This is a genomic window from Microbacterium sp. SS28, from assembly GCF_022761035.1.
Taxonomy (GTDB): domain Bacteria; phylum Actinomycetota; class Actinomycetes; order Actinomycetales; family Microbacteriaceae; genus Microbacterium.
In genome coordinates this window covers 340,593-398,263 of record NZ_JAKWJP010000003.1, presented here as the reverse complement: position 1 = coordinate 398,263, position 57,671 = coordinate 340,593, and the positions used below count along the sequence as shown (strand labels likewise).

The following is a 57,671-nucleotide window of genomic DNA, read 5'->3' as shown; positions in this document are numbered from 1 at the left end:
CGTCCAGCCCGCACCCGGAGCCGGGGTGTCGGTCAGCGTGTAGACCGTCGCCCGCGTGCTCGCGTTCGTGACGGAGACCGAGTAGTCGATCTGCCACGTCGTCGGAGAGGTCTGCGTGACCACTCCTGCGTTGGACTTCACGACCGTGACGGGCGGGAGCACGACCGTCACGCAGCCCTCGGCGTCGCGCACGATCTCGCCCGACGTCACGGTGGCCTTGTTCTTGAAGCCCCCGTTCGCCTCGCAGTCGCCGATCGGCGTGGCTGCGAGCCCGGGCGTCAGGATGCCGCTGATCGTGTAGCTGTAGCTCGCGAGGGGCGGAAGGACGCTGGCCGGCGCGGTGCTCGTGCTCCAGATGGTGTGCGTCCCCGGCGTCCAGCCGCCGACGGGCGTCGGGTCGATGGGGGCACCCGCGACCGGCGTGACCGTCCACTGGCCGCCGGCGAGCGTCCAGCCGGACGGCGCAGCGGGCAGCGTGTCAGTGAGCGCGGCCTGCAGGGGGATGGTGCTGCTCGGGTTCGTCAGCGTCACGGTGTACGAGATGTTCCACGAGGCATCCGGGTTCTGGGTCGCCGGGTTCGTGCCGATCTTGGCGACGCCGGGGAACACGGGCGGGTCGCACTCGTAGACGGTGACGTCTTCTTCACCCTCGACCGACATCGTCGCCGAGTTGAGGAATCCGCCGGCCGCCGGAGTCGGCTTGACCGTCGAGCACTGCCAGGTCTGGCCGTCCTCGGTGCCGTCCGCGATCGCGGCGTTGACCGTCACCGTGTAGGTGTGAGTGAGGTTGGCCGGGATCGACGCGTTGGTGGCGAACGTCTCGGTCAGCGAGTCGAACGGCTGAACGCCGCCCACCGGCCCCTGCCAGGTCGAGGTGGACAGGTCGGGCGTGATCCCGCCGCCGAACATGAGGGTGTCTTCGAGGTCGTAGAAGAACGTCGAGGTCGTCGAGTTGTTCGTCACGATCACCTCGTAGACGATCGTCCACGTGCCGTCGGCGTTCTGCCGCGGGTACCCGTCGGCGATCCGCTTGACGATGGTTCCCTCGGCCGGGATGGCCGTGTTCGTGATCTCACAGGTCACGTTCGTCCCGACTTCGGGGACGAGCGAGTTCGCGGTCTCCATCGGGTACTCGTCGTCGGTTCCCGTGACGTAGCAGCTCCACGTGCCCTCGGTGTAGCCCGACGGACCGTTGGACTCGGCGAGCGTGTACTCGACCTGACCGCTGACCGGGCCGCTGATCGAAGCCTCGAGCTGATCGGCGGGCGAGCCCTTGCCCGAGATCGCGGGGGCGCCCACGTCGTCGGGCGTCGCGCTGAGCGTCCACTCGTCGGCGAACGAGGAGCCGACGCCGTTGTCGTTGTCGACCTTCTTGACGAGCGTCAGCGTCGGTGCGACGTCGGTGTTCGTGAAGGTGCACGCGGCCGCCTGGCCGGGTGCGACGGTCACGACAGCTCCGACGAGGGTGCCGACGGAGCAGGTCAGGCCGGTCTGGGTGTAGCCCGTGAGCTGGTTGATCTCAGCGAGCGTGTACGTGCCCGGCGCGACGAAGCGGGTCTGCAGGTGGTCGAACAGCAGGGGACCGCCGGTCGTCCCGGTCGCGGTGAGCTTCTGGTTCCAGTCCGTGGAGCCGGCTGTTCCGCCGTTGGGGTTCAGCACGATCTTGGACAGCTGCAGCGAGGAGCGCTGAGCCGTGTTGGTGACCGTGAAGGCGACGGGCGTCTGCGCGCTCGAGACGGTCGTGGCCGTGCTCGGCGAGACGACGTTGGACGCCCAGGTGTAGGACGGGTCTGTGAATCCGGGCAGCGAGGCACCGGTGTTCTCGGTGACGGTGCACTGCGAGGTCAGCGGGATCTGCGTGCGCGGGCCTGTGTAAGTCGTAGCGGCGCCGACGCCGCCCGTGAACACGACGCTCCACGTGCCGCTCGTGTTGTCTGCCGCGTTCAGCGGGTAGACGCACGACCAGTTGCCCGTGAAGGTGCCCGAGAACGCAGCGGGCGTTCCCGCGATGTTCTTGGTCACGGTGATCGAGCCCGTCACGCGCGTCGCGTGGTTGGTGACGGTTCCCGTCACTGTGCTGTTCGCGACGATGAACGGGGGCTGGTCGTAGGTCGCCGCACCCCACTGCCACGACGTGTCCACGAGACCGCCGGTCGGCGTCGAGGGGACCTCGGCGATCGTGCACTGCGTGCCGCTCGGGATCTGCAGCGAGCCCGTCGTGGGCGTCAGCGTCGCGGCTCCTGCGCCGGTGCGCGTCCACGTTCCCGCTGACTGCGGGTTCGAGTCGTTGCAGGTGTAGGTGCCGTTGAAGACCTTGCCCGCCTGCACCGCCTGCGGGTTGTCGATCGCCTTCACGATCGCGAGCGTGCCCGTGAGGCGCGTGTTGACGATCGTGCAGACGGCAGCCTGCCCCGTCGTGAGGGTGAGGATGCCGCCGAGGGCGACAGTCGTGGCCGGCCCGCCGTTGATCGAGCACGAGTACGAGGTGCCGTTGGTGTACCCGTTCGTCGTGCCGGTCTCGGTGAGGGTGAAGTTGCCGGACGAGACGATCGTCGCCGCGAAGCCTGCGACACCCGTGACGGGATCGGGCGACTGCGTCAGCGGGTTCGGCGTGATGCCGTCGGCGCCACCGGCCTGGCCCGAGGTGAGCGGGGCCCAGTCGGCGCCGAGCGTCCAGTTGCCCGTGCCGACCGGCACGACGGTCTCGACGCCGTTGAGCGAGACCTTCTTGACGAGCTGGAGCGTCGGCTTCGGATCGTTGATCGCCTCGCACTTGACCCACGAGCCGGTGGGCGCGGTGACGCCGCCGTTGCGGCCGTCGTACTGGTTGGCGGCCCACGTGGGAACACCGTTCGTGACGGAGGTCGCCTGGACACACACCCACGAGCCGGTCGCACCGGCGGCCTGGTTCGCCGACCACTGGTCCTGCAGCGAGGGGTTCCAGCGCTGGCGGTAGCCCTGCGCGGCGACGGTGTTGGCCGTCTCCTTGAGCGGGTAGACGACGTTGGAGGTGATGGGAGCGGTCGCGGCGGCCGTGCCAGACCCGCCGAGAGGTCCGGGCAGAGCGCCGCTCGGCGCGATGGCGTCGAGCGTCCAGTCGGTCAGCGGCGGCGGGGTGGGTCCGGTCGCGGTCTTGACGAGGGTGAGCTGCGTCGTGCAGCTGACGGTGTTCGTCAGTGTGACGACGTTGACGCCTTCGGTCGTCGACTTGGTCAGCGTCGTGTTTCCGCCGCTCAGCGCGGGGGCGTACGTCGCGGTGTTGGTGCACAGCACGGGGAGACCGTTGACCTCTTCGGAGATGCCGACTGTCGAGTTCACCGCGAGGTTCGAGTAGGTCTGTCCGAAGCCCCACGGACCGGCGCCGATGCCGGCGTTGCCGCTCAGCACGAGGTTGGCGGAGAGGCCCGGGATCAGTGTCTGGGCGACGTTGGGAAGCGTCGTCTGCTCGTACGTGCCGTCGCCGTTCGTGTCGATGCGCCAGATCTTGTCGACCCGCAGCTGCGCGGACTGGTCGACCCGCTGATTGACGACGGTGCAGGAGACCGTCGCGTTGTTCACGGGATCGACGATGAAGCCGGGATTCGACGCGCTCACGATGTTGGTGATGTCGAGGGGCGTGTTCGGTGCGGCGCTCGAGGTGCAGCGGGCGTAGTCGCCGTTGGTGTGCGCGCCGTTCGCCGAAGTCCAGGGGACGAGGTTGTAGTCGGCGGGGTCTGCCTCGGTGACGCTCAGCCGCCTGTTGTCCGGCGTCGTGCCGGTGCCGAAGTTGGAGCGGAACCCGAGGACGCCCGTCGCGCCCGTGACGCCGGAGGCCGACGTGCCGAAGGTCGGCGTGCTCGGGCTGTCGATGCGGACGTTCGGACCCGTCGTCGTGCCGGTGAAGCCCCAGCCGGCGACCTCATCGCGGTCCGCCCATGCGCCGCCTGCGGGGATGACCTGCTTGACGACGTTGACCGTGCCGGTGCAGTTCGCCTCAGCGAGGGCCTTGAGCTGAGCCGCGAGTTCGGTCCAGCCCACCTGGTAGTAGTCGCTGTTCGCGGTGGGGCCCGAGATCGCCTGGAGGTTGAAGGACCCGCTGCCGGATGCGCCGTTGCCGACGCCGACCGAGATGATCCGCGCACCCGCCTGCTTGATGGTGTTCGCCGACGCGATCGCGTTCTCCATCTCGATGAAGCGCGTGAAGGCGGCGCCGCTGCTGACCGCGTTGGGTCCATAGCGGGTCGGCATGCCGTCGGTGATGACGATGACGGCGTCGAGGTTCGCCGCGAGCGGCTGCAGGAGCCAGAGTCCCTGGTCCCAGTTGGTGTACTGGGTGGCGGGAAGGCCCGACGTCGTGAGGTTCTGCGCCTTCGCGCGGATGAACGCCGCAGCACCTGATGTCGCAACGCTCTGAAGTCCGACGTTGGAGTTCTTGCCCTGGCCGGGGAAGCCCGGGACGTCGGGGTTGGCCGTCGGGTTGAGCGCGGGCGACAGCGTGCCGAAGGTGTGGATGGCAACCTGCGACGGAGTGCCCGTGAGGGCGTCGACGACAGCCGTCGCCGAGTCCCGCACGGCCTGCTGACCTCCCGACACGGCGTTGACCGAGCTCGACAGGTCGACGAGCAGGGCGACGTTGAGACCGCACTGCGCGGGGATCGTCGGGTTGATGAGGGCGTTGGCCCACGTGCCCGTCGTCTGGCGCATGTTGTTGCCGCCGGCGTCGAGCTGAGGCGTCGTCGCGTTCGGGAGGGCGAACGTGCGCTGCGCCTGGGTCCGGCCGGCGCCGACCTGGCTGGTGTAGAAGCTGTACGGGGTCGTCCCACTGACCGACAGTCCGTCCGCGGAGTAGGTGAGCGTGTCGAGGACCCGGTACCCCACGGGCGGCGTGATCTCCTTGACGTAGTACCCGCTGTTGGTGGCGCCCTGACCCGCGCCACGCGTGGGGATGACCATCCAGCACGTGCCGGCGGCGTCGGTGACGCACGTCGCCGTCGCGACAGCCGCGACGCCCGTGTTGAGTCCCGTCGCTTCGAAGGCGCCGAAGGTGGCCCCGGCGAGAGCGCCGATCGCTTCGGCGCCGGTCCGGTTGCCGGCCTTCTTGATCGTGATGAGGACTTCGTTCGCGGCGGGGGCGCCGACGGGCGGAGCGCCCTGACCGCTGCCGAGGGCGAGAACCGAGACCAGGCCGTCCTCCTCGGCGACGAGGGAGTTCGCCTCGAAGGTGCGCGCGGCGGGATCCGTGGGCTCGGCGTCGTCTTCCGGCGCCGCCTCGGTGTCATCCTCGGCCGGGGGCGTCGTCTGCTCTTCAGACGCAGGCGGGGTCGTCTCGGTCTCGGCGGGAGTCGTCGACTCATCGGGAGTCGTCGACTCATCGGGAGCGGTCGACTCGTCAGGGGTCGTCGCCTCTTCGGAGGTCGACGGCGTCGGGGTCGGGGTCGTCGTCTCGGCCATCGCCGGACCGACACCCGTGAAGATCAGGGCGCCCGTCAGCAGCGTGGCGATGCCGCCCGCGTACCAGCGATGGCGCAGGGTCAGCTTGCGCTGACGCTCCCGCTCCTGCCGCATGCTCCGGCGCAGCCCGCTGCGCCCCTGATTCTGCCCGCCCAGAACACCAGACATGAAGTTACCCGTCGCCATCGACAAGGAGCCTCTCGGAACAAAAGGCCCCACCAGGAGCTCCGGAACGAGAACCCCGTGGGATCCGCAGCCTCCGCGCAGATTTCCGACCCCCAGGCCGACAGCACGGGAACTACCTCTCCCGACTGTGAACGTAGCCCGGGGCCAAACCCGGCGTCAAGTGCCGGATCCGCAACGCCGCCTCGCGGCGCGCGAGACCGCGTCTCAGCAGGGCGCGGGCCTCACCCTTCGCGGATGAGCCTCACTCCGCCCGCCCGCGCGCGAAAGACCCGGACGCTTCCGTCCGGGTCTTTCGCGACGACTACTTCTCGGTGCCGACGGCGCCGTCCGCCTGATCGCGCAGGTCGTCGACGGCAGCGTCGAACTGATCGGGCGCGATCTTCTTCGCGAGGTCGGCCGCGCTGTCGAACACCTGGTCGCTGACCTGCTCGGCCTGCTCCGAGTTCAGCACGCCGTCCACCTTTTCTTTGTGGTCCTCGTAGAGCTTCTTGCCCTGGTTGACGAGGTCATCGATCCCCATGTGTGCTCCTTCGGCGCCCGGTGGACGCCCTCCGGACCATGCTGACCCGGGGGCGGCATCCCGTCAATGACGCCTTCCGGAGACGACAGAACCCCCGGGATCGCTCCCGGGGGTTCTGCGCAAGAAGTCACTCAGGTTTCGATACGCGGGCTTCGCTCGCTACTCAACCCGAGTCGCAGTCGCGACTCGCTTACTTGAGGATCTTCGTGACCGTGCCGGCGCCGACGGTGCGGCCACCCTCACGGATCGCGTAGCCGAGGCCCTCTTCCATGGCGATCGGCTGGATCAGCTCGACCGTCATGTCGGTGGTGTCACCGGGCATGACCATCTCGGTGCCCTCGGGCAGCGTGATGACGCCGGTGACGTCCGTAGTGCGGAAGTAGAACTGCGGGCGGTAGTTCGTGAAGAACGGGTTGTGACGACCGCCCTCCTCCTTGGACAGGATGTACGCCGTGCCCTCGAAGTTGGTGTGCGGGGTGACCGAACCGGGCTTCACGACGACCTGGCCGCGCTCGACGTCGTCACGCTTGGTGCCGCGCAGGAGCAGACCGCAGTTCTCGCCGGCCCATGCCTCGTCGAGCTGCTTGTGGAACATCTCGATACCGGTGACGATCGTCTTCTGCGTCGGGCGCAGACCCACGATCTCGACCTCGGAGTTGATCGCGAGCGTGCCGCGCTCGGCGCGGCCCGTGACGACCGTGCCACGGCCCGTGATCGTGAAGACGTCCTCGATCGGCATGAGGAACGGCTTGTCCTTGTCGCGGATCGGGTCGGGGATCGACTCGTCGACGGCGTCCATGAGCTCGACGATCTTCTCGGTCCACTCGGCGTCGCCCTCGAGCGCCTTCAGGCCCGAGACGCGGACGACGGGGGCGTTGTCGCCGTCGAAGTCCTGGCTCGAGAGCAGCTCGCGAACCTCGAGCTCGACGAGCTCCAGGATCTCCTCGTCGTCGACCATGTCGCTCTTGTTCAGCGCGACGAGCAGGTACGGCACGCCGACCTGCTTGGCGAGCAGAACGTGCTCACGCGTCTGCGCCATGGGACCGTCGGTGGCGGCGACCACGAGGATCGCGCCGTCCATCTGAGCGGCACCGGTGATCATGTTCTTGATGTAGTCGGCGTGACCCGGGGCGTCGACGTGCGCGTAGTGGCGCTTCGGCGTCTCGTACTCGACGTGCGAGATGTTGATCGTGATGCCGCGCTGACGCTCCTCCGGAGCGGAGTCGATCGACGCGAAGTCGCGCTGCACGTTGGTGGCCGACGGGTACTTGTCGGCGAGCACCTTGGAGATCGCGGCGGTGAGCGTGGTCTTGCCGTGGTCGACGTGTCCGATCGTTCCGATGTTCACGTGCGGCTTGGTGCGCTCGAACTTGGCCTTGGCCACTGGGTCCTCCTCAGGACGTTCGTGTAGAGCGCCGGGCACTGGTTTGCGACCGGTTCTCTACGGGGATGTTTCTTAGTTTATGTGTATGAAGTTGTGGAATTCCGGGATGCCGCTGACCGCGGCATCCCGGAGGGCGATTACTCGCCCTTGTTCTTCTGGACGATCTCGTCCATGACGTTGCGCGGGACCTCTGCGTAGCTGTCGAACTCCATGGAGTAGACGGCGCGGCCGGAGGTCTTGGAACGCAGGTCGCCGATGTAGCCGAACATCTCGGACAGCGGCACGTTGGCACGGACCACCTTGACGCCGGCGGCGTCCTCCATCGACTGGATCTGGCCGCGACGCGAGTTCAGGTCGCCGATGACGTCGCCCATGTACTCCTCGGGCGTACGCACCTCGACGGCCATGATCGGCTCGAGGATGACGGGATCCGCACGGCGGAGCGCCTCCTTGAAGCCCATCGAGCCGGCGATCTTGAACGCCATCTCGGACGAGTCGACGTCGTGCGAAGCGCCGTCGAGCAGGATCGCCTTGACGCCCACCATGGGGTAGCCGGCGAGCACGCCGACGTTCATGGCGTCCTGGAAGCCCTGGTCGGTCGGGCTGATGTACTCGCGCGGGATGCGGCCACCGGTGACCTTGTTCTCGAACTCGTACGTCTTGTCGGCCGTGACCTCGAGAGGCTCGATCGTGAACTGGATCTTGGCGAACTGACCCGATCCACCGGTCTGCTTCTTGTGCGTGTAGTCGTGCTTCTCGACGGTCTTGCGGATCGTCTCGCGGTAGGCCACCTGGGGCTTTCCGACGTTGGCCTCGACCTTGAACTCGCGCTTCATGCGGTCCACGAGGATGTCGAGGTGCAGCTCGCCCATGCCCTTGATGACGGTCTGGCCGGTCTCGGCGTTCTGCTCGACGCGGAACGTCGGGTCCTCTTCAGCGAGCTTCTGGATCGCGAGACCCAGCTTCTCCTGGTCGGCCTTGGTCTTGGGCTCGATCGCGACCTCGATGACCGGCTCGGGGAACGTCATCGACTCGAGCACGACCTGGTGCTGCGAATCCGAGAGCGTGTCGCCCGTGGTCGTGTCCTTGAGGCCGATGACGGCGTAGATGTGACCGGCGGTGACCGAGTCGACCGGCATCTCCTTGTTGGCGTGCATCTGGAAGATCTTCCCGATGCGCTCCTTCTTGCCCTTGGTCGCGTTGACGACCTGGGCGCCCGAGTCGAGGTGACCCGAGTAGACGCGGATATAGGTCAGACGACCGAAGAACGGGTGCGTCACGATCTTGAACGCGAGCGCCGCGAACGGCTCGTCGCGGTCGGCGTGGCGCTCGATGATGATCTCTTCGTTCTTGGGGTCCTTGGCCTCGATGGCGGGGACGTCCAGGGGCGAAGGAAGGTAGTCCACGACCGCGTCGAGCATGGGCTGCACGCCGCGGTTCTTGAACGCCGAGCCGCACAGGACGGGGTAGATCTCGGAGTTGATCGTGAGCTTGCGGATCGCGCCCTTGATCTCCTCGACCGTGAGGCCCTCGCCGCTGAAGTGCTTCTCGAGCAGGTGCTCGTCGGTCTCCGCGACCGTCTCGAGGAGGTGCTCGCGGTACTCCGCGGCCTTGTCGGCGAGGTCGGCCGGGATCTCCTGGATCTCGTACTTCGCGCCCATGGTCACGTCACCCTTGGCATCGCCGGGCCACACCAGCGCGCGCATCTCGACGAGGTCGACGACACCGACGAAGTCGCTCTCGGAACCGATCGGCAGCTGGATGACGAGGGGCTTGGCCTTCAGGCGGTTGACGATCGTGTCGACCGTGAAGTAGAAGTCGGCGCCCAGCTTGTCCATCTTGTTGACGAAGCAGATGCGGGGGACGTCGTACTTGTCGGCCTGGCGCCAGACGGTCTCGGACTGGGGCTCGACGCCCTCCTTGCCGTCGAAGACGGCGACGGCGCCGTCGAGGACGCGCAGCGACCGCTCGACCTCGACCGTGAAGTCGACGTGGCCGGGGGTGTCGATGATGTTGATCTGGTTCTTGTCCCAGAAGCACGTGACAGCAGCAGAGGTGATCGTGATGCCACGCTCCTGCTCCTGCTCCATCCAGTCGGTCGTGGCGGCACCGTCGTGCGTCTCGCCGATCTTGTGGTTGACCCCCGTGTAGAACAGGATGCGCTCGGTCGTCGTCGTCTTGCCGGCATCGATGTGCGCCATGATGCCGATGTTGCGGACCTTGTTGAGGTCGGTGAGCACTTCTTGTGCCACGGGGTGTCCTTACTTGTGGTGGGGGAAATCGTGGGGTGTCCGGTTCCGGCCTTCAGAGGCCGGAACCGGACGACCGGATGCTGGTTACCAGCGGTAGTGCGCGAAGGCGCGGTTCGACTCGGCCATCTTGTGGGTGTCTTCGCGGCGCTTGACCGCGGCACCCAGGCCGTTCGAGGCATCCAGGATCTCGTTCTGGAGGCGCTCGGTCATCGTCTTCTCACGACGACCCTTGGCGTAGCTCACGAGCCAGCGCAGGGCGAGCGTGTTGGCGCGGTGAGGCTTGACCTCGATCGGCACCTGGTAGGTCGAGCCGCCGACGCGGCGCGACTTGACCTCGAGGGTCGGGCGCACGTTGTCGAGCGCCTTCTTGAGGGTCGCGACGGCGTCCTGGCCGTTCTTGGCCTCGACGCCCTTGAGGGCGGTGTAGACGATCGACTCGGCGATCGACTTCTTGCCGTCGACGAGGATCTTGTTCACCAGCTGGCTGACGATCGGGGCGCCGTAGACCGGGTCGTTGACGACGGGGCGCTTCGGGGCGGGTCCTTTACGAGGCATGTTCCTTAGCCCTTCTTCGCGCCGTAGCGGCTGCGAGCCTGCTTGCGGTTCTTGACGGCCTGCGTGTCCAGGGCGCCACGGACGATCTTGTAGCGGACACCCGGGAGGTCCTTCACACGACCGCCGCGGACGAGCACGAGCGAGTGCTCCTGCAGGTTGTGGCCCTCGCCGGGGATGTAGGCGGTGACCTCGGTGCCGTTGCGGAGCTTGACACGGGCGACCTTGCGCATCGCCGAGTTGGGCTTCTTGGGCGTGGTCGTGTAGACGCGGGTGCAGACCCCGGCCTGCTGCGGGTTCGCCTTGAGCGCGGGCGCCTTGGTCTTCGAGACCTTCGGCGAGCGACCCTTGCGAACCAACTGCTGAATGGTTGGCACGTTCTCTCCTTGTTTGGCTGCACGGTGACAGCGAGCGTGTCTCCCCCGCTGCATCCGGATCTTGCGATTCGTGACGCTGCGGGCTCACATGTACCCACCGGCGCGACAGAATACTGAGGCGATGTGTGGTGGATATGCCGTGGGGGCGACCTGTTCGCAGGTCGATCCCTGAGATGCGGCGCTCAGGCACCGTCGATCGCGCCTAGGCACGGCTGACGGCGCGCGCGAGCGCACACTCGGTCAATGATACGCGTGATGCACGGGGTCGGTCAAACGAGCGCACGCCACGCCGACGCAGCCCGGACGAGACGCCCACGGGCGCCCTCCGCGCGGCGTCACTCGACGGCGACCCTGACGGAGTCCACGAGCGCCCTGAAGTGGGGACTGAACGCCTCGAAGGCCGCGAGATCGGTCGTCGCGGTGCCCAGCAGCACGAAGCCGTCGCCGACGTCGAGGGCGCACGAGGCGCGCAGCGTGACGACCTCCGCGGCGTCGGCGTCGAGCGGTGCATGGCGCACCACGAGGCTGCCGCGCAGCCCGGCCGGGGTCTCGACCTCGGTCACGGTCGCCGGCCGGAGGAGGTCGGGCTCGTGCGCGCCCGCGACCTCGGCGGCCTCGGCGTCGCCGACGACGCTGCGATCGAGCAGCACGACGTCGACGAGCTCGAGAGTCGCCCCCCAGCCCGGATAGTGGATGTAGGACGACGACGCGCCGCGCTCCTGGGAGCCGGTGCCCATGATCGTCAGGGCGTCCACGAGCGCCTGCCGCTCGACGCGACCGGGGCGCGCGCCGGACTCGGCGATGAGCTCGTCGGTCAGAGCCGCGGCCCAATCGGCGGGCACCGCGAACACCTCGCCCGCGCCGAAGCGCGGGACGCCGATCCAGTCGCCCGGGTACTCGATGTAGACGTTCACGCGGCCTCCTCGAACTCGACGGTCGCCATCATCGAGTCGATCACGAACTCGAGCGCGGCGAGCACGTCGGCCGACTGCTCGATGTCGGGGATCATGAGGCTCGCGGTGAAGACGAGCCACTCCCCGCCCGGCCGGGCGGGACTCACGATGTAGTTGACGAGCCGGGTCGGCGGGGCCTCGAGCTCGCCCGCGGCGTCATGCCGCTCGGGGACGTCGACGGCGATCCGCACGCCGAGCGCGCCGCCGATCTCGACGGCGAGGGCGCCTGCCGCGCTCGCCGAGAAGCCCACCAGCACCTCGGCGACGGCTCGCGCGGGGTCCGGCTGCGTCGGCAGGGCCGCGATGGCGACGGATGCCGGCATCGTGACGCCGCTCGTCGGGGCGATCGGGAGCCACAGCTCGTAGACGCCGCGCTCGGCGGCATCGCCCAGCGCCGACTGGAGCCGGCGGCGGAGCGTCACGCGCGCCATGTCGCGCCGCGCGCGGTCGACGCCCGCGAGGGCGCGGTCGAGGATCCGCTGGACGCTCTCGGACGGGTCGTCGGAGACCGCGAGACGCACCCATCCCTCGGGAAGGAGCATCGTCAGGCGCGGCGCCGCGGGGGCCTCAGCGCTCATCGCGTCCCCTCCTTCGTGTCCGCGCCGGACTTCCGCTCGGTGCGCGCCGAGTGGCGCACGGCGCGGTCGACCAGGACGTGGGCGCCGAGCAGCCGCTCCGCCTCGGCGGGCGTGAGCACGGAGCGCGCGTGCCGGACGCTGAGCGTCGCGAGCCCCGCTGCGGCGAGCGCGAGCACCGCGGGGATCGCGTACTCGATCGCCCACGTCGTCGTGATGCCGCGCCCGGGGAGGACGAGGAGCGCACAGATGAAGGCCGCGACGAAGGCGTGCACACGGAGCCACTTGGGCGAAGAGTCGGCGATGAACTCGATGCGCCCGCGTCCGCGGGAGGACCACCACCGCGCGGGGTGCCAGCACACGACGATGGCGGTCACGATGACGGCGACCCACAGCAGCGCCCACCAGACCGGCACGACGCCTCCAGGGACGACGTTGACGGCGCATCCGGCGGTCTGCTCGCAGCGCTCCTTCTCGGCATCCGTCCACGTCGCCAGGGCCCAGCCGGCACCGATGACCTTGGGCCAGAGCGCGAGCCCCACGACGGCAGCGAGGGTCGACCAGAAGACCGTCAGCCCCATGACGCGGCCGAGGCGCGACTCTCCGTCTGCGCTCACCAGCCGTCGCCCAGGCGCCACGGGAGCGGCGTCTCGGCCGATCCCACCGCGTTCGTGACCTGGCCGCCCGCGATCATGCCGCCCTCGAAGAGCGCCGCGCGCGTGCCGAGCTGCGCGAGCTGCTGGCGGATCGCGAACTGGGTCGCGGAGTGGCCGCCCGAGACGAGCTCGAGGTGGGCGATGTTGCGGATCTGGACGACGGTCTTGTAGTCCAGCGCGACGTAGCGCAGCCGCTCGAGGATCGCCATCTGAGCGGGCCGCGAGACGTTCGCGACGGTCGTCACGCGCGTCAGCGCGGCGGCCTGTGTCATGCCGCGCAGGCCCGCGCCGGCGTGGCTCGCGCGCACCGAGGTCGCGACGGCCGTGCGGGCGGTCTCTTTGAGGCCCGACAGGGAAGAGGCGATCGCGCGGCCGCCGACGAACGTCAGCACCGCCATCCCGACGTTGAGGAGGGCCTCGGCAGGACCCATCGTCCCCGCGGCGAACTGCAGCGCCGCGTTGAGGAGCGTGACGGCGGCCGCGATGAGGGCCACGACCCCGACGATGACGTTGAGGCCCGGGATGAAGATCGCGACGACCATGACCGCCGTCGCGACCCAGCCGATGACGTTGACGACGAAGTCGATCGTGTCCTTGTGGTCCTGGATGAACTGGACGGTGTTGTCCCACCAGCTGTCGTTCAGGTCGCCCGAGCTCTCGACGAGGCGGATCGCGGCGATCGCGGTGCCCGCGGCGGAATCGCGCACGGCGACGGCGTGGGCGACGTCGCCCTCGGCTCCGGTCCCCTCGGCGCGTGCTGCCGCGTGAGTGCGGGTCCACTCCGCGAGCCGCGCTTCGTAGCCGGGCAGATTGGCGGGCGGGGTGGAGGGATCCTCGACGCGGCCGCGGTAGTAGTCGACCATGCGGTCGGCCTGCGCGAGCTCGGCATGACCGTCGATCGCGCGCTGGAGGGCGGCGGCCGACTCGCTCTGCGCCGTGCGCAGCTTCGGGGCGTAGGCGGTCATCGCCTCGCCCACGCCGCGGTAGCGCTCTTCCGCGCGGCGGATGCGGTTTGCGACATCCTCGGACTCGTCGCGGATCGCGTCGATCGACTCTGCCTGGCCGAACCGCTCGTCGAGGAGTCGGGTCAGATCGGCGGCCGCGCGCACGATGGCGTCGGCCGTGCCGACGTACATGCGGCCCGTGAGGGCGACGACATCGGGATCGCCGGGGACGGGGTCGGACGCGAGCCCCAGGGGGCTCCAGTCTGCGGGACGGCTCACACTGCCTCCGGTGCGACGGCGGGCGGGTACGACTCGCGCTGGTCGGTCAGAGCCCGGGCGAGCTCGGCGTCGGTCTCCTCGAACGCCGAGACGATCTGCTGAAGGTGGTCGCGCACTGTCGCGAGCTGGTCGGCCAGCTCGCGGCGGCGCTGGTCCCAGTTGCCGGCGAACTCGTGCACGCGATCGGCGAGGCCGGGATGCCCCACGGCGTCGGCGAGGCGGTCGCTGCGCGCCGCAGCCTCGGTGAACTCACTATGGATGCGGCTCACGTCGATGCGAGCAGAGTCCAGGGCGAGCAGATCGACGATCAGCGTCGTCATCGCCGTCATCTCCTCAGGATCGGGGAAGTCGGGGAACGGGATGCCGCAGGGCGCCGGCCGTCATCGGTCCGGCGCCCCGCGGGCGCACGTCAGGAGCGGATGGCGCTCGCGAGCTGCGAATCCGTGTCGCCGAGCGCGTCGGCCGCGGCGTTGAGGAAGTCGGACAGGCCCTGCAGGCCGCCGATCGTCTGGGTCGCGCCCGTCGTGAACTGCGTGTACGACTCGTGGAACGCGCCGGACGCGGCGTCGGTGACGAATCCGCTCGCGACAAGGTCGCCGATCAGGCGCTGCAGCTCGTTGAGCTTGTCCTCGAGAGCGCCCTTGCCCGTGATGAGCTGCGCGGCAGCGGACTTCATGTCGCCGTAGGTGACGTTGATGTTCGACACGGCTTTCCTTTCAGTGGAACGACTTGACCCGGCCCAGGCTAACAAGACTCGCGGCATCCGCGAATCCGGCTGGGGAGAACCGTCGGGAGCTCACGGGCGTGCGACGGGCACCGGCGCGTCGGCGTCGGCGAGCGCGACCTGGATGCGCCGCGTCTTGCCGCGCGCCACGACGACGCCCCGTCCCTCGGGGAAGTCCGACCGCTTGGCGCGGCTGAGCGAGGTCTTGAGGATGACCTCGCCGTCGCTCTGGTCGGGCTGGAGCAGCAGTCCCCTGCGGGAGTTCTTGAACTCGCCGAAGAGCGGCCATGACGACACCCATGCCGAGGACTCCGCCTCCGCGACGACGAAGTGCTCCTCACGCTTGAACTGCCGCACCATCTCGACGAGCGGCGCATCGGCGGGCGTCTGCAGGTAGTCCCCGATCGACTCGATGATCACGACGCAGCGGAGGTCGGACGCGGGGTCGGCCGCGATCTCGCGCAGGAGCTTCGCAAGCTCGGCGACCTCCTCGGGGCTTCCTGCCGTCGCGGCGAAGCGCGGATCGGCGGCGAGCGCCGAGCGGCGCGGGCCGATGTAGTAGACCGCGTGCCCGGGCAGTGCGAAGGCGCGCTGCGCGATCACGGCGAGGGCGTTCGACCGCCCGCCGCCGGGAGGACCGGCCACGACGAAGGCGCCCGTGGGGGCGATGCCGACGGGTTCGAGGGTGTCTTCCGCGAGACCCACGACGAGATCGCCGTCGCGCAGCTCGGGGAGCGCCGAGAGGCGCACGAGGGCGGGGAGCGACGGGATGCCGGGCGCCGAGGCCGCACCGGCGGCGCGCAGTCGCGCGGCGAGCGCCGAGAGGGCCGCTGCCTGCTCCCCCGCGTCGGGCGAGCCGCCGAGGATCGCGAGCTGCGTCTCGCGCCCGCCGATGAGCGCGCGGCCCGCCGGCGAGTCCTCCGTGATGACGTCGGCGGGCGCGTCGAGCGACGCGTACCCCGTGTCGTCGGCGAGTCGGAGGACGACACGGCGCGGGATGCCGGATGCCACGCTGCTCGGGATGGAGGCGAGCCGGTCGCTCGTCAGGACGACGTGGACCCCGAGCGGACGGCCGACCGCCACGATGTCCTGGAAGACGCGGTACCACTCGCTGCGTCCCGTCGGGATCTCCCAGCCCTCGCGGAATCCGGGGAAGTTGTCGATCAGGAGCAGGATGCGGGGCTCGCGCTCGTGGCCGGGAGTGCGCCGGTACTCCGCGACGCTCGTCGCGCGCGCGTCCGCGTAGACGCGGGACCTCCGGTCGAGCTCGGCGCGCAGCATCCGGAACAGACGCACGATGCGCTCGTCGTCCTCGCCCGTGATGACCGCCCCGACGCCGGGGAGCTCCTCGAGGGCGCGGAGGGCGCCCGAGCCGAAGTCGAGGGCGTAGACATCGACGGCGGAGCCCTCGGCGAGCGCTGCCGCGGCCGCGATCGAGCGGAGGGCGACGGACTTGCCGGATCCGCCGGTGCCGAACACGGCGAGGTGGCCATCGGTGTCGGGCTGGAAGGCCGCGATCTCGTGCGCCTGCCGCTCGGGCAGGTCGCTCACGCCGATGGGGAGCCGCTCGTCGGTGCGCGCACGCAGCTCGGTGAGGGCGATCGCCGTCGGCAGCTCGTCGAGCCACGGCCGCCGCGGCGCGGGGATGCGCGCCTGCCGCGCAGCCTCGGTCACGGTCGCGACGAGCCGCTTCTGGTCGGTCGGGCCGAGATCGCGCTCCTCCGGGGCTGCATCGTCGCCCGCGGCGGTCCAGGCTCCCGCGACGCCGAAGGGCATGTCGGCGACGTCGACGCGCGGGGCCTCGACGGCGCCGCTCGACCAGCCGCCCGCGTAGCCCGACTGGAAGCGCTGGAGGCGCCCGGGACCCGTCTTGGCGATCGCGCGGCCCGGGATGCCGGGGTCGAAGTGCGCCGCGTCCTTGACGCCGATGACGTCCTGCGAGTCGGACTCGTCGGCGACCCGCAGCGCGATGCGCAGGTTCGTGTTGGCGCGCAGATTGTCGCGGATGACCCCCGCGGGGCGCTGCGTAGCCATGATGAGGTGGATGCCGAGCGAGCGTCCGCGCTGGGCGATGTCTACGACGCCGTCGACGAACTCGGGCACTTCGCCGACGAGGGCCGCGAACTCGTCGATGATGAGCACGAGCGCGGGCGGAGCATCCGGATCCCCCCTCTTCTCGAGCTCGAGGAGGTCCTTCGCGCCCTTGCGGTGCAGGAGCGCCTCGCGGTGGTGCAGCTCGGCGCGCAGGCTCGTGAGGGCACGGCGCACGAGGTGCGGCGTGAGGTCGGTGACGAGACCCACGGCGTGCGGGAGCGTCACGCAGTCGGCGAACGCCGAGCCGCCCTTGTAGTCGACGAAGAGGAACGTGAGCCGGTCGGGTCCGTACTCGGCCGCCATGCCGAGCACCCAGGCCTGCAGGAACTCGCTCTTGCCCGAGCCCGTCGTGCCGCCGACGAGCGCGTGCGGGCCCTGCGTGCGCAGGTCGAGGTGCATGATGCCCGAGGCGCCCTGCCCGATCGTCGCGCGCAGGCGGCCTGCGCGGCGCCGCGCGGGCGGCTGGCCCGTGAGCGTCCGGTCGGTGATGGAGTCGTTGGCGCGCCAGCGCTCGAGCACCGCGAGGGGCTCGGAGAGGGTCGCGGGGTCGACGAGCGCCGCGAGCGCGACGCTCGTGGGGAGGTCCGAGACGTCGTCGACGGGCACGTTGGCGTCGGAGATGCGGCTGAGATTGCGGGCGAAGCCCGCGGCCTCCCCCGCCGTGACGCGGTCCGCGCGCGGGGAGGCGAGCTCTTCGCCGAGTCGCACGAGGCCGATCCGCACGGTTTCGGGGCCCACCTCGGTGAACGCGCGGCAGACCGCGGGGAGCCGGGGAGCGGACTCCGCGACCCACACGGGGTAGACGCCGACGTCCGCGCCGCGCTCGCTGAGCGCCACGAGACGCGCGCGATCTCTCGCGGCGCCCTCGGAGAGCACGACGACGACGGCGGGGAGCGGGATGCCGGCGCCTCCGGCGTCACCCTGCGCCGTGCCGACATTTGCGCCCGCGACGAGGGCGGATCGTTCGACGCCGAGCGCCCCGCGCGCCTCTTCCCTGCGTCGCGTCGCCGCCTGCTCGCGCGCCGTGATGAGGGCGTCGAGCTCGTTCGTCAGCGAGATGACAGCGGGCTCCGTCGCGGCGAGGTGGTTGCCGCTCAGGGGGCTGTGCGGCGACGACGTGTGCGGCAGCCACTTGAGCCAGTCGAGGCGGGTCGCCCACTCGGGCGTGAGCGCCGCCGCGACCACGAGCTCGGCGGGCGAATGCAGGCCCGTGAGCTGGACGAGCACCGAATTCACGACCTCGAGCGCGGCATCCGTCTGCCCCGCGATGCCGATCGCACCCGACTCCGCGAGCTCGACCGCGACGGGGACGTCGTCGACGAGGCGATGCTCCGCGACGACCGCGCCGAGCCGCTCCTGGAACTCGAAGACGAGGTCGCCGCGCTGCGCTTCGTCGACGGTCGTGCGGCTCTCCATCGACGCCGTGCCGAGGCGCAGCGACAGGAAGCTCCAGTGCTCGGGGCGCCGCGTCCACAGGAGCGGGCCGAGCCCCGCCGCCGCGCGCAGCACCTCGGACGAGGACGGCAGCTCGGCGATGCGGGCGCGCTGCTCGACGCTCTTCTCGGACTCGAGCCGCTCGCCCAGCTCGACGAGCCCCTCGTCGAACCGCGCGATCTGGCGCTTGAGCTTGCGCGCGTCGCGGCGACGCGTCGTGATCCAGCTGCCGAGCAGCATGATGGGGCTCATCGCGATGAACAGGAGCGTGATGGGACGCTGCGTCAGCGCGAACATCGCGAGGCCCAGCAGGAGCGGCGCGATCATCGCGAGCAGCGGGAAGGGCTGGTCGTCTGCCTCGCGCGGCACCTCGGGCACCGAGAGCGTGCGGCCGATGTAGCGTTCCTCGACGCGCGGCGAGCGGTTGAACTCGACGGGGCCGACGTGGTCCTCGCGCGTCGCCGCGTCGTGCGACTCGACCTCGACGAGCAGCTCGGTGCCGCCCACGAGCACGACGAGCCGGCCCGGGACGCGCACGCGGGAGACGAGCTCGCCGTCCACCTCGACGCCGTTGGCCGAGCCGAGGTCGACGAGCTCGACGCTCTGGCCCACGTCGACGCGCACGTGCTGCTTCGACAGGTACGGGTCGGCCAGCACGACGTCGCACGACGGGTCGCGGCCCACGAGGTGCGATCCTCCGCCGAGCGGGATCGACCGGCCCGCCTGCGGACCGCTCAGGATCGTCAGCACGGCCGTCGCGCCGGGGTGCAGCGAGGGCAGGAGGTGCGCGGCATCCGCTTCGTCGACGAGCGCGACCGAGAGTCCCGACGCGAGCCACTCGTCGCCGATGACGGCGTCGGGCGGCAGGAGCCGCCACTGCGGGTCCATCGGCGACGCGGTCTGGAGCGTGTAGCGGCGCGATGCGTCGTACGCGCCGCGCGGATCGGCGGCCGCGATGCGCGCGGCGACGTCGCCGACGGTCGCGGTCGGCTCAGCCGTCACGACGACGTCGTGCGCCGATCCGTCGGGGCGGTAGAGGCTCAGTTTGACGTGCACAGGGGTCCTCTCAGGCTGTGGCCGTGAGTGCGATGAGGGCCGCCACGACGACGGCGAGGATGACGGATGCCGCGACGAGCGCGATCACAGTGCGCCGCCGGGCACGCCGGCGCGATGCCGCCTCGACGGAGGCCGTGTCGACGTGCTGCTGCTGGGGGTGCGGAGTGGGGGCGGAGCGGGCCGCGGTGACGGGCGGAACCGCGCGCGGCGCGTACACGGGAGGAGCGGACTCGGGAGCGCGCGCGATGCGCCCGAGCGACGCCGGCACGTCGGACGCGCTCGTGCCCGCGAACGGGGCGGGGTGTTCGCCGACGCCGCGGGCGGCGCGGCGGCGCGACTCGCGCCGGGCGACCATCGTCGAGCCGTCGTCGGGCGCGTCGGGCTCGGCGTCGGTCGTGGTGCGGCGCGGTCCGGGCGCGGCGTCCGGCTCACCGTCCTCAGACGACGAAGGCTGCGTCGCGCCCGGGTCGGCGGTCCGGCGGCCGCGCGCGAGCGCCGTCGCATCGTCGGGCGCCTCGCGCGAGACGCGGATCGTCGCGTCGAGTTCGTCGGTCGCCGCCGGGCCGTCGCTCTGCGGGCGGTCTTCCGTCTCCCCCGATCCGTCGGGGCCCGCCGGTTCCGAGCCGCTCACGGCTCGCTCCGGCTGAGCGACACCTCCGCGTCGCCCAGGAGGAACCGCTCCCCCGCCTCCGTCGCCTCGCCGGGGGTCGCGGCCACCTCGGTGCCCATGACCGTCGTGAACAGCACGCCGTTGGTCGAGTCGAGGTCCGTGATGTACCAGCGGTCGTCGCGCAGCTCGAGACGCGCGTGCGTCTTCGAGATCGTGCGGGTGTCGTCGTCGAGCGACACGAGCTGGGCGCCCGGGAACTCGGGGTCGCGCACGGGGCGGCGGCCGAGGATGACGGCCTCGGACGTGAGCGGGACGCGCGTGCCCGTCGGGCCGACGAGAACCCACGCCGTGCGCTTGCGGCGCGCGACGATCGTCTCTTCGAGGTCGTCCTCCTCGGGGATGTGCGGGCGCGTGTGCTGCGCCGACACGGAGGCGAGCGCCGAGCGCGGTCCTCCGGCATCGGGTGCCCCGGCGATCGCCGAGACGGGCCCCGAGCTCTCGGGGAAGGCGTCGCCCTCGCCCGGGACCGGCGACGGCGCGGGCGCCCACGGCTCGCGCGAGAGGGCGGGATCGGCTGCCGCGGGCACGTGTGTGACGGGCGGCACGAGGTCGTCCGGGGGCAGCGGCGCGAGCGGCGGGCTGCCGACCCGGCGCCCGGCGATGGGAGCGGCAGAGATGGGGGCGGGCGCCCCGGAGACGGCGTCGGTGACTTCGCTCGTCGCGGAGCCCGGGATCGCGTCGAAGCTCCACGACTCGTCGTAGCGGTCCTCGTCGTCTTCGTAGGGCCGCTGCGGCGTCGACGAGCGGCGGACGTACGAGGGCGCTTCATCGGACAGGGCAGGAGTGGATGCCGGGGGCACGGGCGCGGCCGTCGCCGGAGCGTCTGGGGTGGCGGGCGCGGGGGTGGCCGCGGCGGGCGCGGCGGCCTCCTCGGCCGCGGGCGTCGAGGCGCGCGAGGTCGCGGGAGTGTAGGGGACCGGCTGCGTGGGAAGCGGAGGCGGGGGCGCCCAGCCGCCCGCAGCAGGCGCAGCGGGCGCCGCAGGGGGCGCGGGCGGAGCGGCGGGCGCCGCAGGGACGTACCCGCCCCGCACGGCGGCGTAGCCCGGCGGAGGGGTGATCGGCGAGTAGGCCGTGACGGCGGCAGCCGGCTCTGCGGGTCCCGCCGTGAAGGTCTCGGGCTGCGGCGTGCGGACGGGCCCGTGCGTCTTCGCGGCGTCGCGCCCGACCCACCGCTCGGGGCCGAAGCCGACGATGCTCGCCCAGATCGGGAAGAGGAAGAACGCGAGGGCCGTCATCCCGCCGCCGTAGCCGAAGGCCAGATTGACGCGGTGCACCGCGACGATGAGTGCGATCCACCCCACGAGCGGCAGGACGAACAGCAGCACGAGCCAGCCCGACAGGCCCCCCAGCCGGAGCAGCACGACGATGTTGAGGAAGGGCACCCACGCCTGCCACGCCGGCTCGCCGCTCTTGCGGAAGACCGCGCCGAGGGCGATCGCGATCCAGACGTAGACGAGGAGCACCGCGACGAGCGACGTCGTGACGACGGCGACGGTGTTCGACAGCTCGAGGTTGGTCATGGCGATGTGTGCGCGCGCTGGTCAGTGCGGCGCTTCTCCTTTTCGACGGTGCGTTCCCGACGGGCGGGGGCCAGGTGTCGGACGAACGATCTCAACGATACGGTCGCGCGCACGCGCTGCCACGCTCCGCCGTCCCTCGCGAGGGCGCGGCGCTCGGCATCCACGATGCGCCAGAACTCGTCGGCGGCCTCGACGGTCGTCGTCGCACCCGAGAAGACGGCCCGATCGGCGCCCTCCGCGAGCACGCCCGCGGGTTCGGAGGCGTACTGGTTCGCGAGCTCGACGCGCGTGAGCGAGCGTGGTGCGCCGCGGCCCGCATCGACGGCGGCATCGACGTACTCCTCCCAGCCGCCCGCGATGCGCGATGCCGGAGCGTCGGCCCTGCGCCGCCCGCGGCGCCGCATCGCCTTGGCCGCGACGACCGCGATGAACGGGCCGAACGCGATGACGAGGACCGCCGACGCGATCCCCGCGATGCGCAGCGCCGGCAGGAGCCACGCCAGGTCGAGTCCCTCGGCGGGAGGCGTGGAGTCGTCGGCTCCCGAGTCCTCCTGCACGGGGTCGGGCGGGAGCACCTCCTCGACGGAGTCGGGCCGGACCTCCGTGACGTTCTCGGGGTCGCGCTGCTCGGCGACGTCGAAACTCGGCGACACCTCGAACTGCGGCGTCACGTCGATGGGGACCCACTCCCCCGCGCCGTCCTGCACCTCGGTCCACGCCGTGAGATCCTGTGCGCGGCACCGGCCGTCCCGGCAGGCCGAGAGGCCCGGCTCGGCGGAGGAGAGCCGGGCGCCCAGCACGACGCGGGAGGGGAACCCCAGCTCGCGCGCGATGAGGGCCACCGCGACGGCGAACTGCTCGTCGTCGCCGATCGCGGCGACATAGTCTCCGGATGCCGCGGCGCGGGGGTCGGTCTCGCGTTCCAGCAGTCGCGTGAAGAGCACGCCGACCCGCCCGATCGAGTGCCCGGACGCGCTCGGCTGGAACGTGTAGCCCGGGAGCTCCTGGATCCACGACGAGGCTGTCGCGTCGAGCGAGAGGCCGTGGCTGAGATAGCCGCGCTCGCGCAGGAGTGCGACGAGCCCCGCGAGCGCCGCGCCTCCCGAGCCCTCGCGATGGCGATCGACCCACGCCGTCAGGCTCTCAGGCGCCTCCACGTCGTTCGCGGCTCCGCCGGGCGCGTCGATGTCGGCGAGGGCGGGGAGTCGCGGCTCGACCGCGTCGACGACGTAGGAGTCGCCCGCCTCGAGTCCGCCTCCCGCCGTCTGCACGCCGGCCGCCGCGGACGCGCTGTAGTAGAAGCCGTCGGCGAGGCCCGCGGCGCGCTCGCCCGAGAACCTCACGGATGCGACACGGCCGGTCGTCGGCATCCAGATCCCCTCCAGCGACTCGATCGAGATCCTGGAGCGCGTCGGCTCGCCCGGCCCCGCGTCGAGGGCAGCGGGCACGCGGACGAAGTGCGCCTGGTCGGCCGAGTCGCCGCCGCCCGCGCGGAAGACCTCGCCGTCGTAGTCGTCGAGGGTCGCGAGACGGATGCGGGATGCCGCGCCCGCCTCGGGGGTGACCGTGAAGAGCACCTCGTCGGCGCTCCCCTGCGCGAAGCGCGACCGGTAAGACGAGAGCGGGCTCGGCTCCGCCGCGAGCGCGACTTCGGGGCCGACCGCGGAGCGCAGGACGTCGCGCTCGGCGCCGCGCGCCGCGAACGGCACGACCGCGGCGGCCGCCACGACGGCGACGGCGAGCATTCCCGCCGCGAGCGCCGAGCGGCGCCGGTCGGCGATCGAGGGCCGCCGCGAGATGCGCACTCCGCTCGAGGCCGCGGCGCGCTGGAGGGCCCGCATGCGGGCGTCGCGCGTGCGCCACGCGAGCCACAGCACGCTCGCCACGAGCGCCGTGATGCCGATCGCCGTCTCGACGGGCGCGAAGAGCGTGACGGGCCCGATCGACAGGGGCGCGCTCGTGGCCGCGCTGCCGAAGAAGAGACCGAAGGACACCATCGCGATGCCGATCGGCGCGGCCGCGTACGCCGCGCGGCTGTCGCGCCACGAGAGCACGAGGACGGCGCACGTGCCGACGAGGAAGACCACGAGGGCGGGCGCCAGGAGATTGCGGTACGTGCCGACGGGAAGGTCGACCGTCACGAGGTCCTTCCAGCCGAGGACGAGTCCCGTCGCGACATCCATGAGTCCCTGCAGGATGTCGGGCGCCCCCGCGAGGCGCGTGGGCACGGCGAGCGGCACCCCGAAGAGGAGGATCGCGACGCCGAGCGCGGCGGCCGTCAGCCACCCGCCCCACGCGCGCCGGTGGGCGATGATCGCGATCCCGGTAGCGACGACGGCCGAGACCCCCACCAGCACCAGGAACCAGCCCGTGCGGTAGACGGGCCAGGCCGCGACCGTCGCGATCGCGACGATCGCGGCGGCGTACAGCGTGCCCGCGACGATCCGCCGCGTCGACTCCGCTCGCGCGCGGCGCGCGAGCTCGTCGCGGCCTCCCGCGAGGTCGACGCCGCTCATGTCGAGGCCCCCCGCAGCAGCAGGCCCGAGAGGTCGTCGAGCGTTCCGACGGTCATGACCGAGAGCCCCGCGAGCGTCTGCATGCGCGGGTGCGCGCGCTCGTCGCAGATGACCGCGAGGATCGCGGTGTCGGTCGGGAAGCCGAGGGCCGCCTGTCGCAGCCGTGTGAGCGAGACGCGCGAGCCCGTGACCACGACCGCGATCGAGAGGCGGTCGTTCGCCTCTGACGCGAGGCGGCAGACGTCCTCGACGGGCATCGTGTTCTCGAGGCGGTCGATGCCGCTGAAGCCGTCCAGCAGGACGCGCGGAGAGACGGCGGGGATGTGCTGCACGGCGCGCAGCCGCCCGCGCACGACGCGGGGCACCTCGGAGCCGACGACGACGTCGAGGTCGCGGGCGTCCTGCACGGCCCGCACGGCGACGGATGCCGCACAGCTCACGGCGAGCTCGAACTCGTCCCCGTCGGCGTACTCGGCCTCGGCGATCGCGAGGATGACGGCCATGCGGGAGCGGCGGGACTCCTCGTACTGACGGACCATGAGCTGGCCCGTCTTGGCCGTCGACTTCCAGTGGATCTGTCGCTGCGAGTCGCCCGGCGCGTACTCGCGGATCGCGTGGAAGGACATGTCGGCGTCCACGAGCCGCCTCGTCGGGCTGCCCTCGAGGTCGCGGATGAGCCCCGCGCTCGTGGAGGGGACCGTCGTCGTGCGCGGGTGGACGTACAGGTCATGCACGTCCTCGAACGCGTGCTCGCGGCGGAGCAGTCCGAGGGGGTCGCTGCGGACGGTCGTGGCGGGTCCCACGCCGACGATCCCGCGCGGGAGGGCCGGGATGTCGAGGGCCTGCGCGATCCGGTGGCCCGAGCGCAGGAGCGGCACCCCGAGCTCGACGAGTCCCGCGCCGACCGGGATGTCGATGCGTCCCGGGAGCGCCGTGCGGTTGCCGTGGTTGCGCACGACGATCTCGCCCGTGACGCCCTGCCCCGCGACGATCCGCTCGTGCGCGAGCGTGAGGTCCACGTCGTACGAGCGCGCCCCGAAGAGGAACGGCACAGCCATGAGCAGCAGGAGCACCGAGATGGCGCCCGCGACCATCCATTCGACCCACCCGAACCAGACTCCGAGCGCGAGTCCCACGGTCGCCGCGAGCGCGACGAGCATGCCGGCGGGGCGGACCGTGCGCGAGGCCCAGTCCGCGGCCGCCGCGATGCCCGCTCCGACGGCGCGCGAGGCGGCAGTCGTCCAGACGACGATCCGCACGAGCGTGCGTCCGCGCGTCACGGGGGCGACCGTGCGCGTCGATTCGCCGACGCCCGAGCCGGTGTCGGCGGCGGAGCGGGTGAGGCGGGACTCGGTCAGGCTCATACGGCCTCGCGGCGGGTGGGCGGTGCGACGTCGAGCAGCACCTGGCCGATGACGGCCTCCTGCGTGACGCCGTCGAACTCCGCCTCCGGGTGGAGGATGAGGCGGTGCGAGAGGACGGCCACGGCGAGCGTCTTTACGTCGTCCGGCGTCGCGTAGGTGCGTCCCTGCGACGCGGCACGGGTGCGCGCGGCGCGCGTGAGCGAGAGGGCACCGCGGATGCTGACGCCGAGGCGCACCTCGTCGGCCGAGCGCGTGCTGTCCACGAGCCGCGCGACGTAGTCCAGCACGAGGGCGTCGACGTAGACGTCGCGCGCGAGGTCGGCCATGCCCACGAGCGCCTGCGGCGTGATGATGGGGCTCAGCTCTTCCGTCGCGACGGCTGCGCCGTCGAGGATCCGCACCGTCGAGGCGTGGTCGGGGTACCCGAGGGAGGCGCGCATCATGAAGCGGTCGAGCTGCGCCTCGGGGAGGCGGTAGGTGCCGGCCTGCTCGACGGGGTTCTGCGTCGCGAGCACGAGGAAGGGCACGCCGACGGGCCGAGTGACGCCGTCGATCGTGACGCGCGACTCCTCCATGACCTCGAGGAGCGCCGACTGCGTCTTGGGGCTCGCGCGGTTGATCTCGTCGGCGAGGACGATGTTGGCGAAGACGGGACCCGCGTGGAACTCGAACCGGCCCTCCTTCTGGTCGTACACCGTGATGCCCGTGATGTCGCCCGGGAGGAGGTCGGGGGTGAACTGGATGCGGGTGTTCGTGCCCTGCACGGACTGCGCGAGTGCGCGCGCGAGGGAGGTCTTGCCCGTCCCCGGGACGTCTTCGAGCAGGACGTGCCCGTCGCTGAGCATCGCCGTGAGGACGAGCTCGACGACGTGGCGCTTGCCGAGGATGGCACGCTCGACGTTGTCGGAGATCTGCGCGAACGTCTGGGCGAACCAGGTGGCCTGCTCCTGGGTCAGAGTCATGTGCGGGTGTCCTTCGAGGGGATTCGGGCGAGGGGGAGGATCAGGGGGCGGGATTCTGGCCGGGCGGATCGTTGGGCTCGCACGTCGCGCTCATCGTGCGCGTCGCGTCGGAGAGCCCCCAGCCCTGGGCGGACCAGCTCGCCGTGACGCCGATGCCCTCGACGCGCACGGCGCCGCGCGGGACGTCCCACGTGTCGGGGATGTGCGGCAGGATCGCGTCGTCACGGTCGTAGTAGACCAGCTGCGCGTTCGAGAAGCCGACGACGGCCTTGCCCTGCGCAGTGTTGGACGAGTCCCCGCGCACGTCGAGCGTCGCGCCGCCGGCGCACGACTGCACCCACCACGACGCCTGCAGCTGGTACGGGGCGCTCCCCGCGGCGGGGACCACGGTGGCCCACGGGGTCGCGGTGCCCCACACGTCGTGCACGTAGCGCACCTGGATCGCGGGATCGCGATCGAAGACGCCGGTCGGCCAGCCGGAGAACTCGACGTGGTTGCGGTTGGGGACGCGCTCGGTCGAGGTGGGCTGGGCGCGGACGATCCATTCGGCCCGGCCGTCGCGCACATCGGGCTGCCCGTCCACCGCGAAGGTCCAGCCCTTGGGCGCCTTCCCGCTCTGCACGGCCCGCACGCTCTGCGTCGTCGTCGAGCGGCCGAAAGACGACCCGTCGTACCAGGACTCGACGCACAGCTCGAAGCGGTACTCCTCGCCGTCGGGCAGGCCGGAGAACACCGCGACCGCGCCGTCCGGGGTCGGAGTGCACACGTCGCCGTCGCGGACGATGCCGTAGCGCAGCGCCGAGCCGTCGCCGTTGAGAGCGGCCGCCCCGCGTGCCGTGACGGTGGACGTCCCGTCGCCCGCGGACTCGGCGCTCAGTGTGAGGACCGGATCGCGAGGCGCGCCGATGCCGTTCGCCCCGATCGTGACGGCGGCGCCGGACTGGCTGCCCGAGAGGCCCGGCGGCAGCTCGAATCGCGAGAGCGGCGTCACGGTGACGGGCGAGGACGAGTTGGAGCCGAGGCGGTACGACGCGAGGTCGACGCGGTCCTGCCCCGGTCGCACGTCGATGCGCGCCGTCTCGCCCCCCGCCGCCGTGATCTCGACGGCCCCCGTCTGATCGGGTTCGAGGCCCGCGATGGAGAGCGAGATGACGCCGCCCTCGCCCGAGGGGGTGACGACCGGCGACGCCGTGACGGACTGCGGCGGGCGCGGAGCGCGGTAGGCCCAGCCCACCGTCTGCACGCCCGTGCGGGACTCGCCGACGGCGTTGACCGCGACGGCGTCGTACGTGCGCTGCTCGCCGTTCGGGGCCGAGATGACCGGGCACGTGCCGTCGGGAGCGCACCGCGCGACCTCGACGTCGTCGCGGCGGACGACGAACCCCGTGAGCGCGGGGTAGGCGGCGCGCGCATCCCCCGGGTCGACGCGCAGCGTGAGCGTGCCGTCGTCGTACGCCGTCTGGGACAGGCCCGCCGGCGCGCGCGGGAAGCCCTGCAGATCCAGCAGGAGCCGGCCGTCGCGGTCGGCGTTGGTCCGGCGGCCCTGCGCGTCCTGGACGGAGAAGGACGCCGTGCAGGTCGCGCCCGCGGCATCCTCCGTCCATGACGCGACGATCGTCGTGGCCGACCCGCGCTCGAACGCGACCCCCGCGCACGCGCCCGTCGCACGCACGTCGACGATCTCGAGCGGCGTGCGCGGGAGCGGGTTGACCTCGCCGGGCCCGCCCACGACGGTGATGGCGCACGACGTGCCCGCGGCCTGCGAGCACTGCTGCGTCACCGACGCCCCCTGCGGGAGCGTCGACGGCGCCGCGCCGACGCGAAGGATGAGTCGCGCGGAGGGCACGTCCGGGTGGCTCGCGACGTCGACGAGGGCGACCTCCTCCGCGCCCGGCACTGCGCGGTCGGCGCCCGTCACGGTGACGATGTTGTCGTCCTGGACGACCTGGAACGCCGAGCCCGTGTGCGTGAGGGCGTACTCGATGCCGTCCCAGTCCTCGCGCAGCTGCCACGTCGTCATGAGCGTCAGGTCGAAGGTCGCGGTCTCGCCCGGCCCGACCGTGAGCGAGGCGGGGTGCAGGACGGGCTGCGGGTCGACGGGGACCACCGTGATGGGCACCGAGAGGTAGGTCCAGTCCTTCTGCCCGTCGAGGCGGACGGGCACTTGGCACGCGTCGGCCCACGGCGCTCCCGCGCCCGCGTCGTACCGGACGGAGGTGCCGGACTCGAGGACGCAGGATGCGTCGGCCCGCGCCCCCGAGGCGCGCACCTCGTCGCCCACTTCGATCCGCCGGCCCGGAGGGCGGGCGACGAGCGTCGCCATGTCGAACGTCACCGACGCGAGCTCGGTCGCCTGCGGCGTCTGCGCGCCGCTCCGGAGGATCAGCGAGAGGTCGTCGTCGCCCGGCACGCGCAGGAAGGCATAGGTCGTGACGGGACCGGAGGGTCCTGCACCCGACACCGCGAAGGGGATGACGCGCGAGCGCGCCGGCAGATCCCCGCTCAGCTCGGAGCCGTCGACCGAGACGCCGTCGGGATCGCCCCACAGGCTCACGGCGAGGTCTTCGACATCGCCGGCCGACCACGCGGCCTTGCCGTCGAGCACGTCGACGCCGTCCTCGAAGTCGTCGCGGTTCTCGATGGTCAGGACCGTGTCGGCGACGACGGGGTAATCCGGCACGCTCTCGCGCACGACCTTGACCACGATGAGCCCGCGGCCCGTGTTGCCCGAGCTCGAGACGACGTCGTACAGGAACGACATCGTGGCCGGCTGGGTACCCGCCCCGATGACCACCGTCGTGTCGTTCGTCGTGACGATGAGGTCGTCGAGCCGCGCGAACTCCGGGTTCGGGCTTCCGTCGCCGAGGAACTCCGGCAGGTCGGGGCGCACGGACTGCAGCGAGAGCCGGCCCATCGTGGGATCGAGGTCGTTCGAGAGCGGGCTCACCCGGATCCGGCTGTCGTGGCCCGCCTGCACCTGTACGTAGTCGGTGTACGTGATGGGGCTCGGGTTGGACGCCCCGTCCAGCACGCCGATGCGGACCGTGCCCTCGCCCGTCGCACCGAACGCGTCCACGACCCGATAGCGGAACGAGACCTGGCCCGGCCGGCCCGCGACGCTCGAGTACAGGATCGACGCGCCGTCCGCCGAGATCGTCGCGGCGCCGGTCTCGGGCTGCGTCATGATCCGGTCGAGCGTCACGACGTCGCCGTCGGGGTCCATCCCGAACCCGTCGAACTCGACGAGCACGGACTGCCCGCTCAGCACGCGGCCCTCGAGGGTCTCCGGCAGCGGCGCGCGGTTCGCATCGTCGGAGAGCACCTGGATGCGCACGTCGGCCGTGTCGGCGAGAGCGGGGGCGCCCGTCGTGAAGACGGAGTACCGGATGCCGTACTCGCCCGGCTCGCTCGGCGCGAGATAGCGCAGCACGCCACCCGAGGCGAACGCGAGCGCGGCATCCGTCGACGACACGACAGAGGACGGATCCAGCGTGGGACGGCCGCCGGACGGGGCGATGTCGTTGTCGAGGACCGGGATGTCGATCTGCGAGCCGGCGCGCACGACGACGGTGTCGTCCACCGCGATGGGGGCCAGTTCGGGGGCGAGCGGGAGCAGGTAGACGGTCGCCTCGCCCTGCACGCTCGCTCCGCGGTCCTCCGTGCCGTCGCTCACGGTGTACGTGACGGTGCCCAGGCGCCCTACGGCCCCCGTCTCGGTCGAGCCCGAGACGCGCAGGTGGCTCTGGCCGACGGTGTCGACCGAGAGGGATGCCCCGGCGTCGGGGTGCACGACGACATCGCTCAGCAGCAGGACGCGCCGGGTCGGGTTCGACACGGCGTCGAAGACGTCGAGCGTCGCATCCTGCTTGGGATGCACGAACGCCACGACGGGCGCTGTCGCGAGCTCGGGCGGTGCGTCGGCGGGCAGGATCGTGATGCGGGCGGTGCCGTCGGCATCGCTGATGCCGTCGGTCACGGTGAAGCCCACGCGGATCGTGCCCGGCACCTGCGCCGAGAAGTCGAAGCTCGTCGTGCCGCCGACGACGGTCGCGGTCGCGGGCGCCCCGTCGAGCACGCGCACCGACTCGAGCGCGAGCGCGCCCGCCGTTCCCGTGACGTGCGGCGCGACATCCACCGTCAGCCCCGCGTCCATCGAGTCGACGACGGCGAACGACTGCACCTGCAGCTGCGGCTCGGGCGAGACCCGCACGACGAGCGGGACCGTCGTGGTCATGCCGCGCGTGTCCGACACCGTGACCGAGAGCTCGACGAGCTCTTCGCCGCCGCTGCCGTCGTCGTCGTGCTGGTAGACGACATCCCCCGACGGCGTCGACGCGACGCTCCCCCGGCCCGAGGGGTTCTCGACCGAGAGGAGGAACCGCGGGTCGCCCTCGGGGTCGACCCAGCCCGGCAGCACGGGGATCGTCACGGTGCCGCCGGTCGCGACCTGCGGCTCGGGCCACGGCAGGAGGCATCCCTCGACGCCGCACCACACCGGCGCCGTGTCGCGCGACTCGGGCGCGACTTCGATCGTGACGGTCGTGGGCTGCGAGACGAGGCCGTCCTGGCTCGTGCCGTCCGTCACGGCGTACGAGAAGGTCGCCGAGCCCACGGCATCGGGCGCGACGCGGACCGCGAGCCGCTGCCCGTTGTCGGTGATCGAGGTTGTGCCGAATCCGGGGTCCAGGCCCGTGACGGACGCCGGGTCGATCGAGAGCACGTCCTCGTTGGGGTCGTGGTCGTTGAGCAGCACGGGGAGGCTCGCGAGGCTCCCCGCGCGCACGCCGAAGGCGTCGGGCTCGGCGACGGGCGGCTTGGGGTCGATCATGATCGTGAGCTGCTCGTCGCTCGGCTCGGCATCCTCGTTCGTGCGGTCGTCGAGGGTCCAGTCCTGGCTCGATTCGACGAGGTCGCCGTCGGGGACCGTCCACACCCAGCCGCTGCGCGTCTCGTTCAGGATGACGGAGGTGCCGCCCGTCACGAAGCGCGGGCGCAGGTCGTCGCCGAGTGCGCGGCCGGCGTAGTCCAGCACCGTCGTGCGGCCCGTGCCCGAGTTCCACAGGACGCCCTCGGTCGCGCCCTGCGCGAGCCACGCGGCGAAGACCTCGCCGTCGTGGACGACGGGCCGCGCGGGCTCGCCGAGGACGGTGGCGCCCGCCCCGACCTCCTCCGTCACGGCGGAGCCGTCCAGGGGCACGCGCACGAGGCCCGTCTCGGTCGCGAGATAGACAGCCTCGCCGGCGGGGTCGGGGGCGCCGACGACGACGGTACCCGTCGCGTCGACGCGCTCGGCGGTATCCGCTCCCGCGAGCCAGACGTCCCCGTCGTCCGCGTCTACGACGACCCATTCGTCGCCGCCCGCCGTGATGACGGGAGACGAGAGCCCGTCGGCTTCGAGCGGGTCGCGACCCCGCACTTCGGAAGAGGGGATGTCGTAGCGCAGGACGGAGGCGTCGGCCCGCGAGTAGCTGAACAGGAGGCCGCGCGGATCGACCGCGATCGCATCGGCCGTGTACTGCGGAGCGTCTTCGGCGTCCGAGGGGAAGGGATCGATCTGCGTCGCCTGCCCCGTCGAGAGACGGCCGACGAAGACGGCTCCCGAGTCCGTGCGGTACGCGACGAAGTCGCCCGCGGTCGCCACGTCGGTCGTGCCCGCGGGAGTCGACGGCGAGGCGCGCAGCGTCTCTTCGTCGAGGTCGACGGGCATCGCGGCGTCGATCCTGGTGAGCTTGCTGTAGCTGTCCGAGAAGACGTAGGCGCCGTCGTCGGTCTGGGCGACCTCGCTCGGATTGCTGATGCTGCGCACCGTGTCGAGCTCGCCGACCGCCGTGTTGACGCGCGCGTAGTGCAGCCCCTCCCCCGTCTGCAGCGCCCACAGGGCGGTGTCGACCTCAGGGGTCTCCTGGGCGTCGAGGCCCGGCCACACGATGCTCGCCGTCACGACGAGACCGAGGCAGGCGACGGCGGCGACGACGCCGGCGAGCGAGCGGCGACGCATTCAGAGCACTCCCGCGGAGAGCAGTGCGACGCCGACCGCGACGAGTGCGATGGCCGCCGCGACGCCCGCCACGATCCACGGGAGCAGGCCGCGTCCCGCGCGCTCCGGTCCCGAGATCGCGGTGTCCTCGTCGCGCGCGAGGCCCGCGACGCTCGTCTCGTAGCGCGTCTTGCGCCGCTCCTCGTGCGCGACGGTGCTGCGCGCCGCCCCGCGGATCGTCGAATCGGAGAAGTCGACGGGAGCGGATGCCGCGCTCCACTCGTCGACGGGAACCTCGAGCGCCGTCGGCGACATGCCCAGTTCGCTCTGGACTCCGCGCAGCGCCTCGGCGAACTCGCGCGCGGAGGCGAACCGGCGCGCGGGGTCGCGACTCATCGCGCGGGCGAGCACGTCCTGCAGCGACGCGGGGACGTCGGTGCGCGGGACGGGCGTGTAGGTCGCGCGGGCGATCCGGCGGCGCAGCTGCTCCTTGGTGTTCTGACCGCGCTCGCGACGCTCGAACGGGCTCTGCCCCGCGAGCAGCGAATAGACGGTCGCGCCGAGGCTCCACACCTCGCTCGCGACCGAGCCCGCCGTCTGCTCGCCGACGACCTCGGGGGCGCTCCACGGGATCGACATCGCGAGGACTTCGTCGGCCGTCGCGCGCGACAGCGACGACGAGATGCCGAAGTCGGCGAGGACGGGCGCCCCGAAGGTCGTCACGAGGATGTTGCTGGGCTTGACGTCGCGGTGGACGAGTCCCGCACGGTGCGCGGATTCGAGCGCGCTCGCCATCCGCACGCCGATCTCGAGCACCTCGGGCACCGGGATGCGCTCGCGCCGATAGCGCTGCGCGAGCGACCCCGGGCAAAACTCCATGACGATGTAGGGCCTGCCGTCGGCCGAGATGCCGGCCTGGTAGACCGTCACGATCGAGGGGTGCGCCGAGAGGTGCGCGAGGACGTCGGCCTCGGCGTTGAACATGCGGCGCAGGTCGGCGTCGCGCACGTCGCTCGGCAGCACCTTGACCGCGACATCCCGCCGCGGCATGTCCTGCTCGTAGAGGAACACGTCGGCGAAGCCGCCCGAGCCGAGCGGCCGAATGTAGGTGAGTCCCGGGAGAATCGGGGGCGCCGAGGGGAGGCGAGTTGCCACGCGGTCCTCCCCTGGAATCCGACGGCGTCGCGCCAGGCCCGATGCCGCACGCTCCGCAAACTGGGCAATGCTAACAAACGCCGCTGAGCGGTCCTGGGTCCCCTTACAGGCTCGGCGGCTCGTTCGGATCGAAGGGCGCGTCGAGCGATCGCGTGAGCTCCTGGAGGAGCGCCTCGATCTGCGGCTCGACGTACTGTCCGATCGCCGCCTGGATGCGCAGACGGTGGTGCAGGAGGATCGTGCACACCTCGCGACCCACCATGTTGGCGTAGTCGTCGGCGAGCCCGACCTCCTGGCGGAGCGCCGCCTTCGCCTCGTCCGTGAGCGGCGGGAGCGCCGGGATGTCGGAGTCCGCCTCTTCCGCCATCCCTGCGATCGTGAACAGGAAGGGCGCCCCGGGAACGGGATCCGGGTCGAGCGGCAGCCCCTCGAACTCGGGCTCGAGGCCCTCGCCGGGCCGGTAGGCGCGCGCGCGGTTGCGCGTAGCCTGCTGGTCGAGCTCGGCCTGAAGCATCGGGAGGTTGCGCGCCGTGTACTCGGCGACCGCGTGGTCGACGATCGTCTTGATCCTCGTCGAGAGTCCGTGCTGCACTCCGTGCGGAACGTCTCCCCCGAGACCCGCCGCCGAGAGAATCGGAGACCCGAAGCAGCGTCGGCACGGAGCGACCCTGCCGCGGTGCGTCGAGGGCTCCCAGCGGGGAAGCCACTTGAGCCAGGCATCCACTGCCTGGCTCACTTGGGTCTCGAGCGACCGCTCCACGCGTCCACGCTATCCCGTGGAGTGCCGGTTGAGGCGGCCTGACGCGCACTCGTCGGATCGAGTGCGGGGAAGCCGTCTCTCGCGTCACTCGTCGAACGGGTCCTCCCAGCGCCACCGCGGGCGCTGCGCGTCGGTGCGGACGAGCGCGATCCCCGCCGCCGCAGACCCGAACGCAGACGCGGCGATGACGACCGAGAACCAGGAGAAGAGGACACCGGATGCCGCGTCCCCGGCCGCCCCGAGCTCGGCGCCCGCGAGCAGTGCGCCGAACCACACTCCTGCGACGTAGGCGAGCGTCGCGAGCACCATCGTGACCACGGCACCGCGCAGGACGGCGTGCCGCCGCCGCAGCGCGATCCACAGGCTCAGCGCGAAGACCGCCGTCGTCGCGGCCGTCCCCACGATCCCGGGGATCTGACCGAGGCCCGGGACGTCGATGACATCCGCGTCGAGCACGAGGCTCGTGACGCCGAGGCCCGCGATGAGAAGCGCGATGAACCCCGCCGTGGCGAGCCCGAGAGCCACCACCGGCCGGACATGCCCGTGCTCGGGCGCGCGATCTTCCGACACCTCTCGACGATACGCCGCCGTGCGGTCGGAGGGACTACGCGCGGTAGAGCTGCGGACCCGCCTCGAGCGTGCGCTCGTACTCGCGCTGCGCCTCGACGTTGAGCTCGGTGACGCGCTTGCCGCGCGCCGCCGCCCACGCGCCGAACCAGATCGTCAGTTCGCGGCCGATGATGAAGGCGCCCACGGCCAGCGGCGCGAACGTGTTGTCCCGGATCAGCTCGACGCCCTCGGTGGGGGTGAGCATCCAGAACGGCGCCTGGAAGAGGAGACCCACGACGTACCCGAACCAGCTGATGACGCCGACGAAGATGCCGAAGATCACCCAGTGGCCCCAGCGGCCGCGGTTGATGATGGCGCCCAGCAGCCAGAAGCCGATGAAGAACAGCACGACGGGCACCCAGAACACCCACGAGGAGACCGCCGTCGTGAGAGCGCTGACGATGCCGTCGGGCGCGATGTCGTCAGTGAGCAGGCCCACGCCGAGCCACACGCCGAGGTAGAGCACGGCGAAGCTGAGGGCGGCGAGGAGGCCGATGGCGCCTGCGGCGGCGCGGTTGCCGCGCGCACGCGGCGGCTCGGGGGCCTGCACGAAGATGGGCTGAGGCGCGACGGAGCCGACGGGGGCGACGGGCTCGCTGTGCGCGACGGGCTCGCTCGGCGCGACGACGTAGGCGTCGGCCGGGGCCTCGACGGGGGTCTCGTACGCGTGCGTCGCGACGGAGCTCTCGGGCGCGGCGGCGGGGGTCTCGTCGCCGCCGCCTGCCGCGCGGTAGGCCGCCATGTAGGACGCGGCATCCGTGATCTCGTCGTCGGAGGTCTCGGGGGCCGACGCCTCGGCGACGACGGGAGCCTCGGACTGCTCGGCGGGCTCGGGCTCCGCGACGGCGGGCTCGGGCTCCACGGCGACGGGCTCCTGCTCGCGCGCGGGCTCCTGCTCGGGCTCGGAGCCGGAGACGGCCTCGCGGCCCGCGGCCTCGGCATCGGCGAGTCCCTCGTTGACGCGGCCGACGACATCGTCGTCGACGGGCTTCGGCTCGTCGACGGGCTCGCCGTAGGTCGACTTCGAGTCACTCATCGGATGCACTTCCTCACACGGGGCACGCCCCCGCACAGTGAGGGTAGCGCGGGGATCCCGCATGCCTCGGGAGGCATGCCGCGGCGATTCGCCCCCGTTCGCGCGGCGCCCCCCGGCTAGGGTGAGCGCCATGGCACGCACCGGTCCCGCCCGCGCCGCGCTCGTCGGTGCCGTGGCATCCCTCGTCCTCGTCGCGGCCCTGACGGCCTGCGCCTCGCCGGGCGACACGCCCTCGAGCGGCTCGACCTCGGGCTCGTCCTCGGCATCGGGGTCGACGCCCGGCGAGGAGACGGGCGGCGCCACCCCGACGCCGAGCTCGTCGTCCACGGGCGCGGCGGCCGCGGTCCCCGACGACTGCCGCGCGATCCTCACGGCGGACGTGCTCGCGCAGCTCGCGGACGTCCCACTCAACGACCCCGCCTTCGGGCCGTCGGGCGTGCAGCCCGACGGGAGCCTCATCTGCATCTGGGCCGATCCCGCCGCCGACACGACGGGCCTGCGCACCGAGATCAGCTCGATGTCGCGCGGTCCCGCCCTCGACATGCTCAATCAGCTCGCGAACGACGAGGGCTTCACGTGCTACACGCCCGACGGCGGCACGCGCTGCGAGAAGACGTGGCCCAACGAGACCTACCCCGTGACCGACGGGCGCACGCTCTTCTGGCGCGACGACATCCTCATCGACACGCAGTACTCGAACCTCGCCCCGACCGGCTACACCGCCGCGATCATCGATTCGATCTGGGGCTGAACGAGCCGTATCGAGACAGGGGCTGAGTCAGCTCCACACGAACGCCGCGAGGCGGTCGCCGTAGTCCTCGGGATGCCACGTCGTCTCGACGCTCGAGAGCCACAGGCCGTCGCGCACGGCGTGCTCCTCGACGACGGCGCCCGACTCCCGCCGGCACGCGATGCCCGAGCCGAACGCGGCGCACGTGAAGCCCTGCCCGCGGAGCGACAGGTCGGCGACCGTCGCGGCGTCCGCCGGGACGACCGACAGCGTCGAGACGATCGTGCCCGCGGGACCGCGCCAGAGGCACGTGACGCGCACCGTCGGCTGCAGGGCGTCCACGAGCGCCGTCACAGCGGTCGCGGGCGCCGCGTGGTTCTGGTCGAGCAGCGCGTCGCGGGTCCAGGCCAGCTCGCCCCACAGCATCGCGGGGTACAGGTCGCGGCAGTCGACGTCGGTCGAGAGGTCGAGCGCCGCCGCGCCGACCGGCTGGGCCGCGATGGCCTGGGGAGCAGACGTCGCGGCGCGCAGCGTGTCGCCGACGAAGACGATCGTCCCCGGCACGGCCGGTGCCGCGAGCCATACGAGGGCCGCCACCGTCGCGGCGCACGCGAGACCCGCAGGCCACGCGAGCCACAGGTTGCGACCGCCGATGCGCGCCATACCGCCCCTTTCCCTCCCCACCCTCCACGGTAGTTCGAGCCGGCGACGTCGCCTGTTTCGGCGCGCAGAGCGGGAACGACGATGGCCCCCGGCGTGTGCCGGGGGCCATCGTGCGGAGGATTCGGGATGCCGCTCGCGCGGTATCCGTCAGTCTTCAGGTTTCGATACGCGCGCTTCGCGGGCTACTCAACCTAGACCCGCCTCGGGTCAACGCGGGCTTCGCTCGCATTGACCCGAGTCGCGTCTAGTTGTAATCGCCGGAGAAGCCGTCCGTCGAGAACGAGTCGAAGTCGACGTAGCTCAGGTCGGCGTCGCTGTACGCGCCGTCCGAGGCGAAGATGCGGTTGGGGTACCGCTCGCTCTTGGCCTCCTCCGTCGCCTCGACCGTGACGTTGCGGTACTTCGCAAGTCCGGTTCCGGCGGGGATGAGCTTTCCGATGATGACGTTCTCCTTGAGGCCGAGGAGCGGGTCGCTCTTGCCCTCCATCGCGGCCTGCGTGAGGACGCGCGTGGTCTCCTGGAACGATGCGGCCGACAGCCACGACTCCGTCGCGAGCGACGCCTTCGTGATACCCATCAGCTCGGGACGGCCCGACGCGGGGCGCTTGCCCTCTGCCACGGCCTCGCGGTTGATCGACTGGTAGCGCTTGAAGTCGACCAGCTCACCCGGGAGCAGGGTCGTGTCGGCGTGGTCGACGACGGTGACCTTGCGGAGCATCTGGCGAACGATGACCTCGATGTGCTTGTCGTGGATCGGCACACCCTGCGAGCGGTACACGCCCTGCACGCCGTTGACGAGGTAACGCTGCACCTCGCGGGCGCCCATGACGCGCATGACCTCCTTGGGGTCGAGCGTGCCCACCAGGATCGGCTGGCCGACCGTGACGTGCTGGCCGTCCTCCACGAGCAGCGTCGCACGGCGCAGGACCGGGTAGACGTGCGGCTCGTCGCCGTTGTCGGGCGTGAGGATGACCTTCTTGGCGCGGTCGGTCTCTTCGATCGTGATGCGACCGTCGGACTCGGCGATCGGCGACGCACCCTTGGGAGTGCGGGCCTCGAAGAGCTCCTGCACGCGGGGCAGACCCTGCGTGATGTCGTCGGCCGAGGCCGAACCGCCGGTGTGGAAGGTGCGCATCGTGAGCTGCGTGCCGGGCTCGCCGATGGACTGGGCCGCGATGATGCCGACCGCCTCGCCGATGTCGACGAGCTTGCCGGTGGCCAGCGATCGGCCATAGCAGTTCTGGCACACGCCGACAGCCGAGTCGCACGTGAGGACCGAGCGGACCTTGATGGTCTCGACGCCTGCCTCGACGAGCTTGTCGATGAGCACGTCGCCCACGTCGTCGCCCGCCTCCGCCAGCACCTCGCCCTTGGCGTCCACGACCTCGGTCGCGAGCGAACGGGCGAACACCGAGTTCTCGACGTTCGGGTCCTTGATGAGCGTGCCGGTCGCGTCCTTCGTCGCGATCGGAAGCTCGAGGCCCTTGGTCGTGCCGCAGTCCTCCTCGCGGATGATGACATCCTGCGAGACGTCGACGAGACGACGCGTGAGGTAGCCCGAGTCGGCCGTACGGAGGGCCGTGTCGGCCAGACCCTTGCGGGCACCGTGCGTCGCGATGAAGTACTCCGCGACCGACAGCCCCTCGCGGTACGAGGAGATGATCGGGCGAGGGATGATCTCACCCTTCGGGTTGTTCACGAGACCGCGCATACCCGCGATGTTGCGGATCTGCAGCCAGTTTCCACGAGCACCCGACGACACCATGCGGTTGATCGTGTTGTCCTCGGGGAAGTTGTCGCGCATCGCCTTCTGCACGGCATCCGTCGCCTCGGTCCAGATCTTGATGAGCTCCTGGCGACGCTCGGCGTCGGTCGTGAGGCCCTTCTCGAACTGGCCCTGGACCTTCGCGGCCTGCTGCTCGTAGCCCGCGACGATCTCGCCCTTGTTGGGGGGAGTCAGGATGTCGCTCAGCGCCACCGTCACACCCGAGCGCGTGGCCCAGTAGAAGCCGGCGTCCTTGATCCGGTCGAGCGAAGCAGCGACCTCGACCTTCGGGTACTCCTCGGCCAGCTTGTTGACGATCTGCGACAGCTTGCCCTTGTCGGCCTGTTCGCGGACGAACGGGTAGCCCTTGGGGAGCGTGTCGTTGAAGATCGCCTGGCCGAGCGAGGTCTCGACGAGCCCGTTGCGCTCGTAGGCCTCGATCTTCTCCGGCGTGTCGATGTCGTTCTCGAGGAACGTGAGCCCCGGGATGCGGATGCGGACCTTGGCCTGCAGGTCGAGGGTTCCCTCGTCCTTGGCCAGGATCGCCTCGCCGACCGAGCCGAACGCGCGACCCTCGCCCTGAGCGCCGGCCTTGACCGTGGTCAGGTGGTGCAGGCCGATGATCATGTCCTGCGAGGGCAGGGTGACCGGACGGCCGTCAGACGGCTTGAGGATGTTGTTCGACGCGAGCATCAGGATGCGGGCCTCGGCCTGGGCCTCGACCGACAGCGGCAGGTGGACGGCCATCTGGTCACCGTCGAAGTCCGCGTTGAACGCGGCGCAGACGAGCGGGTGCAGCTGGATCGCCTTGCCCTCGACGAGCTGAGGCTCGAAGGCCTGGATGCCGAGGCGGTGCAGCGTGGGCGCGCGGTTGAGCAGGACGGGACGCTCGCGGATGATCTCCTCGAGCACGTCCCAGACCTCGGGACGCGTGCGCTCGACGGCGCGCTTGGCGGCCTTGATGTTCTGCGAGTGACCGAGGTCGATGAGGCGCTTGATCACGAACGGCTTGAACAGCTCGAGCGCCATCTGCTTGGGCAGACCGCACTGGTGCAGCTTGAGCTGGGGTCCGACGATGATGACCGAGCGGCCCGAGTAGTCCACGCGCTTGCCGAGCAGGTTCTGGCGGAACCGGCCCTGCTTGCCCTTGAGCATGTCGGACAGCGACTTGAGGGCGCGGTTGCCCGTGCCCGTGACGGGACGACCACGGCGGCCGTTGTCGAACAGCGCGTCGACGGCCTCCTGCAGCATCCGCTTCTCGTTGTTGACGATGATCTCGGGGGCGCCGAGGTCGATCAGGCGACGGAGACGGTTGTTGCGGTTGATGACGCGGCGGTACAGGTCGTTGAGGTCGGAGGTCGCGAAGCGGCCACCGTCGAGCTGCACCATGGGACGAAGCTCCGGCGGGATCACCGGGACGACGTCGAGCACCATCGAGGCCGGGCTCATGCCGGTCTGCAGGAACGAGTTGACGACCTTCAGGCGCTTGATCGCACGGATCTTGCGCTGGCCCTTGCCCTCGGAGATCTGCAGGTGCAGGTCGATGGACTCCTGTGCGAGGTCGAACGCCTCGAGGCGACGCTTGATCGACTCCGCGCCCATGTAGGCCTCGAAGTACTGGCCGAAGCGATCCTGGAGCTCGTGGAAGATCTCGTCCTCGCCCTTGAGCGAGCCGACCTCGAGGTTGCGGAAGTCGTCCCACACCTTCTCGAGACGGACGATCTGGTCGTCGGCGTTCTTGCGGATCGCCGCCATGTCCTTCTCGGCGAGGTCCTTGACCTTCTTCTTCTGGTCGGCCTTGGCACCCTCCTCCTCGAGCGCCGCGAGCTCCTCCTCCAGCTTGGCGAGGCGCGTCGCGATGCGCGAGTCACGGCGGTCCGCGAGCGTCTTCAGCTCGAGGCGCAGGTTGTTCTCGTGCGTCGGGAGGTCGCGGTGACGCGCCTCCTGGTCGACCGAGATGACCATGTACGCGGCGAAGTAGATGACCTTCTCGAGGTCCTTCGGCGCCATGTCGAGCAGGTACCCGAGGCGCGACGGGACGCCCTTGAAGTACCAGATGTGCGTGACGGGCGCCGCGAGCTCGATGTGGCCCATGCGCTCACGGCGGACCGAGGACTTGGTGACCTCGACGCCGCAGCGCTCGCAGACGATGCCCTTGAAGCGGACGCGCTTGTACTTGCCGCAGGCGCACTCCCAGTCGCGGGAAGGTCCGAAGATCTGCTCGCCGAACAGGCCGTCCTTCTCGGGCTTGAGCGTGCGGTAGTTGATGGTCTCGGGCTTCTTGACCTCGCCGTAGGACCAACGACGGATGTCGTCAGCGGTGGCCAGGCCGATGCGAAGCTGGTCGAAAGTGGTTGATTCGAGCACTAGTTCTCAGTTCTCCTGTGTCGGAATTCTGTTCGTCGGCCGGGTCAGATCTCGTCGATCGACGAGGACTCGAAGCGGCTGGAGATGTTGATGCCGAGCTCTTCCGCAGCGCGGAAGGCGTCGTCGTCGGTGTCGCGGAGGTTGACCGGCGTGCCGTCGGCCGAGAGCACCTCGACGTTCAGGCAGAGCGACTGCATCTCCTTCATGAGGACCTTGAACGACTCCGGGATGCCGGGCTCCTGGATGTTCTCGCCCTTGACGATCGCCTCGTAGACCTTGACGCGGCCGAGGATGTCGTCGGACTTGATCGTGAGGAGCTCCTGGAGCGCGTACGCGGCGCCGTAGGCCTCGAGGGCCCACACCTCCATCTCACCGAAGCGCTGGCCACCGAACTGCGCCTTACCACCCAGCGGCTGCTGCGTGATCATCGAGTACGGGCCCGTCGAGCGTGCGTGGATCTTGTCGTCGACGAGGTGGTGCAGCTTCAGGATGTACATGTAGCCGACCGAGATCGGAGCCGGGAACGGCTCGCCGGAGCGGCCGTCGAACAGCTGCGTCTTGCCCGTCGAGTCGATCAGGCGCTCGCCGTCGCGGGTCGGGAGCGTCGAGTCGAGCAGACCCGCGATCTCGGCCTCGAAGGCACCGTCGAACACGGGGGTCGCGACCTTCGTGCCCGCGGGGGCCTCGAAAGCCTGCTGCGGCAGCTGGGCGGCCCACTCGGGGGTGCCCTCGACCTTCCAGCCCTGCTGGGCGATCCAGCCGAGGTGCAGCTCGAGGACCTGGCCGAAGTTCATTCGACCCGGGATGCCGAGCGGGTTCAGGATGACCTGGACCGGCGTGCCGTCCGCGAGGAACGGCATGTCCTCGACGGGCAGGATCTTCGCGATGACGCCCTTGTTGCCGTGACGACCGGCGAGCTTGTCACCCTCGGTGATCTTGCGCTTCTGGGCGATGTAGACCACGACGCGGCGGTTGACGCCCGAGCCGAGCTCGTCGTCGCCGTCCTCGGCGTTGAACTCCTTGACCGCGATGATCGTGCCCTGCTCGCCGTGGGGAACCTTGAGCGACGTGTCGCGCACCTCGCGGCTCTTCTCGTTGAAGATCGCGCGGAGCAGACGCTCTTCCGCCGACAGCTCGGTCTCGCCCTTGGGCGTGACCTTGCCGACGAGGATGTCGCCGGGGCGGACCTCGGCGCCGATGCGGATGATGCCGCGCTCGTCGAGGTCCTTCAGGAGGTCGGGGCTCACGTTGGGGAGGTCACGCGTGATCTCCTCCTTGCCGAGCTTCGTGTCGCGGGCGTCGACCTCGTACTCCTCGATGTGGATCGACGACAGCGTGTCGTCCTTCACGAGGTCCTGGCTGAGGATGATCGCGTCCTCGAAGTTGTGACCCTCCCACGTCATGAACGCGACGAGGAGGTTCTTGCCGAGCGCGAGCTCGCCGTTCTCGGTCGCCGGGCCGTCCGCGAGGACCTCGCCCTTCTCGACACGGTCGCCCGCCGAGACGATGACGCGCTGGTTGTACGACGTGCCCTGGTTGGAGCGGTCGAACTTGCGCAGGAAGTAGTCCTGCGTGCCGCCCTCGTCGAGCTGGACCGTCACGACATCCGCCGAGACCTCCAGGACGACGCCCGCCTTCTCGGCGGTCATGACGTCGCCGGCGTCGATCGCGGCGTAGCCCTCCATACCGGTGCCGACGACCGGCGACTCGGAGCGGAGGAGCGGAACGGCCTGGCGCTGCATGTTCGCACCCATGAGGGCGCGGTTGGCGTCGTCGTGCTCGAGGAAGGGGATGAGCGAGGTCGCGACCGACACCATCTGGCGCGGCGAGACGTCCATGTAGCCGATCTCCTCAGCGTGGAAGAGGTCGACCTCGCCACCCTGACCGCGACGGGCCAGCACGCGCTCGTTGGCGAACGAGCCGTCCGCCTTCAGCTCGACACCGGCCTGCGCGACGATGTAGTCGGCTTCCTCGGATGCGGTGAGGTAGTCGATCTGCTCCGACACCCGACCGTCGACGACCTTGCGGTAAGGCGTCTCGATGAATCCGAACGCGTTGATGCGCGCGAACGATGCGAGCGAGCCGATCAGGCCGATGTTCGGGCCTTCCGGCGTCTCGATCGGGCACATGCGGCCGTAGTGCGAGGGGTGGACGTCACGGACCTCGACGCCGGCGCGCTCACGCGACAGACCGCCGGGGCCGAGCGCCGACAGGCGGCGCTTGTGGGTCAGACCCGCGAGCGGGTTGTTCTGGTCCATGAACTGCGAGAGCTGCGACGTTCCGAAGAACTCCTTGATCGCCGCCACGACGGGACGCACGTTGATGAGCGTCTGGGGCGTGATCGCCTCGATGTCCTGCGTGGTCATGCGCTCGCGGACGACGCGCTCCATGCGGGACAGACCCGTGCGGACCTGGTTCTGGATGAGCTCGCCGACGGCGCGGATGCGACGGTTGCCGAAGTTGTCGATGTCGTCGACGTCGAGACGGATCTCGGCCGCCTCGCCGTTGCGCACGCCGTCAAAGACGGTGTCGCCGCGGTGCAGGCGGACGAGGTACTTGATCGTCGCGACGATGTCCTGGACGGTCAGCACCGAGTCGCTCAGGGGCGCGTCGAGGCCGAGCTTCTGGTTGATCTTGTAACGACCGACCTTCGCGAGGTCGTAGCGCTTGGAGTTGAAGTAGAAGTTGTCCAGCAGCGCGCGGGCGGCCTCGGCGGCGACCTGCTCGCCCGGACGGAGCTTGCGGTAGATGTCGCGGAGGGCGTCCTCCTTGGTGAGGATCGTGTCCTTGGACAGCGTCTCCTCGATCGACTCGTAGCCGGCGAACTCGGCGCGGATGTCCTCCGTCGTGAGGCCGAGGGCCTTGAGGAAGACGGTGACCGACTGCTTGCGCTTGCGGTCGATGCGCACGCCGACCTGGTCGCGCTTGTCGATCTCGAACTCGAGCCATGCGCCGCGGCTGGGGATGACGCGCGCCGAGACGATGTCCTTGTCGGACGTCTTGTCGGCGACGCGGTCGAAGTAGACGCCGGGCGAGCGCACGAGCTGCGAGACGACGACGCGCTCGGTGCCGTTGATGATGAACGTGCCCTTGTCGGTCTGGAGCGGGAAGTCGCCCATGAACACCGTCTGCGTCTTGATCTCACCGGTCTGGTGGTTCATGAACTCGGCCTCGACGTACAGCGGGGCGGCGTAGGTCTTGCCGCGCTCCTTGCACTCCTCGATCGAGTACTTCTCGGGCTCGAGGTAGGGGTTCGTGAACGAGAGCTGCATCGTCTCGCTGAGGTCCTCGATGGGCGAGATCTCCTCGAAGATCTCCTCGAGGCCGCTGATCTCGGGGACGTCGGTGCGGCCGACCGCGAGGGCCTCCTCGACGCGCGTCTTCCACGCGTCGTTGCCGACGAGCCAGTCGAACGACTCGGTCTGCAGCGCGAGAAGGTCGGGGACCTCCAGCGTGTCGGAGATCTTGGCGAACGAGAGGCGGGATGCTCCGCGACCGTTCTTCAGGGTGGTGGTGGGGTTGGATGCGTTGGGCGCAGCAGCCAAGGGGATTACCTCCGTGGGCCCCGGGGGGCACGTTTCCTTGTCGACAGGTGGAGTGCTCGGTCAAACCCCGAATCCTGCGCGCCGCTCGCCGCCTGACAGCACAGGGCTGTGAAGCGGGGGCACGCAGGGTTGCCGACCACCATATGAGGGCAGGGGGTATCCAAGAGCGCAACTACCTACTATATGTCTTCCGACGCGCCGTGTCCAGTGGGATTCTTGACGATGGGGGGATGCTGCGGTATAAACCGGTCCGAAGGGGTCCGGATCCGCCGGATTCCGCGGGAAAACGGATGCAGACGCATGACACGGGGGCCTCGGCGCGCCATGATGTGCTCATGACTGGGGCCCATCGGCCCGTGATCCGCACACCCGATCAGCGGATCCGGGTCTTCGTGAGTTCGACCCTGCGGGAACTGTCCGACGAGCGCCGCGCCGCCCGCACGGCCATCGAAAGCCTCCGCCTCGCACCGGTCATGTTCGAACTCGGCGCCCGCCCGCACCCACCCCGCGAGCTCTACCGCTCCTACCTCGAACAGAGCGACGTCTTCGTCGGCATCTACTGGGAGAGCTACGGCTGGGTCGCCCCCGACGAAGAAGTCTCCGGCCTCCAAGACGAATACGACCTCGCCCCCCGCGAGATGCCCAAACTCATCTACATCAAGGCATCCGACCACCGCGACGAACGCCTCAAAACCCTCATCGCCCGCATCCAAGCCGACGACACCGCCGCCTACCTCCCCTTCACCACCCCCGAAGAACTCCACGACCGCCTCACCGACGACCTCGCCACCCTCCTCGCAGAACGATTCGACAGCGCGCGGCGCGAGCTCGCCGAGGAGGCGACGCCGTCGCCCGCGGGCCCCGGTCACGTGCCCGCGCCGTACACGACGACGATCGGGCGCGAAGAGGATGTGCGCAACGTCCACGACCTGCTCGCGGCGGGCACCGACCGTGTCGTGAGCCTCATCGGCCCCGGCGGCATCGGAAAGAGCCGCCTCGCGATCGAGGTCGCGCGCGCGAGCGCCTCCCTCTTCCCCGACGGCGTGACGTTCGTCCTGCTCGAGGGCGTCCTCGAGCAGGGACTCCTGCTCCCGACGATCGCCTACTCGCTCGGGGTGCGCGACATCGGCGACGCCGACCTCGAGGAGCGAATCGCGCGCGCCCTCGACGGCAAGCGCGTGCTCATCATCCTCGACAACTTCGAGCAGATCGTGGACTCCGCGGCCGAGCTCGTGCGCCTGTACTCGGCGGCACCGCTTGCGACCTTCCTCGTGACCAGTCGCGTCGTCCTGCGCATCCGAGGCGAGCGAGTCTACGAGGTCGACGCCCTCACGACGCCGGCCGGGAGCGACCCCGCGACGCTGCACCGCGCCCAGCGGTCCTCGGCCGTCGCACTGTTCGTCGACCGCGCGCGCGCCGTGCGGCCGGACTTCGAGCTCACCGACGCGAACGTCGCGGACGTCGTGAGCATCTGCCGACGCCTCGAGGGCCTGCCGCTCGCCATCGAGCTCGCCGCCGCGAAGGTGCGCGCACTGCCGCCCTCCGCGATCGACGCGCGGCTCGAGCGCAGCCTGCCGCTGCTGACGGCGCCCTCGCGCGACCTGCCCGAGCGGCACCGCACGATGCGCGCCGCGATCGACTGGAGCATGAGCCTGCTGCCCGATGTGCAGCGCGACATGCTCGAAGACCTCGGCGTCTTCGCCACCCGCTTCACGCTCGACGCCGTCGAGGCCGTCAGCACGGGACGCTCGTGGGAGGGGCAGGTCCTCGACGCGCTCGGCGGGCTCGTGGACGCCTCTCTCGTCAAGCAGATCGACGTCGGAGGCCGCTCGACCTTCTCGCTCCTGTCGATCGTGCGCGAGTACGCGATCGCGCGTCTCAAGGCGCGGGGCGAGGCCGACGCGATGCGCCGCGCGCACGCCGACTACTACGCCGACCTCGTCAGCCGCGCGACTCCGGATCTGCGCGGTGCCCGCCAGCCCGACACCGTGCGGATGCTGGGCCTCGAGCTGTCCAATCTGCGCGCCGCCGTCCGCCACCTCGTCTTCACCGACCGCCTCGACGACGCGGGCGACTACGCGTGGAACCTCTTCGTCTACTGGTGGATCTCGGGCTTCTTCAGCGAAGTGCGCGTGTGGATGCTCGAGCTGCTGGGGAAGCAGCATCCCATCTCCACCCGGACGAAGGCCATCGCCGTCTTCTTCACGGTGTGGGGCGAGATGTGGCGCCGGCCCTCGCGCCAGGTGATCGAGGGGCTCGGCGAGGCCGCCGACCTCTTCCGCGCGAGCGGAGACGAGCAGGCCGCCGCGATGGCGCTCGCGGCCCGTGGGAGCACGCGCATGCGCTTCCCCGACCTCGACATGGCGGCGGCGCAGGCCGATCTGCAGGAGGCGCGCGACGCGCTGCACGACCTCGGGGACTGGTGGACCGAGGCCCTCGCCGACGTGGGGCTCGGGCTGCTCGCGCTCGCACGCACGGCGCTGCCCGAGGCGATCGACCACTTCGACCGCGCCGCCGCCATCGCGACCGAGAAGCAGGATGCCTTCATGAGCGTCGTCGCGGGCAACAACGTCGCACGCATGCGCCTCATCACGGGCGACCCCGAAGCGGCGGGACCGGCCTACCGGAGGGCGCTCGAGCTCGCGGCGCAGCTGCACTACGACGAGGGCGCGCAGTACGCCCTCGAGGGCATGAGCGCGATCGCCGCGATCCAGGGCGACGCGTGGCGCGCGGGCGCCCTCGCCGCCGCGACCGAGTCCATCCGGCAGCGCATCGGCGTGTTCGACGTCGAGGGGTTCGCCGCCAACGCGCAGGCGCTCGCGGCGATCCGCGAGACCGACGCCGAGGTGCTCGCGGCGGGCGAGCAGGCCGGCGCCGACATGAGCCTCGCCGAGGCGTTCGCGATCGCTCTGCCGGACGCCGACGAGTCGTTCCAGCGGACGCTCGCTCCATGGTGAGCGGCATCCGCACACCCGATCAGCGGATCCGGGTCTTCGTGAGTTCGACCCTGCGGGAACTGTCCGACGAGCGCCGCGCCGCCCGCACGGCCATCGAAAGCCTCCGCCTCGCACCGGTCATGTTCGAACTCGGCGCCCGCCCGCACCCACCCCGCGAGCTCTACCGCTCCTACCTCGAACAGAGCGACGTCTTCGTCGGCATCTACTGGGAGAGCTACGGCTGGGTCGCCCCCGACGAAGAAGTCTCCGGCCTCCAAGACGAATACGACCTCGCCCCCCGCGAGATGCCCAAACTCATCTACATCAAGGCATCCGACCACCGCGACGAACGCCTCAAAACCCTCATCGCCCGCATCCAAGCCGACGACACCGCCGCCTACCTCCCCTTCACCACCCCCGAAGAACTCCACGACCGCCTCACCGACGACCTCGCCACCCTCCTCGCCGAACGATTCGACGAGTCCCGCACGGGGCCCGCGGAGGAGCACGACCACGCCGAGGCGGCGGAGCCTGCAACGGGCCGCGTGCCCGTGCCGTACTCGGCGACGATCGGACGCGAGGACGACCTCGCGGCCGTGCGGGCGCTCCTCTCGGCGAGCCACCGGGTCGTGAGTCTCATCGGTCCCGGGGGGATCGGCAAGAGCCGCCTCGCTATCGAGACCGCGCGGTCGAGCGAGGACCTCTTCCCCGACGGCATCTACTTCGTCCCGCTCGAGAACGTCCTCGAGCCGCGGCTGCTGCTCACGACGATCGCCTACTTCCTCGGCATCCGCGACACGGGCGAGGCCGCGATCGAGGAGCGGATCGCGCACGCCCTGGGCGGCAGGCGCGTGCTCATCGTCCTCGACAACTTCGAGCAGATCGTGGATGCCGCTCCCCTGCTGATCCGGCTGTACGACCTCGCGCCCCTCGCGACGTTCCTCATCACGAGCCGCATCGTGCTGCGCATCCGGGGCGAGCAGGTGTACGACGTGACGGCGCTCAAGACGCCCGACGAGAGCGCGGGGGCGAGCGTCGAACGCGTCGGCCGTTCGACGGCGTGCGTGCTGTTCGTGGACCGCGCGACGGCGGCGAAGCCCGGATTCGAGCTCGGCGACGAGAACGCCGCGGCGATCGCCGACATCTGCCGCCGGCTCGAGGGCCTGCCCCTCGCAATCGAGCTCGCCGCCGCGAAGGTGCGCCTGCTCCCGCCGCAGGCGATCGCCGAGCGACTCGAGCAGACGCTGCCCATGCTGACGGCCGCGGCGCGCGACCTGCCCGAGCGGCACCGCACGATGCGCGCGACGATCGACTGGAGCGTGAGCCTGCTGCCGGCCGAGCAGCGGGATCTGCTCGAGGATCTCGGCGTCTTCGCGCGGCGGTTCACCCTCGAGGCCGCCGAGGCGATCGGCATCGATCGCACGTGGGAGGGCCAGGCCGTCGAGGCGCTGTCGGCGCTCGTGGACGGCTCCCTCGTCAAGGCGACCGAGGTCGACGGCCGATCCGTGTACTCGCTGCTCGCGACGGTGCGGGAGTACGCGCTGGACCGGCTCGAGGCGCGCGGCGACGTCGATCTCATGCGCACGGCGCACGCCGACTATTACGGATCCCTCACGGCGCGCGTCGCTCCGCACCTCGGCGGTGCGGGGCAGGCCGACGCCGTCGCCGAGCTGGGGCTCGATCTGCCGAACCTCCGGGCGGCCGTGCGGCATCTCGTGCACTCCGACCGGCTCGACGACGCAGCGGACTTCGCCTGGCGCCTCCTCATCTACTGGTGGATCGCGGGCTTCTTCGGCGAGGTGCGCGTCTGGATGCTCGAACTCCTCGACAAGCAGACCGTCATCTCGCAGCACACGCGCGCCGTCGCGTGGTTCTTCGCGCTGTGGGGCGAGATGTGGCAGCGTCCGAGCGAGCAGGTCGTCGCGGGCCTCGGCGAGTGCGTCCGTCTCTTCGCCGAGAGCGGCGACGACGACGCGTCGGCGATGGCCCTCGCCGCCCGTGCGACAGCCCGTGTGCAGTTCTCGATCGACGACATCGAGAAGGCGGAGGGCGAGCTGACCGAGGCCGTCGAGCGCCTGCGCGATCTCGGCAACCGCTGGGCGGAGGCGATCACGCTCGTCTCGCTCGCGCGCATCGCGTGGGTGCGCGGCGATCGCACTCGGGCGCTCGAGCGGTTCGGCGAGGCGAGGGAGGTCGCCCGCGCGAGCGGCGACATCTTCACGAGCTCCATCGCCGGCAACCAGCGCGCGCGGCTGGACTTCCTGCGCGGCGAGATCGAGACCGCCGAGACAGGGTTCGTCGAGTCGCTGCACCTGTCGCTCGCACTCCACTACGAGGAGGGCGTCGCGTACGGCCTCGAGGGCGTCTGCGTCGTCGCCGCCGTCCGCGGCGACACGTGGCGCGCGAGTGCCCTGTCGGCGGCCGCAGGGTCGATCCGGCACCGGATCGGCGTCTTCGACGCCGAGGCGTTCACGGTGCACACTCCCTACCTCGCGCAGCTGCGCGAGCGCGACCCCGATGCCTTCGACGCGGGCGAGCGCGCGGGCGCCGAGCTCTCGATCGCCGAGGCCGTCGCCCTCGCGCTCCCGGATGCCGGTGATCCCGTCCTGCGGGAGACCCTGCGCAGGTGGTGACCACGGTGACCATTCGCACTCCCGATCAGCGGCTCAGGGTCTTCGTCTCCTCGACCCTGCGCGAGCTCGAGGCCGAGCGGATCGCCGCTCGCGGGGCGATCGAGCGGCTGCGGCTCGCTCCCGTCATGTTCGAGCTCGGGGCTCGGCCGCATCCGCCGCGCGAGCTCTACCGCGCGTACCTCGCGCAGAGCGACGTCTTCGTCGGCATCTACGGCGAGCGCTACGGATGGGTCGCACCGGGCGAGGACATCTCGGGCCTGGAGGACGAGTACCGCCTCGCGCCGACGGAGCTGCCCAAGCTCATCTATCTCAAGGAGCCGGCCGACCGCGACGAACGGCTGCGCGATCTCATCGGGCGGATCCAGGCCGACGACACAGCGTCGTACAAGTCGTTCTCGACGGCGGACGAGCTCGCGCAGCTGATCGAGGCAGACCTCGCGACGCTGCTCGCCGAGCGCTTCGACGCCGCCCGTCCCGCCGCCGCGGACGCCGGCCAGCCGTCCCTCCCGCCCCCGCGCCTGCCGGTGGCTTACACGCCGCTCATCGGTCGGGAGCGCGAAGTGGACGAGGTCCTCGCGCTGCTCGCGGCGCCCGGCACGCGCCTCGTGACCCTGCTCGGCCCCGGCGGCATCGGCAAGAGCAGGCTCTCGCTCGCCGTCGCAGCCGCGGCATCCGGATCCTTCCCCGACGGCGCCGTCTTCGTCCCGCTCGAGAACGTCCTCGAGCCGGCTCTGCTGCTCCCGACGATCGGCTACGCCCTCGGCGTGCGCGACACGGGCGAGCACCCGCTCGCGGACCGCCTCGCGATCGCGCTGGAGGGACGCCGGATCCTGCTCGTGCTCGACAACTTCGAGCAGCTCGTCGACGCGGCGCCGATCCTGGTCGAGCTCTACACGATCGCGCCGGAGGCCGTCCTGCTCGTCACGAGCAGGATCCTGCTGCGGATCCGCGGCGAACGCGTCTTCGAGGTGCCTCCGCTCGCGTCGCATGACGCGGCATCGCCCGAGTCCGTCTCGCGGGCGCTCGCCTCGCCCGCCGTCGAGCTGTTCGTCGAGCGGGCGCACGCGGTCAGACCGGAGTTCGCCGTCACGGAGGCGAACGCGGCAGCCGTCGTCGGGATCTGCCGCGCGCTCGAGGGAGTTCCACTCGCGATCGAGCTCGCCGCCGCCCGGATGCGGGTGCTCACGCCGGCCGCGATCCTCGAGCGCCTCGACCACCAGCTGCCGCTCCTCGTCGAGTCCTCGCGCGATCTGCCCGAGCGCCAGCGGACCCTGCGGTCGACGATCGAGTGGTCGACGGGACTGCTGACGGCGTCGGAGCGCCGCATGCTGCACGACCTCTCGGTGTTCTCACTCGGGTTCACGCTCGACTCCGTCGAGGCGCTCGGGATGCGTCGCGAGTGGGACTTCGAGGCGTTCGACGCCCTCGAGACCCTCGTCGATTCGTCGCTCGTCGACCGCGAGGACGTCGACGGCGAGGCCGTGTTCTCGATGCTCGCGACCGTGCGCGAGTACGGCATCGAGCGTCTGCGCGAATCCGGTGACGAGCTCGCGGCGCGAGCCGCGCACGCCGAGGTGTTCGCCGACCTCGCGCGCCGCATGGAGCACGGTCTCGGCACGGGCCGGCAGATCGAGTCCGTCGCGCGGCTCAATCTCGAGCGCGGCAACCTGCGCGCCGCCGTGCGGCATCTCGTCGCGGTGGGAGACGCCGACCTCGCGACGGAGGTCGCGTGGCGGCTTTACCTCTACTGGTGGGTGGGCGGCTACCTCATGGAGGTCGCCACGTGGATGGAAGAGCTCCTCGCGGCCATGGGGCCCGGCACGTCTCCGCACGCGACAGCGATCGCGGAGTTCTACATCGGCTGGAGGGACAGCTGGAACGCCCCGACGCACGCCGTGCCGGAGCGGCTCGTGCGCTGCGCGGCGCTGTTCGACAGCGCGCACGACGACCTCGGGGTCGCGATGTCGCTCGCGACCGCGGGGCTCGCCGAGGTCAACACCCCGGACCCCGACTTCGCCGCCGCATCCGAGTGGCTGACGGCAGGCGCCGCACGCTTCAGCCGCACGGGGGCGGGATGGGGCGAATCGCTGGGGCTCGTCGCGCTCGGCCGCCTCGCGGTGCTCCGCAACGACGGACCCGCGGGCATGGAGTTCTTCCGGCGCGCCGTCGTCGCCGCCGCGAACAGCGGGGATCAGTTCGCGAGCACTGTCGCGACGCACCATCTCGCGCGCATGATCCTCTTCGCGGGCGAGGTCGACGAGCCGGAGCGGATGTTCCGCTGGGCGATCGAGGGGTCGATCCGGCTGCGGCACGAGGAGGGCATCGCGTACGGCCTCGAAGGGCTCTGCGCGATCGCCGCGCTGCGCGGACAGGTCGAGCGCGCGGGGGTGCTGTGCGGCGCGGCCGCGGCGATGCGCAAGCGCGTCGCGACCTTCGACATCCCGAACTTCGTCTATCACACGAGGTATGTCGACGCCCTCGTGACGGCCGCAGACGACGATCCCGTGGAGGCCGCCGAGATCGGCGCGCGCCTGCGCGCCGCCGAGGCCCGCGGCGCCGAGTACGGGGCCTTCGAGGCGGCCGACTACGCGCTCGCGGGACCGATCGGCTCGGACGGCCCCTGAGCGCGCGCCCCCTCCTCGCATGCGCCGTCAGTTCGCGCGGGCATGCCGGAAGCGGATGCGGGTGCCCGGCCGCGCCTGCGCGATCGCGTCGAGCGCGGCATCCGTCACGACCGCGATGACGGGGTAGCCGCCCGTCACGGGGCCGTCCATGAGGAGGATCGTCGGCCGACCGGTCGGCGGCACCTGCAGCGCGCCGACGGCCATCCCCTCGCTCGGAAGCTCGCCGTGCCGGACGCGCTCGAGGACGGGTCCGTCCAGTCGCACACCGACGCGGTCGGCATCGTTCGTGACGGTCCAGACGGACTCGTAGAGGTCGACGAGAGCGGATGCCGCGAACCAGTCGGCACGCGGGCCCGGCGCGAGCTCCACGACGAGATCGGCGTCGTCGGGCGCCCCCCACGGCGCGATGCCGGCGACGGGGACGGGACCGGATGCCTCGTCCCGCACGGCGACGGCGTCGCCCGCGTGCAGCGGCGCGGGCCCGAGGCCTGCGAGCAGATCCGTCGCACGCGATCCGAGCACGGCGCGTCCGCCGAGCCCGCCCCGGATCGCGAGGAAGCCGCGCGCGCCGTGCGCGAACCAGTCGACGCGCAGCTCTGCGCCCGCGGCCCACGGATGCGCCTCGTACGGATCGACCTGCCGCCCGTCCAGAAGGATCGGCCCCCACGCGCCCGTCACGGCGAACCAGAGGTCGCCCTGGGCGACGGCGCGGAGTCCGCCCATCGTGATCTCGATTCCCGCGGCATGCTCGAGGTTGCCGACGAGCCGGTTCGCGGTGCGCAGGGCACCGCGATCGAGCGCACCCGAGAGCGCGACGCCGAGGGATGCCGCACCGGGCCGCCCGAGGTCCTGGATCGTCGCGAGCAGGCCCGGCTCGATGATCCGGATGCTCCGCTGGGCCGCCTCGGCCGCGTCCTCCCCCACGGTCGCCGAGCCTGCCGAGGCGTCGCCCCCGGTCCCCGACGCCCCCGCGGTCGCGGGCCCGGTGGCGCGCGGAACGAAGCGCACGCGCGCGCCGGGGGTCAGGAGCGCGGGGGCCGCGGCATCCGGATCGAAGAGCGCAGCCGAGGTCGTGCCGATGAGCCGCCAGCCTCCCGGGGTCTCGCGGGGATACGCGCCCGCGAACCCCGCGGCGAGGCCGATCGCCCCGGCCGGCACGCGCGTACGCGGGCTTGCGAGGCGCGGCACGTCGAAGGTCCACGCGGGGCTCACGAGGTACGCGAAGCCCGGCGCGAAGCCCGTGAAGGCGACAGTCCACTCCGCCGCGGCGTGCCGCTCCGCGAGCTCGCCCGGTCCGATGGCCAGCAGGCCGGCGGTGGAGGCGAGGTCGGGCCCGTCGTAGGCGACGTCGAGCTCGACGACCGGGGCGTCGGCCGGCACGGGGGCTGCGGCATCCGTCTCCCTGGCCGCGCGGTCGATCCACGACCGCGCCGCCGCGAGGGTGAGGGCGCTCGGGTCGACGTGCACGAGCACGGTCCGCGCAGCGGGAACGAGGTCGATGACCCCCTCGACGCGCGAGGCGGCGAGCGCCGCGTGCAGCGCCAGCACGTCGTCGAGCGAGCCGACCTCCGCGAGGACCGCGCGATCCCCCATCGGCAGCAGACGCGTCGCGATCACCACGGCGCCCGCACCTCGATGCCTTCGGCGTCGAGCGCGGCGCGGACGGCGCGCGCCATCGCGACGGCCGCGGGCGAGTCGCCGTGCAGGCAGAGGGAGGCGGCGTCGGCGGCGACATCCGTCCCGTCGACGGCGTCGACCCGCCCCTCGCGCGCGAGGCGCACGGCACGCGCAGCGACGGCGGCGGGGTCGTCGAGCAGGGCTCCGGGCTCACCGCGCGGCACGAGCGATCCGTCCGCGCGGTAGCCGCGGTCGAGGAAAGCCTCGCGCACGAACGGCAGGCCCGCCGCGTGCGCCGCCCCGGCGATGGCCCCGTCGAGACCGAGGATCGGCAGCGCGCGGCCGAGGCTCTGCGCGAGGTCGGCGACGGCCCCCGCGACGGCGTCGGCCTCCGCGCGGTCGAGGGTCACGGCGTGGTACAGCGCGCCGTGCGGCTTGACGTACCAGATGCGCGCGCCCGCCGCGACGAGCCCCGCGAGCTGCTCGGCGACCGAGGCGCGCAGCTCGTCCGGCGCGATCGCGATGCGCGTGCGGCCGAACCGGGCCCGGTCGGGGTACGAAGGATGGGCTCCGACGGCGACGCCGAAGCGGGCCGCTCGCGCGACGGCGTCACGCATCGACGCGGCATCGCCGGCATGCCCGCCGCACGCGACGCTCGCGCTCGAGATCACGGCGAACATCGCCTCGTCGTCGGCCGTCGGCGCTCCGTCGACGGTCTCGCCGAGGTCGGCGTTGAGGTCGATCGTGGCCATGTGCCCACGGTAGCCCCGTCGCATCACGCGCGTCGGGCTAGCGTGGACGCATGGCCCGAGCGCGACGAGAACCCGCTGACGAGCCGCAGGCGCGCCTCGGCGACGGCACGATCGCGCGGATCTCACCCTCCGCCTTCACGTCCGGCTTCGAGCTCGTCGTCGACGGCACGCCGCAGTCGCACGTCGACCTCGACGATCCGACGCACCTGCATTTCGAGTACGTCGCGCGCATGGGGGCGGTCATCGATCAGCTCCGGATGCCGCGCCAGCCCCTCACCGCCGTGCACCTCGGCGCGGGAGCGCTGACGATCCCGCGGTACGTCGAGGCGACCCGTCCGGGGTCCAGGCAGCAGGTCATCGAGCTCGAGCCGGCGCTCGTCGACCTCGTGCGCGAGCATCTGCCGCTTCCGCGCGGAGCCGCCGTGCGCGTGCGCATCGGCGACGCCCGCGAGGGGCTCGGGCGGCTCCCCGCGGGGCTGACGGGCGCCGTGGATCTGCTCGTGTCCGACGTCTACTCCGGCGCCCAGACGCCCGCCCACCTCACGACCATCGAGTTCTACACAGCGGCCGCCCACCTGCTCGCCCCGGAGGGCGTGCTGCTCGTCAACGTCGCCGACGGCGCGGGCCTCGCGTTCGCGCGCCGCCAGGTCGCGACGGTGCGGGCCGTCCTCCCGCACGTCGTCGTGCTCGCCGAGGTGCAGACGCTCAAGGGCCGCCGGTTCGGCAATCTCGTCATCGCGGCTTCGGGTGCCCCGCTTCCCACCGAATGGCTGCCCCGTCTCATGGCCGCGGGGCCCCACCCGGCCAAGGTCTCGCAGGGCGCCGAGCTCGACGAGTTCGTGCGCGGAGCCCGACCCGCGACCGACGCCGACGCGACGCCGTCGCCCAAGCCCGCGGCATCCCTCTTCGAACGCTGACGCGCCCCGAAGACGAAGACGACGATTCCGGATGCCGCGACCCGGCGTGCCGACTCCCGCGCCTCGCCACCGGCAGGGCACACTGGAACGCGAGCCGGTCCGCGGAGAGGAGTCGACGGTGAGCTACATCCACGGTTACGACGCCGAGACGCTGCGGGAGCAGATCGATCCCCGCCAGTGCAAGGAGCGACTCGACGAGATCGGCGAGCAGCGCAGCCTCACGGCGCTGCTCGAGCGCGTGTGGCTGCTGAAGGTGCTCGACCGACTCGACGACTCGCTCGTGCTCTCGGAGGAGTCGGTGCGCCTCGCGCGCATGGCGGGCACCCGCAAGGACCTCCTGCGCGCCCGCATCCTGCATGCCTCGGTCATGCACCAGCGCGGCGCCTTCGCGGCCGCCGAGCAGGAGCTCACGACCTGCGCGGAAGAGGCCGAGGGCCAGGGCTGGGGAGCCATCGCGGCCTTCGCGTATCAGCATCGCGGCAAGGTGCATTACGAGGTCGAGGACTTCGATGCGGCCCGCACCGACTTCAAGCGCGCACTCTTCCTGCGCCAGGACTCGGGCGCAACCGACGATCAGCTCGAGGCGGCCCTCCTTGCGATCGACGCCGCCGACCGTCGCCGCGCGCGATCGGTCGCGAGCTGACTGTCGCACGTCTGTTCTAATCTCACCGGCATGTCGGAACTGCAGCGTGTGCGACGGTGGGCCGAGGCCCTCATCGCGACCCACCTCGACGATTCATGGACCTTCGCGTTCGACAACGCGAAGCGCCGGGCGGGCCTGTGCGACTACACGCGCAAGCGCATATCCGTGTCGCGCTACCTGACGGCGCGCTACGACGACGACACGAATCATCAGACGCTCCTGCACGAGGTCGCGCATGCGCTCGCGGGTCCGGATGCCGCGCACGGCCCCCGCTGGAAGACGGTGGCCCGCGACCTGGGCTATGTCGGCGGCGTGACGCACCGCGGCGAGACCGCGACCGACCTCGCCCCCTGGGTCGGCGTGTGCCCCGCGGGGCACACCGCGTACCGGCACCGCAAGCCGTCGCGGGCGACGTCGTGCGTCAAATGCGCTCCGCGGTTCGACGCGCGGCACCTCTTCACGTGGGAGCGGCGCGAGATCACCCCCGCGACGCG

The 57,671-nt window shown here is 71.3% G+C and carries 35 protein-coding genes (2 of these 35 cut by a window edge); 7 read left to right on the top strand and 28 right to left on the bottom strand.

The window, feature by feature from the left end:
* The 23 genes from MJ607_RS10900 to MJ607_RS10790 form a co-directional block, all read right to left on the bottom strand.
* Positions 1–5,598: the 5' end (the start) of a DUF5979 domain-containing protein gene (locus MJ607_RS10900; protein WP_243075618.1), read on the bottom strand. It extends 5,748 nt beyond the left edge of the window; 5,598 of the gene's 11,346 nt are visible here — the first part of the coding sequence; it begins with the start codon at positions 5,596–5,598; its stop codon lies beyond the left edge, outside the window.
* A 319-nt stretch (positions 5,599–5,917) separates the two neighbouring features.
* Positions 5,918–6,136, bottom strand: a complete 219-nt coding sequence (locus tag MJ607_RS10895) for a hypothetical protein (protein WP_243075617.1) — start codon at positions 6,134–6,136, stop codon at positions 5,918–5,920.
* Positions 6,137–6,326: 190 nt separating this feature from the next.
* Positions 6,327–7,520 carry an elongation factor Tu gene (tuf, locus tag MJ607_RS10890; RefSeq protein WP_243075616.1) on the bottom strand — a complete coding sequence of 398 codons (1,194 nt, stop codon included), beginning with the start codon at positions 7,518–7,520 and terminating at the stop codon, positions 6,327–6,329.
* 137 nt (positions 7,521–7,657) lie between these two features.
* Positions 7,658–9,772, bottom strand: coding sequence for an elongation factor G (gene fusA / locus MJ607_RS10885; RefSeq protein ID WP_243075615.1), 2,115 nt, complete (start codon positions 9,770–9,772; stop codon positions 7,658–7,660).
* Positions 9,773–9,856: 84 nt separating this feature from the next.
* Positions 9,857–10,327 (bottom strand): 30S ribosomal protein S7, encoded by a 471-nt coding sequence (rpsG, locus tag MJ607_RS10880; protein ID WP_243075614.1) that lies wholly within the window; start codon positions 10,325–10,327, stop codon positions 9,857–9,859.
* A gap of 5 nt (positions 10,328–10,332) precedes the next feature.
* Positions 10,333–10,701 carry a 30S ribosomal protein S12 gene (gene rpsL, locus MJ607_RS10875; protein WP_018171438.1) on the bottom strand — a complete coding sequence of 123 codons (369 nt, stop codon included), beginning with the start codon at positions 10,699–10,701 and terminating at the stop codon, positions 10,333–10,335.
* Between the two features lie 335 nt (positions 10,702–11,036).
* Positions 11,037–11,615: a hypothetical protein gene (locus MJ607_RS10870; RefSeq protein ID WP_243075613.1), complete on the bottom strand. Its 579-nt coding sequence runs from the start codon at positions 11,613–11,615 to the stop codon at positions 11,037–11,039.
* Positions 11,612–12,232: a hypothetical protein gene (locus MJ607_RS10865; protein WP_243075612.1), complete on the bottom strand. Its 621-nt coding sequence runs from the start codon at positions 12,230–12,232 to the stop codon at positions 11,612–11,614. The genes MJ607_RS10870 and MJ607_RS10865 overlap by 4 nt, the downstream gene beginning before the upstream one ends.
* Positions 12,229–12,846 (bottom strand): hypothetical protein, encoded by a 618-nt coding sequence (locus tag MJ607_RS10860; protein WP_243075611.1) that lies wholly within the window; start codon positions 12,844–12,846, stop codon positions 12,229–12,231. Before MJ607_RS10860 ends, MJ607_RS10865 begins: the two co-directional genes overlap by 4 nt.
* A complete protein-coding gene (locus MJ607_RS10855; RefSeq protein ID WP_243075610.1) occupies positions 12,843–14,108 on the bottom strand; it encodes a hypothetical protein in 1,266 nt (421 codons plus the stop codon). The genes MJ607_RS10860 and MJ607_RS10855 overlap by 4 nt, the downstream gene beginning before the upstream one ends.
* Positions 14,105–14,428, bottom strand: coding sequence for a hypothetical protein (locus MJ607_RS10850; RefSeq protein ID WP_243075609.1), 324 nt, complete (start codon positions 14,426–14,428; stop codon positions 14,105–14,107). The genes MJ607_RS10855 and MJ607_RS10850 overlap by 4 nt, the downstream gene beginning before the upstream one ends.
* Positions 14,429–14,517: 89 nt before the next feature.
* A complete protein-coding gene (locus MJ607_RS10845) occupies positions 14,518–14,814 on the bottom strand; it encodes a WXG100 family type VII secretion target (protein WP_243075608.1) in 297 nt (98 codons plus the stop codon).
* Between the two features lie 90 nt (positions 14,815–14,904).
* A complete protein-coding gene (locus tag MJ607_RS10840; RefSeq protein ID WP_243075607.1) occupies positions 14,905–19,416 on the bottom strand; it encodes an FtsK/SpoIIIE domain-containing protein in 4,512 nt (1,503 codons plus the stop codon).
* Between the two features lie 10 nt (positions 19,417–19,426).
* Positions 19,427–20,047 carry a hypothetical protein gene (locus MJ607_RS10835; RefSeq protein ID WP_243075606.1) on the bottom strand — a complete coding sequence of 207 codons (621 nt, stop codon included), beginning with the start codon at positions 20,045–20,047 and terminating at the stop codon, positions 19,427–19,429.
* On the bottom strand, positions 20,044–21,606 hold the full coding sequence (locus MJ607_RS10830; protein WP_243075605.1) for a DUF5684 domain-containing protein: 1,563 nt from the start codon (positions 21,604–21,606) through the stop codon (positions 20,044–20,046). The genes MJ607_RS10835 and MJ607_RS10830 overlap by 4 nt, the downstream gene beginning before the upstream one ends.
* Positions 21,603–24,122, bottom strand: coding sequence for a transglutaminase domain-containing protein (locus MJ607_RS10825; protein WP_243075604.1), 2,520 nt, complete (start codon positions 24,120–24,122; stop codon positions 21,603–21,605). Before MJ607_RS10825 ends, MJ607_RS10830 begins: the two co-directional genes overlap by 4 nt.
* Positions 24,119–25,486 (bottom strand): DUF58 domain-containing protein, encoded by a 1,368-nt coding sequence (locus MJ607_RS10820; RefSeq protein WP_243075603.1) that lies wholly within the window; start codon positions 25,484–25,486, stop codon positions 24,119–24,121. The genes MJ607_RS10825 and MJ607_RS10820 overlap by 4 nt, the downstream gene beginning before the upstream one ends.
* Positions 25,483–26,448, bottom strand: a complete 966-nt coding sequence (locus MJ607_RS10815; protein WP_243075602.1) for a MoxR family ATPase — start codon at positions 26,446–26,448, stop codon at positions 25,483–25,485. The genes MJ607_RS10820 and MJ607_RS10815 overlap by 4 nt, the downstream gene beginning before the upstream one ends.
* 40 nt (positions 26,449–26,488) lie before the next feature.
* Positions 26,489–32,446 (bottom strand): Ig-like domain-containing protein, encoded by a 5,958-nt coding sequence (locus MJ607_RS10810; RefSeq protein WP_243075601.1) that lies wholly within the window; start codon positions 32,444–32,446, stop codon positions 26,489–26,491.
* Entirely contained in the window at positions 32,447–33,580 is a 1,134-nt protein-coding gene (locus tag MJ607_RS10805) for a serine/threonine-protein kinase (protein WP_243075600.1), read from the bottom strand.
* A gap of 103 nt (positions 33,581–33,683) precedes the next feature.
* Positions 33,684–34,340, bottom strand: coding sequence for a spermidine/putrescine ABC transporter substrate-binding protein (locus MJ607_RS10800; protein ID WP_243075599.1), 657 nt, complete (start codon positions 34,338–34,340; stop codon positions 33,684–33,686).
* Between the two features lie 84 nt (positions 34,341–34,424).
* Positions 34,425–34,910, bottom strand: a complete 486-nt coding sequence (locus MJ607_RS10795; RefSeq protein WP_243075598.1) for a hypothetical protein — start codon at positions 34,908–34,910, stop codon at positions 34,425–34,427.
* 34 nt (positions 34,911–34,944) lie between these two features.
* Positions 34,945–35,985, bottom strand: a complete 1,041-nt coding sequence (locus tag MJ607_RS10790) for an ABC transporter (RefSeq protein WP_243075597.1) — start codon at positions 35,983–35,985, stop codon at positions 34,945–34,947.
* A gap of 130 nt (positions 35,986–36,115) precedes the next feature.
* On the opposite strand from MJ607_RS10790, the gene MJ607_RS10785 reads away from it, so the two are divergent.
* Positions 36,116–36,736 (top strand): hypothetical protein, encoded by a 621-nt coding sequence (locus tag MJ607_RS10785; RefSeq protein WP_243075596.1) that lies wholly within the window; start codon positions 36,116–36,118, stop codon positions 36,734–36,736.
* 27 nt (positions 36,737–36,763) lie between these two features.
* Here the strand turns inward: MJ607_RS10785 and MJ607_RS10780 are convergent, their stop codons facing one another.
* From MJ607_RS10780 to MJ607_RS10770, 3 genes are all read right to left on the bottom strand, one after another.
* Entirely contained in the window at positions 36,764–37,378 is a 615-nt protein-coding gene (locus MJ607_RS10780) for a hypothetical protein (protein ID WP_243075595.1), read from the bottom strand.
* 244 nt (positions 37,379–37,622) lie between these two features.
* The gene (locus MJ607_RS10775; RefSeq protein WP_243075594.1) at positions 37,623–41,510 is read right to left on the bottom strand and encodes a DNA-directed RNA polymerase subunit beta'; all 3,888 of its coding nucleotides are present in this window, start codon (positions 41,508–41,510) and stop codon (positions 37,623–37,625) included.
* Between the two features lie 44 nt (positions 41,511–41,554).
* A complete protein-coding gene (locus MJ607_RS10770) occupies positions 41,555–45,055 on the bottom strand; it encodes a DNA-directed RNA polymerase subunit beta (protein ID WP_243075593.1) in 3,501 nt (1,166 codons plus the stop codon).
* A 335-nt stretch (positions 45,056–45,390) separates the two neighbouring features.
* Here MJ607_RS10770 and MJ607_RS10765 point away from each other — a divergent pair, with 335 nt between their 5' ends.
* The 3 genes from MJ607_RS10765 to MJ607_RS10755 are packed head-to-tail and all read left to right on the top strand — an operon-like array spanning position 45,391 to position 53,248.
* Positions 45,391–48,012 carry a DUF4062 domain-containing protein gene (locus tag MJ607_RS10765; RefSeq protein WP_243075592.1) on the top strand — a complete coding sequence of 874 codons (2,622 nt, stop codon included), beginning with the start codon at positions 45,391–45,393 and terminating at the stop codon, positions 48,010–48,012.
* Positions 48,006–50,624 carry a DUF4062 domain-containing protein gene (locus MJ607_RS10760; protein ID WP_243075591.1) on the top strand — a complete coding sequence of 873 codons (2,619 nt, stop codon included), beginning with the start codon at positions 48,006–48,008 and terminating at the stop codon, positions 50,622–50,624. Before MJ607_RS10765 ends, MJ607_RS10760 begins: the two co-directional genes overlap by 7 nt.
* 5 nt (positions 50,625–50,629) lie before the next feature.
* Complete coding sequence (locus MJ607_RS10755) at positions 50,630–53,248, top strand: DUF4062 domain-containing protein (protein WP_243075590.1); 2,619 nt, start codon at positions 50,630–50,632, stop codon at positions 53,246–53,248.
* 27 nt (positions 53,249–53,275) lie between these two features.
* Here the strand turns inward: MJ607_RS10755 and MJ607_RS10750 are convergent, their stop codons facing one another.
* Positions 53,276–54,868 (bottom strand): urea amidolyase family protein, encoded by a 1,593-nt coding sequence (locus tag MJ607_RS10750; protein WP_243075589.1) that lies wholly within the window; start codon positions 54,866–54,868, stop codon positions 53,276–53,278.
* Entirely contained in the window at positions 54,862–55,617 is a 756-nt protein-coding gene (locus MJ607_RS10745) for a 5-oxoprolinase subunit PxpA (RefSeq protein ID WP_243075588.1), read from the bottom strand. Before MJ607_RS10745 ends, MJ607_RS10750 begins: the two co-directional genes overlap by 7 nt.
* Positions 55,618–55,667: 50 nt before the next feature.
* Between MJ607_RS10745 and MJ607_RS10740 the strand changes: the two genes are divergently transcribed.
* From MJ607_RS10740 to MJ607_RS10730, 3 genes are all read left to right on the top strand, one after another.
* Entirely contained in the window at positions 55,668–56,534 is an 867-nt protein-coding gene (locus MJ607_RS10740) for a spermidine synthase (RefSeq protein WP_243075587.1), read from the top strand.
* Positions 56,535–56,652: 118 nt separating this feature from the next.
* Entirely contained in the window at positions 56,653–57,177 is a 525-nt protein-coding gene (locus MJ607_RS10735) for a hypothetical protein (RefSeq protein ID WP_243075586.1), read from the top strand.
* Positions 57,178–57,207: 30 nt separating this feature from the next.
* Positions 57,208–57,671 carry the 5' portion of a SprT-like domain-containing protein gene (locus MJ607_RS10730; RefSeq protein WP_243075585.1) on the top strand. 25 nt of this gene lie beyond the right edge of the window, so the window shows 464 of its 489 coding nt (coding positions 1–464); its start codon is at positions 57,208–57,210; its stop codon lies beyond the right edge, outside the window.

What these genes read in the sequence shown, in the direction of transcription:
- rpsG (WP_243075614.1), bottom strand. Translation starts at nt 10,327, where the DNA reads ATGCCTCGTAAAGGACCCGCCCCGAAGCGCCCCGTCGTCAACGACCCG.
- MJ607_RS10740 (WP_243075587.1), top strand. Translation starts at nt 55,668, where the DNA reads ATGGCCCGAGCGCGACGAGAACCCGCTGACGAGCCGCAGGCGCGCCTC.
- MJ607_RS10850 (WP_243075609.1), bottom strand. Translation starts at nt 14,428, where the DNA reads ATGACGACGCTGATCGTCGATCTGCTCGCCCTGGACTCTGCTCGCATC.
- MJ607_RS10865 (WP_243075612.1), bottom strand. Translation starts at nt 12,232, where the DNA reads ATGAGCGCTGAGGCCCCCGCGGCGCCGCGCCTGACGATGCTCCTTCCC.
- MJ607_RS10785 (WP_243075596.1), top strand. Translation starts at nt 36,116, where the DNA reads ATGGCACGCACCGGTCCCGCCCGCGCCGCGCTCGTCGGTGCCGTGGCA.
- MJ607_RS10830 (WP_243075605.1), bottom strand. Translation starts at nt 21,606, where the DNA reads ATGACCAACCTCGAGCTGTCGAACACCGTCGCCGTCGTCACGACGTCG.
- MJ607_RS10825 (WP_243075604.1), bottom strand. Translation starts at nt 24,122, where the DNA reads ATGAGCGGCGTCGACCTCGCGGGAGGCCGCGACGAGCTCGCGCGCCGC.
- MJ607_RS10760 (WP_243075591.1), top strand. Translation starts at nt 48,006, where the DNA reads ATGGTGAGCGGCATCCGCACACCCGATCAGCGGATCCGGGTCTTCGTG.
- MJ607_RS10820 (WP_243075603.1), bottom strand. Translation starts at nt 25,486, where the DNA reads ATGAGCCTGACCGAGTCCCGCCTCACCCGCTCCGCCGCCGACACCGGC.
- MJ607_RS10745 (WP_243075588.1), bottom strand. Translation starts at nt 55,617, where the DNA reads ATGGCCACGATCGACCTCAACGCCGACCTCGGCGAGACCGTCGACGGA.
- MJ607_RS10895 (WP_243075617.1), bottom strand. Translation starts at nt 6,136, where the DNA reads ATGGGGATCGATGACCTCGTCAACCAGGGCAAGAAGCTCTACGAGGAC.
- MJ607_RS10790 (WP_243075597.1), bottom strand. Translation starts at nt 35,985, where the DNA reads ATGAGTGACTCGAAGTCGACCTACGGCGAGCCCGTCGACGAGCCGAAG.
- MJ607_RS10765 (WP_243075592.1), top strand. Translation starts at nt 45,391, where the DNA reads ATGACTGGGGCCCATCGGCCCGTGATCCGCACACCCGATCAGCGGATC.
- MJ607_RS10780 (WP_243075595.1), bottom strand. Translation starts at nt 37,378, where the DNA reads ATGGCGCGCATCGGCGGTCGCAACCTGTGGCTCGCGTGGCCTGCGGGT.
- MJ607_RS10810 (WP_243075601.1), bottom strand. Translation starts at nt 32,446, where the DNA reads ATGCGTCGCCGCTCGCTCGCCGGCGTCGTCGCCGCCGTCGCCTGCCTC.
- MJ607_RS10815 (WP_243075602.1), bottom strand. Translation starts at nt 26,448, where the DNA reads ATGACTCTGACCCAGGAGCAGGCCACCTGGTTCGCCCAGACGTTCGCG.